The sequence below is a fragment of the Mycobacterium sp. genome (assembly GCF_036490025.1).
Lineage (GTDB): Bacteria > Actinomycetota > Actinomycetes > Mycobacteriales > Mycobacteriaceae > Mycobacterium.
This window is the reverse complement of sequence record NZ_DASXEP010000023.1, coordinates 1-46,054: the sequence shown is the minus strand read 5'-3', so window position 1 is coordinate 46,054 and position 46,054 is coordinate 1. Positions and strand designations below refer to the sequence as shown.

Below are 46,054 nucleotides of genomic sequence, written 5' to 3'. Positions count from 1 at the left end.
TGGGACAGGCTGCGCACCGCCATCACGGCGGCCCCGGCGAGCGCTGCCCACGCCGGTGCCACCCCGGCCGCTTCGGCGATCACGAAACCGATCAGCGTCAGCGCGACGATCACCAACGCGAACACCGGCGTCGGGGGCACTGGCTCATCCTGCTGAGGATCGGGCTGCACACTGAGGTCGGCGCGGAAGAACACCCGGAAGACGACGTAGACGGTGCCCACTGCGGCCAGCCACGGCAGCGTCATCACCACGGTGAAGTTGATGAACGATAGGTTGGTTGCGTGAAAGGCAAGCAGGTTGGTCAAATTCGACACCGGAAGCAACAGCGATGCGGCATTGGCCAAGTGCGCCGTGGCGTAGGCGTGCGGACGAATGGGCGCCCGCAGTCGCCGGACCGTGGTCAACACCACTGGAGTGAGCAGTACCACCGTGGCGTCCAGGCTCAGCGCCGCGGTGATGGCTGCGGCGATCACGAACACCTGCCGCAGCAGGCGCACTGAGCCGACGCGGCCGCGCGCCATTGCCGCACCGGCGGCCTCGAAGAGGCCTTCGTCGTCACACATCTTGGCCAACACCAACACTGCGCCGAGGAACGCGACCACGCGGAGCAGCCGGGCTGCTTCGGTGGCCGCGTCGTGCATCGAGATCGCGCCTACGGCTATCAGCAGCACCACGGCCGGCACCGCGGCGAACGCTTCCGGCCAACCCCGCGGGCGGGCGACCGCGAACGCGAGAACTACTGCCAGCGATAGGAGAGCCAGAAGGAGCGTCAAACTCAGGCCCACGGGTCTTCGCGTCGGAACACCGTCGGCAGCTCCAGCGCAACCGCGTCCTGCTCGGCCAGTCCGCTCAGCACGCGCAGCGATACGTCCAAGTCGTCGGCCACATAGGGCAAGGCCCGCAACGGCTTTGACAACGGACGGAAGAAATCGTCCCAGTGCACCAGGACCACCCGCCGCGCACCGACGGTCCGCACCGTCTCCGTCCAGTAGTCGACGAGATACGACTCCGGCTGCACACCGAGCTGACCCACACCGAGGTAGACGACATCAGCGCGCTGACCGTTCAGCGAACCTTTCACAAATCCGGCACTGCCCTGGATCAACAGCTGCCGGCGCGACGGCCGGTGATGTACCAACGCCGACCAGGCCTCTCCGCATCGGTAGGCCGCGACTTTCACCGGTGGTACCACCGGCTGATCGATGGTGCCGGGAAACCGGTCGGGTGGGCTATGACGCGACTTGATCAACGTTACGTCGAAGGCGCCCAGCTGAATTGGCGTAGCCGAGTCGGCGACTATCAAGCGGTCCTCGGCAAGACCGTAGCCGCGGCCGATATTGGCCGCGGATTCGCCGCCGACCAATTGGGCGCCGGTGCGGTCTGCGACGAGCGCGGAATCCAAGGCGTGGTCGAAATGCGTGTGCACCGGGACGACGGCCGACAGCCGGGTGACACCGACACGTGCCAGACACCCGTCGACCCGGGCGGGCGACGGCGAAATCTTGCCCACCCCCACGCGGGCCAGGCTCGGCCGGGAGAAGAACCCATCGGTCATCAACGCCGAGGAACCGTCGTCGATCAGCAGTGTCGAGACTCCCAACCATGTCACCGACAGCGGCGCATCGGATTCGGCGACCGGCACACTGAATCGGTGCGAGTGCCGCGCGAGGTCCGGACGCCCGGGTCGCAGCCGCATCAGCAAAACGCCTTCAGGTCAATGCCGTCGGCCTTCAGCCGGTCACGGACAGCCGATGCGATCTGCACCGCGCCGGGTGAATCACCGTGCACACAAACCGATTCGGCGCTTAACGCGACCGTTGATCCGTCGATCGCGGTCACGGTTCCTGCAGTCACCATGGCCAGCACCCGGTCGGCGATGGCGGCCGGATCGTTCAGCACCGCGCCGGGCTCCCGCCGCGACACGAGCCGGCCGTCTGGCCGGTAGGCGCGATCGGCGAACGCCTCAGGCACCGTGCGCAGCCCACGATGCCGGGCCTCATCGAAGAACGCCGAGCCGGCCAGGCCAAGCACCGGAAGGCCGGCATCGACCATTCGTACCGCCTCCGCGACCGCTGCCGCTTGTTCATCGTTGGTCACGATCGTGTTGTACAGCGCGCCATGGGGTTTGACGTACGACACCACTGATCCGGCGGCCTGGGCCAGTCCATGCAATGCGCCGATCTGATACACCACGTCGGCAAGCAGATCGTCGGCGGCGACGTCGATGAAGCGGCGGCCGAAACCAGCCAGGTCGCGATAGCTCACTTGGGCGCCGACGCGGACACCGCGCTCGGCGGCCAGCCGGCACACCGACAGCAGTCCGGCCGGATCGCCGGCATGGAAACCGCACGCCACGTTGGCGCTGGTGACGATGCCGAGCATGGCGTCATCGTCGCCGAGCCGCCAAACACCGAAGCCCTCACCCAGGTCGGCGTTGAGGTCGATACAGGCCACGGTCGTTAGCTTAAGCTGCGCATCCGCGCGTAGCTTCGGCCATGTGACGATTGACGGCAAGGTAGTGGCGATCACGGGCGCCAGCAGCGGGATTGGTGAAGCGACTGCGGCGCTGCTCGCCGAACGCGGAGCCAAGCTGGTGCTGGGTGCGCGCAACACCGAAAAACTCAATGCGGTGGCCGCCCGGCTGTCGGCGACCGGCGCCAGTGTCGTCGCCAAGCCGACGGACGTTAGCCGTCGAACCGGCCTGGCGGAGTTGGTCTCGACGGCGACTGAGGCCTATGGCCGGCTGGATGTTCTGGTCAGCAACGCCGGCATCATGCCCGTCTCGCAGTTCGACGAGCAGCACGTCGACGACTGGGAGGCGATGGTCGACGTCAACCTCAAAGGCGTCCTCTTCGGTATCGCCGCGGCGCTTCCGGTATTCCGTCGGCAGGGATTCGGGCATTTCGTCAATACCGCCTCCACCGCGGCATTCCGGGTCACACCGGGCCAGTCGGTCTATGCGGGCACCAAGATGGCGGTCCGCGCGATCTCTGAGGGGCTCCGTCAGGAAGCGGGCGAGTATGTGCGGGTGACCATCATCTCGCCCGGTATGACATCGACGAACTTCGCCGACTCGATCACCGATCAGGCTACCCGCGCCGCATTGGAGCACCGCCGTGACGAGATCGCGATGCCGCCGGAGGCGGTGGCCCGCGCGATTGCCTTCGCCATCGATCAGCCGCCTGACATCGATGTCGGCGAGATCGTCGTGCGGCCTACTGCCCAGGCGTAGTGCGTCGAAAAACCCCGCGACCAGACACTCACCCGCGCGATGCCCAGTAACCTCACCAAACATGAGCCCCATGCCGCGTCGCCGGGCTGAGTCGGATGGCCCGACTCCTCAGCAGGCCGCTGCCGGCCCGCATCGTCGCCGGGCTGGGTCGGATGGCCCGACTCCTCAGCAGGCCGCTGCCGGCCCGCATCGTCGCCGAGCGACCCTGGCATCGCTGGCCGCTGAGCTCAAGGTATCCCGCACCACGATCTCGAACGCGTACAACCGCCCCGATCAGCTCTCGGACGCGCTGCGTGAACGCGTGCTCGCCACGGCCAAACGGCTGGGCTATGCCGGACCCGATCCGGTAGCGCGGTCGCTGCGCACCCGTCGGGCAGGTGCGGTGGGTCTGATGATCACCGAACCGCTCACCTATTCGTTCAGCGACCCCGCAGCGCTAGATTTCGTTGCGGGACTTGCGGAATCGTGTGAAGAACGTGGTCAGGGGCTGTTGCTGGTGGCGGTTGGTCCGAACCGCGATGTCGCCGACGGGACGGCGTCGGTGCTCGCCGCGGGCGTGGATGGCTTCGTGGTGTACTCAGCAGCCGACGACGATCCCTATCTGCAGGTCCTGTTGCAACGGCGGCTGCCGGTGGTGGTGGTGGACCAACCCAAGGACGTGCCCGGCGCATCGCAGGTGGGCATCGACGACCGCGCGGCCATGCGCATGATGGCCGATCGCGTGCTGGGGTTGGGCCACCGCGAGATCGGACTGCTGACGATGCGGCTGCTGCGGGACCGTCACCAAGGTCTGGCCGACGCCAAACGCCTGCACGCGTCGACGTTTCACGTGCAAAGCGAACGCATCCGCGGTGTCCGCGAGGCGATGGCCGCCGCTGGACTCAACCCTGATTCGCTCACTGTCGTCGAAAGCCACGAGCACACCGCGGCATCCGGTGGCGTCGCGGCGCAAGTCGCGTTGCGGGCCAATCCCCGGATCACCGCGCTGATGTGCACCGCCGACGTGCTGGCCTTGTCGGCGATGAATCACCTTCGCGCACAAGGCAAGCACGCGCCCGGCCAGATGACCGTCACCGGCTTCGACGGCGTACCCGAGGCGATCAGCCGCGGACTGACCACGGTCGCGCAGCCGAGTCTGCAGAAGGGTCGTCGAGCGGGCGAGCTCCTGCACCGAGGCGACATCAGCCCGACGATCGAGGTGCTCGACACCGAGCTGATCCGCGGGCGTACCGCCGGGCCGCCGGCCTGAGGGGCCGGCTCGACCCCGAAATCACACCGTGGCGGTGTCCCCGTTGCCGATCAGCAGCCGCACCGCCAGATCCAGCCGCTTGCTGACGTCGGTGGCCGAAGCCCGCCGGGTCAGCCAGGCCAGCAGATTCGACGTCCATACGTTGGAAATCACCCGGGCGATGTGGTACTGCTCCTCGGTCGGCTCGCCGTCGGCCATCGCGCGGGCGAACATGGAATCGATGATCTTCTCGGCGTGATCGACCTCACCGGCCGCCGACGCGTCGGCGAAGACATAAGCACGGGTCATGGCCTCGGTCAGCAGCGGATTGCGCTGCATCGCACGGTTGAGTTTGCTGACCATGAAGTTCAACCGCTGGTACGGGGTCCCGCCGCTCAGGATGGGGCCGTCAGTCTTGGCGTCGATGCGCTCGAATTCCCGGCCCAGCGCCGAAACCAGCAGATGCACCTTGGACGGGAAATACCGGTACAGCGTGCCCACGGCGACATCTGCGCGGTCGGCGACGGCCCGCATCTGAACAGCCTCGTATCCGCCCTTGGAGGCGATGGCCATGGTTGCGTCCAGGATGCGCTTGCGACGTTCCCGCTGTGCCTCGGAGCCGAGTTCCGACTCGGCCAGTACTGCCACGTTCATCACCTCACGAGGTTGGGCAGTGGACGAACTCGAGGGTTGCCCCGAGTTGGTGTGTGCTGGCCCCGAACCAGAAGGGGTCATCTGACCGACAGCTCCTTTTCTCGCGTCCTCGCTCGAAACGATACGCATGCCGAGCGCGAATCTCCCACCTCCGTGCCGCTGAGGACACCGGGATGTCCTGCTGCGATGGCATTCGACTTGACGATCGAACACTGGCACTATTAGAACACGTTCTAGTGCTGTGCGTTGCGTCTCGGACAGCGCCATTCCCGTCGACCGAGGAGTTCAGGTGGCCACGACCATCACCGACGAACAGTTTGCGGCGAGGGAGTTGGTGCGCGACTGGGCTGCCGGATCCGGCGCGACCGTAGCGGTCCGGGATATCGAGCAGGGTGAGCCGAATGCCTGGCAGCCGGTCTACCACGGACTGGCCGAGCTGGGCTTGTTCGGCGTCGCGGTCGCCGAGGGGTGTGGCGGCGCCGGCGGCAGCATCGTGGACCTGTCCGCGATGGTCGAAGAGGCGGCGAAGGCCCTGGTGCCCGGACCGGTGGCGACCACCGCGCTGGCCACGCTGCTGGTGTCCGATCCACAGCTGGCCGAGGCTCTCGCGTCGGGCGCACGCACCGCCGGGATTGCGCTGCAGGGTGACGTCGAATTCGATGCGACGGCTTCGCGGGCCTCGGGCACCGTGCCGTGGGTGCTAGGCGGCGTCGCCGAGGGCGTGCTGTTGGTCCCGGTCGGTGACAAGTGGCTGCTTGTCGACTCCGCCGCCGCCGATGCGGCCGGCACTGTGGCCGTCGAACCGCTGCGGGCCACCGACTTCTCCCGCCCGCTGGCGCGGGCAGTGCTCACCTCGGCGCCGGCCACCGTGCTGGACGCTCCCGCGGACTGGGTCGGCGACCTGACCGCGATGCTGCTGTCGGCCGAGGCCGCGGGGATCACCCGGTGGACGCTGGATACCGCCGTCGCCTACGCCAAGGTGCGCGAGCAGTTCGGCAAACCGATTGGCAGCTTCCAGGCGATCAAGCACCTGTGCGCCGAGATGCTTTGCCGCACCGAGCAGGTGGCGGTGGCCGCCGCCGATGCTGCCCGCGCGGCGAGCGACGGCGATCATCGCCAGCTGTCCATTGCCGCGGCCATCGCCGCGGGTATCGGCATCGACGCCGCCAAGGCCAACGCCAAGGACTGCATCCAGGTGCTCGGCGGCATCGGGATCACCTGGGAGCACGACGCGCATCTGTATCTGCGCCGGGCCTACGGGATCGCACAGTTCCTCGGCGGGCCGGCGCGCTGGTTGCGCCGCACCACCGAGTTGACCGGAGCCGGCGTTCGTCGCGATCTCAGCATCGACCTCGGTGAGGTCGCCGAGCTACGGCCCGAGATCGCCGACGCGGTCGCCCGCGTCGCCGCATTGCCCGAGGACAACCGCCAGGCCGGGTTGGCTGACGCCGGGCTGTTGGCGCCACACTGGCCCGCACCGTACGGACGCGGCGCCGGACCGGCCGAGCAACTGCTGATCGACCAGGAAATGTCGTCGGCGGAGGTGGTCCGTCCCGACCTGGTGATCGGCTGGTGGGCGGCGCCGACCATCCTCGAGCACGGAACACCTGAGCAAGTCGAACGTTTCGTGCCCGGGACTCTGCGCGGCGAAATCTTCTGGTGTCAACTGTTTTCCGAGCCCGGCGCCGGGTCGGATCTCGCGTCGCTGCGCACCAAAGCGGTCCGGGTCGACGGCGGGTGGGAGCTGACCGGACAGAAGGTGTGGACGTCCTCGGCGCATAAAGCACAGTGGGGTGTCTGCCTGGCCAGAACGGACCAAAACGCCCCAAAGCATAAGGGGATCACCTACTTCCTGCTCGATATGGATTCGCCCGGCATCCTGATCCGGCCGCTGCGCGAGATCACCGGCGACGCATTGTTCAACGAGGTCTTCCTCGACGGTGTGTTCGTCCCCGACGAGATGGTCGTCGGCACCGTCAATGACGGCTGGCGGCTGGCCCGCACCACGCTGGCCAACGAGCGGATCGCGATGGCGGCGGGCACCGCGTTGGGCAACCCGATGGAAGAGCTGCTCGCAGAGGCGTCCAAGGCGAATCTCGATGTCGCACAACAGGATCGGCTGGGGCGGTTGATCATCACCGCGCAAGTCGGCTCGCTGCTCGACCAGCGCATCGCTCAGTTGGCGGTGGGTGGCCAGGATCCCGGCGCACAATCCAGCGTGCGCAAACTGATCGGGGTGCGGTACCGGCAGGCACTGGCCGAATTCCGAATGGATCTGGCGGACGGCTTGGGCATTGTCTTGGACAAGAGAGTCAAAGATTTCCTCAACACCCGCTGCCTGACGATCGCCGGCGGCACCGAGCAGATCCTGCTGACGCTGGCTGCCGAACGGCTTCTCGGCCTGCCGCGCTGACGAACTTCGTACGGCCGTGAAGCTGCAGGGAAACGCGACGCCGATGAGGGCTCTGGCAATCGTGGCCTGCGTCGTCAGCGCCATCGCCGCGGTGTGGTTCGGCGTCCAAGCGGCCTGGGACCTATACCTGACCGGCTTTCCCGACGGGCATCTCACCGACTACGACACAGCAGTCGACGCGCCCAAACAGATCCTCATGTGGGTGGAGTTTGGTTTCGTTCCACTCTTTGTGGCCCTTGCCTTTTCGCCGATCGGCACCCGGGCGCGGGGCGCCGGATTGCTCGCCGCCCTGACCGCGCTCGTCCTCATCGTTGTCATCCAGCTAGTCGGCGTCCCTTGGTATTTCGGAATCCACCTCGGTCTCGATAACGGAATCGGCGGCTAGTTGAGCTGCCGCCGATTGAGCTCGACAGCGTTACCGCGCGACTCACAGGGCCAGACTCAATCCGCCAACCAGGACCATCGCGGCTCCCGCGAACCTTCCACCCAGGTCACCGAATGGGACCGTCTTCTCCAGCAGAACGAAGACGGCGATCGTCGCGATCCACAGCAGGTTCATCACGCCGCCGACGAACAACAGTCCCATCAGGATCCAGCAGCAGCCCACGCAGTAGGCGCCGAGCCTCAGCCCTATGCGGAAGGCGCCGAGGTTGCCCGCGCGCCAGTAGCGGGACAGAAAGTGCGCCGGGGTCCGGCAGTTCCTCAGACAGGCATTCTTAACCGGGGTCAACTGGTAGATGCCTGCCGAGATCAGCAGCGCCGCTCCGAACGACGCACTTCTGGACACCATCGTCGGGGAGAGCAGTGCGGCCTGATCGAGGGCATGCTGAGCGATGGTGGCCGCGAGACCAAAGACCGTCCACATCGCGATATAGCCAGTGACGAATACGAACGTTGGGGCCAGTGGGTTGTACTGAGCCGCGGCCTTCCGTGCGACTGCGGCGTACATCAAGGTCATTGGCGCCGCGGTGGGAACCATCATGGCGACCATCATCACGGCCCACATCGTCAGTCTCAGACCGAATTCGGTTGCCGTCCAAGGCTGTAGCCCGGTCATTGCGTCCAGCATCGGTTCCGTCGATTGACCTGTCATGTCGGCCGAACCGGTCGACGTTCGGTGTGCTGTCACCACGACGTAAACCCAGGCTGCGATGGTGATGCCGGTTAGCCCGGTCAATACTGCCATCCGGTCTCGGTGTCGCCAGGCCCAAGACGTGGTCAGCGGATGAGTCCGTCCTGGTTCATGTGCAGAACGTTGAATTGGCCGTAGCTGTCGGTTAATTCAAGCTCGATTCCCGCCCGCGCCCTGGTGTTGCCGTTGCCCATTTCGGCATAGAGATAGCGCGGTCCATCCGGCGTACTCAGGCGTATCCGGCTTGACTCTCCTCGGCTCAGGGTCCGGGGGAGCGGCGTCCCGCGTGACTCGACCAGACCTTCGATCGTGACGCCGGCCATCCGCTGGTCGACATCGATCGACAGTTCGATGGGTGCGTACACCGTGTCCAGCACGGTCGACATCATGCTGTTGTACACGAAGAAATGCGTCGCGCCGGGAGTGGTCGACTCGCCATGGAGGATCTTCCGAAGTGCTTCTCGCTGAATCGGATCCGCACGTTCGTCGATGATGACCTGCTGCGTGCCGTTGCCCTCGGCGACCTCACCCGGCCAGGACATCACCATCGCCCAGTCCAGACCGTCGAGATTCGTATCGTTGAAGTTTCCCTCGTCGATGTGGCCGCACATGAACGCCTCGCAGTGCCCCTGCGTTGACTTCGCACCGAACTGGCAGGGGCAGCCCCAGGCGCAGTTGCAATTCTCGAACTCCGTACCGTGAATCGTCCATCGATCAGTCACCGGACTCTCCCGTTTCTCGCAACCTCGCCGGAGGGTGCTCCATCAGCCGCGCAGCGGCTTCAACGCCCCTGCCCAACTTTCAACCTGCTCGAACAGGATGGCAGCGGCGTGGTTATGCAGCGCTGCCGGGGTGAACGCGGCGAAGTTCTCGAAGTCGGTGAACAACGAAAACGACAGCTGCTGGCGGACTGTGGCGATCTGCAGTTCGCCACACACCCCGCGCAGATGCTCGATCGCGCGCGCGCCGCCCAGGGAGCCGTAGGCGACGAAGCCGGCCGCCTTGTTGTTCCATTCGGCGTAGAGGTAGTCGATGGCGTTCTTGAGTACCCCGGACGTCGAGTGGTTGTACTCGGGGGTGACAAAGATGAAGCCGTCGTACGCACCGACGATGGCCGCCCACGCCTTGGTGTGGGCGTTCTGGTACTGACCGAATGACGGCGGCATCGGCTCATCGAGGAGGGGAAGCGGGTGGTCGGCGAGATCGATAATTTCATAACATGCGCCCGGCCGCCCCGAAGTCTGCCCGAGCACCCAATCGGCGACCGCCCTGGCGTGACGACCCGGCCGCGTGCTGCCGACGATAATCCCAATTCTCACATCAGTCATGACTGTCTCGTACTCCTATCTGATTGCTGCACAGTTGAATTCCGGTGCCTGCACTGAGGACGGCGCGTCTGAGGCCTCCTTCGCTCATGGTCGCAGCACCAACTTGCCGCGGGTGTGCCGTAGTTCTACTTCCTGGAACGCGTCCCGCACATCATCGAGGGCGAAAACTCCGGCGATCGGCACTTCCAGCTCACCCCGCGCGACGAGGTCGGCCAGCTCGGCGGCCACCGCCGCGGTTGCGGCATCCGCGCCGCCTGCCGACAAGACCCCGAACCGCTCGACGGCAGCAAAATCGGCGATGGTGTCGACCCTGTCGCGCGGCACGTTGAGTTCCTCGACCGCCATGGCAACATATCCGCCACCGAAGAAATCCAGCAGCGCGTCGACGTGTCCGGACGGCGCCGCGGCACGCAACCGGGCCGGCAGGTCGTCACCGTAGTTGACCGGGACCGCGCCGTGCTCGGCGAGCCAGGTATCGTTGGACGGCCCGGCGATGCCCAGGACCGTGGCCCCGGCATGTCGGGCCAGTTGAACCGCGGTCGAACCGACACCGCCGGCCGCACCCGCGATCGCTACGGTCTCCCCCGGCACGAGGCCCACCGACCGCACCGCGGCATAGGCAGTGGCGCCCGCGACAAACAGCGAGCCGGCCACCTCCCAGGAAACCTTCGTCGGCTTGGCGGTCAACTGGTTTCCCGGCACTGTCACGTATTGGGCATGGCTGGACCGGCGCATTGAGAACCCGATCACCTCGTCGCCCACGGCGAAATCGCTGACGCCGGAGCCGACTTCGGCCACCACTCCCGCCAGGTCGCTGCCTTGACCGGAGGGAAAAGTGGCCGGGAACTGGTCAGCCAGGGCGCCACTCCGGATGACCGCCTCACTTGGATTGATTCCGGCTGCCCTGACCTCGACCAGAACCTCACCGGACTCCGGAACGGGGCGGGGCACCTCGCGCACCTCGAGGACGTCGACGCCGCCGTACGAATCGAACTGCACTGCTTTGGGCATGAGCGCCATAGTAGCTGATTTACATGATATGTCAATCAGTTGAGGAGGCAAGTACCGATAGATGGTGCGTGCGCCATATCGCGTTAACCAGCGATAACCTCTAAGAGGTTCCCATTTCCGCGCGTCGTACCTCGCCCAGCTCCCGAGCGATAATTGATTGACAGATCACGTAAAGCCACTACTGTGACGTTTATGACCAAGACACCGGCATCATGACAGAGGTCAATGAGTTCAATCGCCGCAACATCGAAGAGTTTCGCGCCAATCACGGCCGCCTCGGTGGGCCGTTTGAGGGCGCACCGGTTTTGTTGCTACACACGACCGGAGCACGTAGTGGCCAACAACGGGTGCACCCACTGATGTATCTGGCCGACGACGATCGCTACCTGCTGTTCGCCTCGGCGGCCGGTGTTGACAGCAGCCCCGCGTGGTATCGGAACCTCATCGCCAACCCCGACGCCATTATCGAAGTCGGAGACGAGCGCCGCCATGTACATGCCGTTGAACTGAGCGGCGCAGAACGCGATGCGAAGTACGCCGATCAGGCCCAACGGTATCCGCAGTACGCCGAATACCAGCGCATGACGACCCGCTCTATCCCCGTCGTGGCGCTCATCCCCAAGCCAGCCACGCCGCGAAGACCTGGCCTGAACGCACCGGAGATGTCTAGAACCCAAGCCCGCCCGCCGCGGCAATCGAAAAGCTAACGGGTGCAGGGGATTTCATGCAATGTCTGGCTGCGGTTTTGGTCCTGGTGCCGGAGGCGAATTTTTGTGAGTGAGATCGTCCCGTTCAACCCAATGCACGTGATCCTTGAGGTGTTCGGCCGCCAGGTACCGTGGCGAGCATCAACCACCACCGACGATAAGCGGTCAGAGTCCGCAGAAAGAGCGTGAAATGTCGCGCACCCCTCGGTCGGCCCCGCCGGATAGCTCCTGGCTGTCACCGGCGCAGCGCCGCGCGTGGGTGGCCTATATGCGTGTGCAGTTACAGATGAACTACGAGATCAATCGACAACTACAGCGTGATAGTTGCCTGTCCTTGGCCGACTATCACGTGATGAATGCGCTGAGCAACGCGCCTGACCACAAGATGCAGGTCACCGAACTCGCGGCGTTGATTGGATGGGAACGCAGCCGGCTCTCGCACCACCTGCGTCGGTTGAGCGAGCGCGGCTTGACCAAACGCATTCAATCCGCCGACGACGGCAGAGCCACCGACGCGGTGTTGACCCAGACGGGCATGAATGCCATGGAGGAGGCCGCGCCCGGCCACGCGATGCTTGTGAAGAAGCTGTTCTTTGGGCCATTGCCGCACGAGCTTGTTGCTCCCTTCACCGCTGCGTTGGAACACATCCAGGCCAGCCTCAATCTCAACTCGTCGTTGCCGCCCGTACCTCTGTAGGAGTTCTTCTAGCGGGATGTTCTGACAGCCCTGGTGATCCTGTAGGCCGTAAGCTCACTCATAGCCAATGGGTACTGTGCTGATCCCGATTCCGGACCGCGACTTCGACCCGACCGAGGTCGCGGTCAGTTGGCAGGTGCTGCGCGCCAACGGTCACCAAGTCGTCTTCAGCACCGAAAGCGGCACGCCCGGAATCGCCGACGACATCATGCTCAGCGGTCGCGGCCTCGACTTCTGGTCTGCACTACCAGTATTGGGTGCCATCACGGTGGTGGGACGAGCGCTGCGGGCCAACAAGGACGCCCGCCGGGCCTACCGGGAAATGCTGAGCTCGCCCGAATACCGGAATCCGTCCAGCTGGGCGGACAGCACGCTCGACGGCATCGACGGGTTGCTGCTGCCCGGCGGCCATCGCGCCCGCGGAATGCGCTCCTACATCGACAGCGACACCCTGCACCGACTCGTCGTCGACGCGTTTGCCCGCGGCGTGATCGTGGCCGCAATCTGCCACGGCGTGCTGCTGGCCGCGCGCAGTATTGATCCAGCGACTGGTCATTCGGTGCTCTACGGGCGTCGCACCACGGCGCTGACCTGGGCGCTGGAGCGCAGCGCCTGGCGGCTGACCCGGGTCACCCGGTTTTGGGACCGCAACTACTACCGCACCTACAGCGAGCAAACGGGCCAGCCGCCGGGATACATGTCCGTGCAATCCGAAGTCACCCGCGCCCTGAAAAACCCGGCGGACTTCTGCGACGTCAAGCGCGGGACGCCGTATTGGCGGATGAAGACCTCCGGAATGGCGCGCGACACCGCAACCGAGTCGCGGCCGGCGCTCGTCGTCGACGACGGCTCCTACGTGTCGGCGCGCTGGCCGGGTGACACCCACACGTTCGCAAACGTGTTGTCGCAGAAGCTTTGACAGCTCAGGAGAAGTTGGCCTGTGCGCAGGTGCTCGGTGAGGTGATGTTCACCCCGCTGTAGACCACCTGGATGTGCGTGCAGGAGATGACGTTGATGTTCAATCGAGGCTGGCCGGTGTGCCAATCGGTCGCGTCGATCCGGCCGACGGTCTGGTATTTCTCCGGCGGACCCTCGCCCATGTAGATGGTTGTGACTTCATCGGCGCCGCCGTCCTTCATCACCCGGTCGTACTGGGCGGTGGCGTGCACGTCCAGATACGCCGTGCGGCTGTTGGGGCGGATCGTGGTGCTCTGCCGCGACCACAGGTCGTTCGGGAATCCGATCACCCCGTCGCCGGACTTCCGGTCGGCGCCGACGGTGAAGTCGCAGCTGCCGTTCGCGGGATGACAGTCGAGCCGGGAGAAGGTCTCCAGCTGGGTGCCGTCGGGCAGGGGCGTGAGCGTGGTGGCGTTGTTGCCGGCCGCCGGGGCAACCGCGGGAGGTGTCAACGCCAGCATCAGACCGACGCCTGCCAGTGCCGTGACCAGCCGTTTCATCCCGCGTCCTCTCGCTAAGCCTGAGCAGAACCTACGCTGCGGTTACTCGTCGTAGGTGACTTCAACCGAATCGGTATCCGGGTGCGACTGGCAGGCCAGGATCAACCCCTCGTCGAGGTCCTGCTGTTCCAACACGTCGTTGACCTCCATGCTGACCTTGCCGTTGCGCAGGGTGGTCGCGCAGGCGCCGCAGTGACCCTCGCGACAGGAGAACGGCGCATCCAGGCCGGCATCCAGCAGGACGTCGAGCAGCTTGGCCTTGCGCGGCCACGAGACGTTGTGGGTCTGCCCGTCGAGTTCGACGACCGCGGTGGCCGGTGGCTCCCCATCATCACTGTGCTCGATCGTCACGGCAGCGAACGGATCGGTTTCCAGCGACCGGAACACCTCGAGATGTATTTGCGGCGCAGGCACTTTCAACGCCTCGAGCGCTTCGCGCGCAGCCTCCATGAATGGCCCCGGCCCGCAGATGAACGCCTGCCGATCGGTGAACGGGGCCGCCAACTGTGCCAAAGCATTGGCCGACGGCAGGCCCTGCAGCGACTCCAGCCAATGCACCACGCTCAGCCGGTCCGGGTGCTTCGCGGCGAGCTCGCGCAGCGCGTCGCCGAAGATCACCGACCGTTCGTCGCGGTTGGCGTAGAGCAACACCACCTGCCCGCTGCCTTCGGACAACGCGGACTTGCAGATCGACATGATCGGCGTGATTCCACTGCCGGCGGCCAGCAGCACGAAGTCGTCGTCGAGGGTCTTGGGCACGAACGTGCCCGACGGCGCCAGCACGTGAACCCGCATGCCGGTGTGCGCGTTGTCGCACAGCCAGTTCGACGCGTAGCCGTCCTTATCCCGTTTGACGGTGACGGTCATCGCCTCGTCGGTGAACGGTGAGCTGCACAGCGAGTAGCAGCGGGCCACCGAGCCGGTGCGATCGCTGGGAACGCGCAGCGTGAGAAACTGACCGGGGGCATAGCGCAGCCGCTCCGCCGGTATCTCGGGATCTTGGGGTCCATCCGGGACCCGGAACACCAGCGAACGGGCGTCCTCGGTCTCGGTGACGACGCCGGCGATCTCCAGCTCCAGGACGTGGCTGCCGAGTGGTTCGTCGGGAATCGTGTCCGTCACCACCCCGTCCCTTCCTTCAGTCATAACTAGAACAGGTTACAGAAACCTGGATGAGTATCGCTACCAGCCGCAGGAATACCCTGCTCGACACAAATCGGAACGTGTTCTAGTCTCTGTCTAAGATAAGCCACCTATGGAGGAACCCGTGACGTCCATTGAACAACGTGACGCCCAGTCGGTCCTAGACGGCATCGACGAGCTACTGCCCAAACTGCGGCAGCGGGCCCAGGAAACCGAGGACTTGCGCCGACTGCCCGACGCGACGGTGAGCGAGCTTCAGGAGATCGGCTTCTTCAAGTTGCTGCAGCCCCAGCAGTGGGGCGGGCTGGAGTGCGACCCGGCGGTGTTCTACGAGGCGGTCCGCCGGCTGGCCAGTGCGTGCGGTTCCACCGGCTGGGTGAGCTCGATCATCGGCGTGCACAACTGGCATCTGGCGCTGTTCGACCAGCAGGCCCAGGACGAGGTCTGGGGTCAGGACGCGGGAGTCCGTATCTCGTCGTCCTACGCCCCGATGGGCGCCGGCACGGTCGTCGACGGCGGCTACCTGGTCAGCGGGTCGTGGAACTGGTCGTCGGGCTGTGATCACGCCACGTGGGCCTTCCTGGGCGGTCCGGTGATCAAGGACGGCCGGCCGGTCGACTTCGGCAGCTTCCTGATCCCGCGCACCGAGTACCGCATCGACGACGTCTGGCATGTGGTCGGCTTGCGTGGCACCGGCAGCAACACCGTGGTCGTCAAGGACGTATTCGTCCCCCGGCACCGGTTCCTGTCCTACAAGCAGATGAACGACGGCACCGCAGGCGGCTATCAGAACAACACCGCCCCGGTCTACAAGATGCCTTGGGGCACAATGCATCCCACGACCATCTCGGCGCCGATTGTTGGTATGGCCTACGGCGCGTACGAGGCGCACGTGGAGCATCAGGGCAAGCGGGTGCGTGCGGCATTCGCCGGCGAGAAGGCCAAGGACGACCCGTTCGCCAAGGTCCGCATCGCCGAGGCGGCCAGCGACATCGACGCGGCGTGGCGACAGCTGATCGGCAATGTCAGCGACGAGTACGCGCTGTTGTCTGCGGGCAAGGAGATCCCGTTCGAGCTGCGCGCCCGCGCCCGGCGCGACCAGGTGCGCGCCACCGGGCGGTCGATCGCCTCGGTGGACCGGCTGTTCGAGGCCTCCGGTGCCACGGCGCTGGCCAATGATGCACCGGTGCAACGCTTCTGGCGTGACGCGCACGCCGGCCGGGTGCACGCGGCCAATGACCCCGAGCGGGCGTATGTGATCTTCGGTAACAACGAGTTCGGGCTGCCGCCCGGCGACACCATGGTCTAGCGGAATGACGGCGACTGAAGAGCTCACCTTCGAATCCACCTCGCGATTCGTCGAGGTTGACGTCGACGGACCGCTCAAGCTGCACTACCACGAGGCGGGTGTCGGCAACGATCAGACGGTGGTGCTGCTGCACGGCGGTGGCCCCGGTGCGGCGAGTTGGACGAACTTCTCCCGCAACATCCCGGTGCTGGCACAGCGCTTTCACGTGCTGGCCGTCGACCAACCCGGTTACGGTCACTCCGACAAACGTGCCGAGCACGGGCAGTTCAACCACTACGCCGCCAGAGCGCTGAAGGGTCTGTTCGACCAGTTGGGCCTGGGACGTGTTCCGCTGGTGGGCAATTCGCTGGGTGGGGGTACAGCGGTCCGGTTCGCGCTGGACTATCCCGACAACGCCGGGCGGCTGGTGCTGATGGGCCCCGGTGGCCTCAGCGTCAACCTGTTCGCACCTGACCCCACCGAGGGCGTCAAGCGGCTGGGCAAGTTTTCCGTCGAGCCGACCCGGGAGAACCTCGAGGCGTTCTTGCGGGTGATGGTCTACAACCAGAAGCTGATCACCCCGGAGCTGATCGACGACCGCTTCGCGCTGGCGTCCACGCCTGAATCGCTGACCGCGACTCGTGCGATGGGAATGTCGTTCTCCGGAGCCGACTTCGAGCTCGGCATGATGTGGCGCGAGGTGTACAAACTACGTCAGCCGGTGCTGCTGATCTGGGGGCGCGAGGACCGGGTCAACCCCATCGACGGCGCGCTGGTCGCGCTCAAGACGATTCCCCGCGCGCAGCTGCACGTTTTCGGCCAGTGTGGACACTGGGCGCAGGTGGAGAAGTTCGACGAGTTCAACAAGCTGACCACCGACTTCCTGGGAGGTGCGTGATGAGCATCCGTTCACTGGGCTACCTGCGCATCGAAGCCACCGATATGCAGGCCTGGCGCGACTACGGCCTGAAGGTCCTCGGCATGGTCGAGGGCAAGGGCAGCACCGAGGGCGCGCTCTATTTGCGGATGGACGACTTCCCGGCGCGCCTGGTGATCGTGCCGGGCGAGCACGACCGGCTTTCGGAAGCCGGCTGGGAATGCGCGAATGCCGAAGGGCTGCAAGAGATCCGGAACAGGCTCGACGTCGAGGGCACGCCGTACAAAGAGGCCACCGCCACCGAGCTGGCCGATCGGCGAGTCGACGAGATGATCCGGTTCTCCGATCCCTCGGGCAACTGCTTGGAGGTATTCCACGGCGCCGCGCTCGAGCACCGCCGGGTGGTAAGCCCATACGGGCACACGTTCGTCACCGGTGAGCAGGGCCTGGGCCACGTGGTGCTGACCACCCGCGACGACGTCGAGACATTGCACTTCTACCGCGATGTACTGGACTTCAAGCTTCGTGACTCGATGCGGCTGCCGCCACAGGTGGTGGGACGGCCCGCCGATGGGCCGCCGGCCTGGCTGCGGTTCCTGGGCTGCAATCCCCGTCATCACAGCCTGGCCTTCATGCCCGGGCAGACCCCCAGCGGCATCGTGCACCTGATGGTGGAGGTCGGTGAGGCCGACGACGTCGGGCTGTGCCTGGACCGGGCGCTTCGGCGCAAGGTGCCGATGTCGGCCACGCTGGGCCGCCACGTCAACGACCTGATGCTGTCGTTCTACATGAAGACGCCCGGCGGATTCGATATCGAGTTCGGTTGCGAGGGAAGGAAGGTCGACGATATCGACTGGATAGCCCGGGAGAGCACCGCGATCAGCCTCTGGGGTCACGACTTCAGCGTCGGTTTCCGCGGGTAGCAAATGACCGAGCAGATCGACGCCCGCACGTTCCGCAGTGTGCTCGGTCAGTTCTGCACCGGGATCACGATCATCACCACCGTGCACGACCACGTCCCAGTCGGATTCGCGTGTCAGTCCTTCGCGGCGCTGTCGTTGGAGCCGCCGCTGGTGCTGTTCTGTCCGACCAAAGTCTCGCGGTCCTGGAAGGCCATCGAGGCCACCGGTAAATTCTGCGTCAATCTGTTGACCGAGAGCCAACAGCACGTTTCGGCGCGCTTCGGCTCCAAGGAGCCGGACAAGTTCGCCGGCATCGATTGGACCGCATCACCTTTGGGCTCGCCGATCATCGACGGATCGCTGGCCTACATCGACTGCACGGTGGCCTCCGTGCATGACGGTGGCGACCACTTCGTGGTGTTCGGCTCGGTGACGTCGCTATCCGAGGTTCCGAAGATCAAGCCGCGGCCGCTGCTGTTCTATCGCGGCGATTACACCGGCATCGAGCCGGACAAGACCACGCCGGCGCAATGGCGTGACGACTTGGAAGCATTCCTCACCACGACCACCCAGGACACCTGGCTCTGACCGGTTCGGCTCCTCCGCGATGAGTTCTGTCCTCTCGGCAGGTCTGACCTTGTGAGACCTGCCGAAGGGGGATAGATGTCAATCGCGCATCTGTTGGCGGTTGTTCCGGTCACCGACCTGGAGCGGAGTCGGCGCTGGTACGAGACATTGTTCGGACGAGAACCGGACAACAACCCAATGCCCAACCTCGTGGAGTGGCAGGCGGTTCCGGGTGGGTGGGTCCAGGTATTCATCGACGATCAACATGCAGGCTCAACAGTCGTCAACTTCGCCGTCCAGGATCTCGACGCGCATATCGACGAGCTGAAACAGCGTGGTCTCGCGCCCGGCGAGATCGTCGACGCCAACAAGGGCGTGCGCCTGTCGGCGCTTAGCGACCCTGACGGCAACAAGATCTGGTTCATCGGCGGCTTCCGCGTCCACTACTGATGGGGTCCGACTACCGGATTGACATTTCGCGTTGACGGCTACGCTCGCAGTGAACATTCTGGCGCAGGAGGCGGGCTGGGTTGATCCGATTTGGTTTGGTCGCATTGCTGACGGCTATGGCGGGGGCATTGCTGACCGCGGCTTTTGTGGGGCCATGGGGCTGGTGGATTCCTGCTGTCATGATCGCGGTCATCGCGGCCGTGGGCATCTACGACCTCGTCCAGCGTAAGCACTCGGTGTTGCGCAACTACCCGGTATTGGGGCATATGCGGTTTCTGCTGGAGGCGCTGCGCCCGGAGATACAGCAGTACTTCATCGAGCCCAACTTCGACGGACGCCCCTTCGACCGTGACGTCCGCTCGCTGGTCTACGAGCGGGCCAAGGGCACCGCCGCCGAACAGGCGTACGGGACCGAACGCGACATCGACGAGCCCGGCTACGAGTACCTGGTGCATTCGACGGCCCCGGTCGAACCACCCACCGATCCGTACCGGGTGAGGATTGGCGGGCCTGATTGCACGCGACCGTATGACATGGCCCTGATGAACGTCTCGGGGATGAGCTTCGGCGCATTGTCGGGCAACGCGCTGCGCGCACTGAACAACGGCGCCCGCAAGGGCGGGTTTGCCCACGACACCGGCGAAGGCGGCCTGACCCCCTATCACCTTGGCGGCGCCGACGTGGTCTGGGAGCTCGGCTCCGGCTATTTCGGTACCCGTACCGAAGACGGTGCTTTCGATCCGGGTCAGTTCGCGGACAAGGCGGCTCACGATCTGGTCAAATGCATATCGCTCAAGTTGAGCCAGGGCGCCAAGCCCGGCATTGGTGGTGTGCTTCCCGCCGCCAAAGTCAGCGCAGAGATCGCGAATTATCGAGGCGTTCCGAAAGGCGAGAAATGCGTCAGCCCGGCGGCGCATTCGACGTTTCACACGCCGCGTCAACTGATCACGTTCGTGGCGCGGCTGCGAGAATTGGCCGGCGGAAAACCGGTGGGCTTCAAGCTGTGTGTCGGTTCCCGGGTCGACGTGCTGGCAATGTGCAAGGCGATGCTGGCGGAAGGCGTGACGCCTGACTTCATCATCGTCGACGGCGCCGAAGGCGGAACCGCCGCGGCGCCACTGGAATACGAAGACCACATTGGCCTTCCGCTCACCGACGGATTGATGATCGTCCACAACGCCTTGGTCGGCGCGGGGCTGCGGGACAAGATACGAATCGGGGCCAGCGGCAAAGTCGCCACCGGAAATGACATCGTCAAACGCATTATCCAAGGCGCGGACTACACCAACTCGGCGCGATCGATGATGATGGCGACGGGCTGCATCCAATCTCAGCGGTGCCACACCAACCACTGCCCGGTCGGCGTCGCGACTCAGGATCCGCGTCGGGCGCGAGCTCTCGACGTCGCCGACAAGAGCGAACGCGTGTACCGCTACCAGCAGGCAACCATCGCCCAGGCGATGCGCATCATGGCATCGATGGGGGTCTCCGACCCATCGATGCTCAACCCGCACATGCTGCGCAAGCGGCTATCGTCCACCGAGCAGCGTTCGTACGCGGAGCTTTTCGAATGGCTGGCGCCGGCCGAGCTGCTCAATCATGCGCCGGGCACCTGGCGCTCGGATTGGGAAAGCGCGGACCCGGACTCCTTTGCCCCGGTCGGCTGTCAGCCCCGTGCCGGCCAGTCTGTCTAGCGTCGGTGCCAGCGGTCTTGGTGTTCGGCGTGCGTGCCCAAATAGGCACCAGTCCCGAATAATTCGTCGTAGAAGTCCGTGTCGAGGTGTTGGGCCTGTAGGTACATCAGGACGTGCACAGTCGGCACCGTGGCGGGCAGTTTCCCGAAGCTGTCATAGATGTAGGACGCTTCGGCCGTCACCACCTCCTGAGTGGCCTCCGGTGGCAGCGCGGAGCCGCGAACCTTGGGGGTATCCGACCACGGGCCAGGTGTATCCGGGTGAAATGGGCCGCCGGGACCATACTTTCGTGCGACCAGCTTCTCTACCCCCGCGGCTACCGACGGCACATGCGGTGGGCTGAGCGTCTCGAAGTATCCAGGCAGCCCGGTGACGTTGGGGAAGGGCCAGCGCTCGTCGTCGTCGGCGACGAAACCCAACCCTGGCGCCCGCGGATCACCGGAGCCACCCAGCACGGACAATCTGTTGAGCCCGTCGTAGGTCCAGCCGCCCAGACCCATCGCTTGCAATGCCAGCACCCCGTTGTTGGCGGCGATCGCCAGTTCCGCACTGGCCTCGGTGATCGTGTATTGTTCGACGAACGACAACGGAAGCGGATCGTCCGAGTGGAGCAACGAAAACCGTTCAAGGCCAGGGATATTGCGGCCAGTGATGTCGTCGACGATCGGGTAGCCGTTGGCCGCGAAGAACCACAGGTTCTCCATCAGGTGCTCGGCGAGATCGGCAACCGGGAACGCCAGCAGGCTGCCCGGATGGTTGGCGATCCAGATGTTGTGTCCTTCCATGTGCGGCTCTTCGCGCGGCAATTCGAGACGAGCTGCCGAGATACGCCGGTAGGACGCCGCCGTGTGGCTGATCCACGCCTCGATGGTGTCGAATTCGCGGGGATGCTCGTCGCGGCTAGGTAAGAGGTAGGTGCCGGTGTCGTCGGTGAAGAACAGCTGGCTGGTATGGAAGCCTGCGGCCGACGGAAAGGTCCGGCCGGTCGCGCTTCCCGAGTAGTTGGGAAACGACGGCGCATAGCCAGGGTGGTGGCTGATCCCGAAATTCCATCCCGTCACCCCCGCGGCGACCGAAATAAGCAGCGCCCGCTCGACTTCCGACAGCGGTTGGACAGGTCGACGACTGGTGTAGGCCAGCGCGCCGGTAGGTATCCGCCCGCCGACCGGAAAGCGACGCGAACGTCGTCCGGTCAGCGCGGCGAACAGTGGGAATTGTGCAAGCTCGGCCAGCGCAGCCCGCTCATGGTCGGAGATAACCAGGCTCACCGGCTCATTTTGTCATTGCGGGTATGTCGTTTCGGAAGCTGGACTCCGGTCGGCAGGTCCGCGAAGTCGATCATTTCGGGGATGCTGGGCGCCGCGGTGAACTTTTCGTCGAAGTATCGCGTGGTAGCAGTAGGTTTGAGAGAGGTTTGTGAGATGAGTTCGCTGCTGATGGTCTACTTCTGGGTCGCCACGCCCTTCGTGGGGTTCGGCCTGGTGAAGCTGCAGGCTCGGCTGGAGCGGTGGGACTACGAACGGCACGCCGAGGACTAGGGCGGGACATCGATTGAAACTTCGGATCCTGGTTGTAGGAGCGGGCGTGAGCGGCATCGCCGCCGCCCGCGGACTGCTGCGCGACGGACACGACGTCACCGTCTTCGACCAGCGACCGAACGTGACGGCAGGCGGCGGAGCCGTGACCATCTGGTCCAACGGCGCAACAGTCCTCGACCAGCTCGGGGTCGACATGACCGGAGCCGGCCAGCTGCTGTCTGCCGTGCGAGTCATGACATCCACCGGTCGCCCGGTTGCCACCATGGACCTCGACGCGATGGTGAACCGGCTGGGCGCGCCGGTTCGGATGGTGCCACGTCGAATTCTGCTGGAACGACTGCTGGAAGGCTTTCCGCTCGATCGCATCCGGTGCGGCTCGCGTGCTGTCCGGGTGGTCAGCAGACAAGACGGAGTCCGGGTCGACTTCGACGATGGCTGCTGGGACCACGCAGATCTGCTGATCGGCGCGGACGGGTTGCACTCGGTGGTTCGCACCGTCGTCGGTGGGCTGCCGGCGAAGCCGACCGGGTGGTGCAGTTGGCAAGGCCTTGTCACCCTGCCCGACATTGCCGACCCCCGCGTCGCAACGATGATGATCGGCGAGCACGGCAACCTCGGCCTCTGGCCGGCCGGAGGTACCGATCTGCAATGGTGGTTCGACTTACCCTGGTCGCCAAGCTTTCTCAGGCCCCACAAACCGATCGAGATGATCCGGTCGCATTTTGCCGGTTGGTCCGATGTGGTCGATGAGGTGCTCTCGACTTTGACCGACGACGATCTGATGCCGTCGCCGTTCCCGCATTTTCGGCACCCGATTCCCCACCCCGGCAAAGGTGCTGTGACGTTGCTCGGCGACGCCGCGCACACCATGCCGCCCACGCTTGCGCAGGGGACCAATCAGGCGCTGCTGGACGCGATGGTGTTGCGTAAGGCGCTGTCGGATATGCGAGGAGGGTACGGCGATATCGCCGCCGCGCTGCGCTGGTATGAGACCACCCGGCGGCGCAAGGTCCAGGCCGTGTCCTGGGTGACCACGCAGCAGGTGTCTCGCAGCGAGTCCGTGCTGCGACCCGCGGCGCTGATCCCGGACCGCCTCACGACGTGGGCCCTGACCAGGTTTCTCGGCTGGGTCAGCCACCGCGATATCTCCGCTGAGGTCAGCCGCGCGTCCCTCGCCGAGGTGCGGTGATGTCGACGACCGCCAGGGTGCCGCCCGCCTCAGCAGCCCGCGCCGTGGAGTGGGTCCGCCATCATTTGTATCGATTCAACCAGGCGTTGACGCCCGCGCCCGCGGCGATGATGGAGATGATCATTGCGAGCTGGTTGTCGCAGGCAATCACGGCCGCCGCCGAATTGGGCGTCGCCGACGCGCTCGCCGATGGGCCGTTGACGATCGAGGAGTTGGCGGCGAAGGTGGATGCCGACCCGGACGCACTGCGCCGACTGCTACGCGCATTGATAGGGCGGGGTGTCTTTCGTCATCGACGCGACGCCCGCTACGAGCTGAATTCTCTTGCCCGGACCCTGTGTTCGCATGCGGAGGTGTCGATGACGTGGGCGGCCCAGTTCTACGGATCCCGTGAGCAACGCGAACGGTGGACTCTGTTGGCGGACTCGATCAGAAGCGGAACATCTGTCGTGCCGGTATTGCACGGCAAGGAGAGCTTCGACTACTTCGCCGAGGATCCCGGGCACGCCGAACTCTTCAACCGCACCATGGCCAGCATTTCCGAGCTGACAGATGCTTCCGTGGTGGCCGGCTACGACTTCAGCGGATATCCCACCATCGTCGACGTCGGCGGCGGGCACGGCTCACTACTGGCCGCCGTCCTGGCGGTGACGCCGGGCTCACGGGGCGTGCTGTACGACTTGCCCACGGTCGTCTCGTCAGCGCAAAAGATCTTGTGCCAGAACGATGTAGCTAATCGAGTACGTATCGAGGCGGGGTCGTTCTTCGACAGCATTCCCGACGGCGGCGACGCCTACCTACTGAAGAACATCGTGCACGATTGGCCCGACGAGAAGGCGGTGCAGATCCTGCGCAATGTTCGCGCCGCAGCCGGCCCCCGCGCCGCCGTCCTGCTGGTCGAATTGGTGATCCCCGACCACGACCGGGACTTCCCGGGAAAATGGGCCGATTTGGAGATGCTGCTGAATTTGGCGGCCCGCGAGCGCACTGCTCTTGAGTATCGAAACCTGCTCAGCCAAGCCGGATTCCGGCTGACGCGGGTAGTGCAGACTGCTTCGCCGCTCAGCGTGGTGGAGGCTCGTGCGGCGTAACTTGCCGCCGATGCGGACGTATGCGATCTTGACCAGTGCGCCACGATGGGATGCTCGCGCTGGAAGAGGCGGTGCAGGTGGGCGTTTCGTGGGAGAAACCGCCGCACGACTGAGTGGCCTCCAGGCAAAAGTCGTATTCCCGGGGTAGTTTCGCAAGTGAGCCCGGCCGACCGAAATCCGACGCCTTCGACCGTCAAGGAGGAGAAATGGCTCAGCACGTGGTCATGACCGTCAGCGGAACCGCCACCAATATGTGGGACCAGACCCCGCCACAACCAGCCGCTGTCGCAAACGCTTTGCCTGGTGTCGCCAGCGGAAACAGTGGCCCATTCTTTTGGCAGCCCGTAGGAAATTATCCCGCCGCCAGTTTTCCGATGGGCCCGTCGGTCGAAGACGGTGTACGGGAGCTAATCCGACTCGTCAATGACGTTTATCCGCCGGGAAATCCTGTAGGGCACGGCATAATTCTTTTGGGGTATAGCCAAGGTGCCATTGTCGTATCGCACTTCATGAGAGATCACGTGGTCAACCCGAGCGGGGAATGCCACGCCCGCTGGCCAGACATCGTAGCGGTGGCAACATGGGGAAACCCCTGCAGAACGCCCGGGTTTGCTTCCGGAAATGATTTCGCCGGCTGGCCAGATCCAGCGAAAGTAGACGGCGTGGTAACCGGCGGTATCGCTGGCCCCGACGACCTCCGGCCTGCGGTCTATGTACCTGTAAGCAAAACGGCCAAGCACTATTGGGGAGAATTTGTCAACACAATTGGCAACGGAAATGACATCTACACCGACTGCCCGGTAGGAAGCAATCCGTGGACAGCTGAAGCCCCCACCGGGGTGGTCGAGACAAACATCTACAATATCGTGCAGAACGTCACCCCGGCCGATATTTTCCAGATCATTCTGGAGGTCGTTGGCGTAGTCGCCACGGCCGGGCTTGAACTCATCCCAATCATCGAAGCCATTATCAATGGCGGCCTGTTTGCGCAGGCCGGGCCCGGTGCCCCGCATTACACTTACGACATTGTCCCAATTACCAATTTCGTTGCGTTGGCCGGATCTGAGACCCAACCGTACGTGAACAGCGCAAACCGGACTTAGTTCGGATGGAGCCACGCCCCCATCCGGCGCAGCGCTTCGTCGATATCGCCCGCAGGTCCGGCAAAGGAGAGCCGAACGTACGAACCGCCGCGCTGCGGGTCGAAGTCGATACCGGGTGCTATCGCTACACCGGTGTCGGCCAACAGCTTTGAACAGAACGCCATCGAATCGTCGGTGAAGTCGGAGACGTCGGCGTAGACGTAGAACGCGCCATCGGTGGGCGCTAGCCGGTCGATGCCGACCTCGCGCAAGCCGCTCAGCAGCGTCGCGCGGTTGACGGAGTACTGGTGCAGATGCCCATCGGCTTCTTCGACCGCATCCGGGGTGAACGCGGCAACCGCGGCGTGCTGCGACAACACGGGTGGGCAGATCGTGAAATTTCCGGTCAGGCGGTCCACCGCCCTGCGCAGCGCCGACGGCACCAGCAACCAACCCAGGCGCCATCCCGTCATCGCAAAGTACTTGGAAAAGCTGTTCACCACGACCGCATTTCGCGAGGTGCTCCACGCGCAGCTCGTCTGTGGCGCGCCGTCGTACACCAGACCGTGATAGACCTCGTCACTGATCAGCCGGACATCTGACTCGTCACACCAGGAGCCGATCGCCGCGAGTTCCGCCGGCTGGATGATGGTACCGGTCGGGTTGGCCGGGCTGGCCACCACAACGCCCCGCACCGGCGGGTCGAGCTCGGCCAGCACCTGCGCGGTGGGCTGAAATCGGGTCTCCGGTCCGCATTCGATCACGACGACCTCACACCCGAGCGCCGTGAGGATGTTGCGATAGCAGGGGTAGCCGGGGCTGCTGACCGCGACCCGGTCACCGACGTCGAAGCAGGACAGGAACGCCAGCAGGAAGCCGCCGGACGATCCCGTCGTCACCACCACGTCATCCATCTCTACCGCGATGCCGTACCGGTCGAGATACGACGCGGCGATCCCGGCGCGCAGCTCCGGAATACCGAGCGCGACGGTGTAGCCGAGCTGATTGAGGTGCAGCGCGGACGCGGCGGCGGCGCGCACCGGCTCGGGAGCCCCGGCGCTCGGCTGGCCAGCGGACAGGTTGACCAGATCGCCGTGGCTGCGCTGGCGTTCGGCGGCGGCCAGCCAGACGTCCATGACGTAAAACGGCGGGACCCCGGCGCGCAGTGCGACGTGATCGCTCATAACGCCAAGGCTAGAGGAGGTTGCCCGCCTCCTCCTCATCGCGCTGCGCGTCCCCCTCGCCGCTGCGCGGCTGGGGGTGCCCCCACGGCATCGTCACCGGGCGAACACCTCGGATTCAAGCCGGCGCAGGTGATCGCTCGGCGGGCCCAGCAGTTGCGAACTACCATGCGCGCGTTTGAAATACAGCTGCATGTCGTGTTCCCAGGTGATCGCGATACCGCCGTGCAGTTGAATGCCCTCGGCGGCCACCGTGCTGAACGCCTCACTGGCGGCGACGCGGGCCAGCGCCGCCGATGTCGCCGACGGTGCATCGGCGGCCTCGTTCACCACGGCGCGCGCCGCCTGCACCGCCACATAGAGATCGGCCATCCGGTGCTTGAGGGCTTGAAAACTGCCGATCGGCCGACCGAACTGCTGACGTTCCTTGGTGTAGTCGACGGTCAGTTCCAGGCAGCGTGCCGCCGCGCCGATCTGCTCGGCGGCCAGCAGTATCGCCGCGGCATCGTCCACACCGGGATCCGTGCCGAGCGGTGCAGTGCTCTCCGGTGTGATACGGGCCAGCCGACGGGTCGGATCCATGGTGATGACGGGCTCAGCACTGAAAGCCGCCCACCGGTCGAGCTTGCCGTCGTTGGCCGCGATGACGATGTCGGCCACGTCGCCGTTGACCACATAGTCACGGTCGAATACCACCGCGCCGATCGCAGCGCCCTCGGCCAGCGCGCCCAGCACCTCGGCATCGGGCCGGTCTGCGGCCAGCAGCGCCAGTTCGGCCAGCGTGGTACCGAGCAGCGGGCTGGGTACCAGGCCCTTGCCCAGTTCTTCGAGGACCACAGCCGCATCACCGAGAGTGCCGCCGGCACCGCCGAATTCCTCGGGTACCACCAGAGCGGCAGCACCCACCTGCTCGCAGAGCAGCCGCCACAACGATTCGTCGTAGCCGCGTTCGGATTCCATCGCATCGCGCACCGCGGCGGGGGAGGCATGCTTGGTTACCAGCGCTGCGACGGTCTCGCGCAGCAGCTCTCGCTCGTCAGTCATCGGCGCCGCTCCTCCTCATTGCTGCGTCCCCCTCGCCGCTGTGCGGCTGGGGGTGCCCCCACTGCATCGTCGCCGGCGCAACTCACGTCAGTGCCTCCAGCACTCGTCGCCGGTGTGCGGCCGGGTCGCCCCAGGCCGGTCGCAGCGCCTGTACCCGCAACAGCCACAGCGACAAGTCGTGCTCGGCGGTGAAGCCGATCGCGCCGTGGGTCTGCAACGCCGACCGCGCGGCCAGTAGTGCGGCGTCGGATGCGGAAGCCTTGGCAGCGCTCACATCGCGGGCGGTGTCGGGCGACCGGTCAGCCAGCGACAAGGCGGCGCCGTACACCAGCGGCCGGGCCAGCTCGAGCGCGATATGCACGTCTGCCAGCTTGTGCTTGATCGCCTGGTACGAACCGATGACGCGGCCGAACTGGGCGCGCTGCTTGGCGTAGTCGACCGCCGCGTGCAGCAGCGACTGGCCCGCCCCAACCAGCTGCGCCGCGGTGGCCAGTGCGCCGAACTCGTACGCGCGTGCCACATCGGCCTGCCACGTTGAATCGCCGGAGACGACGTCGAACAACCGGCGGCTAAGGTCGACCGATTCATGCTGCTCGCCGGCGCGCGCTTCGCTGACCTGTCCGTCCAGATCGGCCAGCAATGTCAGCCCGGCGGTGTCGGCATCGACTGCGCGTGGCACATGCGGCCGCAGCGCGACGGTGGCGATCAGCTCACCGGTGGCCAGCCCTGCGCAGCGCTCGTCTTCGGCCAGCAGAAGTGGCGCCACCGCAATGGATTCGGTGACGGGCCCGGGTACTCCCCAGCGGCCCAGTCGTTCCAGCGCGACGACCAGGTCGACCGGATGCGCGTCGATGCCGTCGAAGCGCTCCGGTACCGCCAGCGCGGTGACGCCCAGGTCGGCCAGTCGAGCCCAGACCTTGCGCCCGGGCCCGGTGTCGCCGTCGGCCCAGGCGCGTACCGCGCCCGGCACGTCTGCCGCTGCCAGCGCCGCGTCGATACTGGCGGCGAAATCGCGTTGTTGCGCGTCAACGTCAAAAAACACAGCATCTCACCTTTTGTCCCGGGGCAGCCCCAACAGCCGCTCGGCGATGATGTTGCGCTGAATCTCGTTGGTGCCGGCGTAGATCGGTCCGCCCAGCGCGAACAGCAGTCCGTCTGTCCATGCGTCGGCGAGTTCACCGTCGGCACCGCGGATGTCCAGTGCGGTCTGGTGCACCGCGACGTCAAAGTCTGACCAGAACACTTTGGTCACCGACGATTCCGCACCCAGTTCACCACCGCCCGCCAGCCGGGTCACCGTGCCGAAAGTATGCAGCCGGTAGGCCTGCGCTTTGATCCACGCGTCCGCAACTTGATCGCCGAAGAGACCGTCGCCCTGAGCTTTCCACAGTTCAGCGAGACGTTCCGCAGAAGCCACGAACCTTGCCGGGCTGCGCAGCGACATGCCGCGCTCGTTGCTCGACGTGCTCATCGCCGCCCGCCAGCCGTCGTGCACCTCGCCGATCACGTCCGTGTCGGGCACGAACACGTCGTCGAGGAAGATCTCGCCGAATCCGGTATCGCCGCCTAGTTGGGCGATCGGCCGCACGGTGATCCCGCCGGCCTTCAGGTCGAACATGAAATACGTCAGCCCGCGGTGCCGCTGCGCTTCGGGGTCAGAGCGGAACAATCCAAACGCCCTGTCGCCGAAGGGTGCTCGCGAGCTCCAGATCTTTTGGCCGTTGAGCAGCCAGCCGCCGTCGGTGCGAGTCGCCGTTGAGCGCAGCGAGGCGAGATCACTGCCGGACTCGGGCTCCGACCAGGCCTGCGCCCAAATCTCCTCGCCGCTGGCCATCTTCGGCAATATCCGGCACAGCTGCTCGTCGGTGCCGTGTGCGAACAACGTCGGCGCCAGCATCGAGGTACCGTTGGCGCTGGCCCGGCCCGGCGCGCCGGCACGGAAGTACTCTTCCTCGTAGACCACCCACTGCAGAAGGGTCGCGTCGCGGCCGCCGTACTTCTCCGGCCAGGTGATGACCGACAGGCCTGCATCGAAAAGCACCTTGTCCCAACGACGGTGCTGCTCGAAACCCTCTGCCGTGTCATAGGAATGCGTCGGAAACGCGTCTCGGTGCGACGACAGGAATTCGCGCACCTCCTGCTGGAATGTCAGCGTCTCGTCGTCGAATTGCAGATCCATCAGTGCGCCATCTCTCGCAGTAGCGGTTTGACCACCTTGCCGCCCGCGTTGCGCGGCAGCGCGTCGATGAACCTCACCGAACGCGGTGCTTTGAAATTCGCCAGATATTCACGGGTGTAGGCGATCACCGCCTGCTCGTCGAGCCCGGACTCCGGCCGCGTCACCAAAAATGCCCGGCCCACTTCGCCGAGTCGCTCGTCGGGAACACCGATCACCGCGCAGTCCAACACGCCGTCCAGGCGTGCCAGCACCTGCTCGATCTCGGCGGGGTACACGTTGAAACCGCCGCAAATGTACATGTCCTTGAGTCGGTCGGTGACCTGGAGATTGCCTGCGGCATCAAGCTTTCCGATGTCGCCGGTGTGTAGCCAGCCGTCGGCGTCCACGGTCGCCGCGGTCGCTTCCGGGTCGTCGAGGTAGCCGAGCATCACGTTGGGTCCGCGCAGCAGTACCTCTCCTGTCTCGGCGATACGCAGCTCGAAGTCGGCGATCGGCCGCCCGCAGGTGGTGGCCACCGTGACCGCGTCGTCGTCGGCGCGGCACATGGTGCCCATCCCGTTGGCCTCGGTCAGGCCGTAGGCGGTCAGCACGATGTCGATGTCGAGTTCGTTCTGCATCCGCTCGATCAGCACCACCGGCACCGTCGCCGCGCCGGTCACGGCGAACCGCAGCGAGCTCAGGTCGTAGCGGCTGCGGGCGGGATGATCGAGCAGCGTTTGGTAGATCGTCGGCGGTCCGGGCAGCACGGTGATCCGGTGTTCGGCGACCGCACGCAACGCCTGATCAGCGTCGAAGGTCAGCTGCGGAATCAGCGTGGCGCCGGTTTGCAGGCAGGCCAGGATTCCGGCTTTGTAGCCGAAGTTGTGGAAGAACGGGTTGATGCACAGGTAGCGGTCGTCGCTGGTGATCTTGCCGCAGGTCGCCCATGCCGCCGAGCCCGCCAGCGATTGCCTGTGCGCACAGAGCACACCTTTGCTGCGGCCGGTGGTGCCGGAGGTGAACAAAACGTCGGAGACGTCGTCGGGGCGGACCGCCGCGGCCCGGGCGTCAGCCGCGTCGAGGGCCTCGCCATCAGCTCCGTGCTTCACAAACTGGTCCCATGTCCCGTCGTCGACATCGATCGGCACCCGCACGATGTGACGCAGATCCGGCAGCGCGGAGCGGTCGAGGTCGGCGATTCGGTCAGCTCCGAGGAACTCGCCCATTGCCACCAGCAAGGGGGCGCCGGTGCGGGCCAGGATGTCGGAAGCTTCGGCCGCGGTGTAGCGGGTGTTCAGCGGGACCACGGTGGCGCCGGCGTAGTGCGTGGCCAGGCAGGCGACCACCCAGTGCCAGGTGTTCGGTGACCAGATCGCCACCCGATCGCCGGTCTGGACGCCGAGGCTGATCATCGCCGCCGCCGCGCGGCGCACGTCGTCACGCAGTTCGGCGAAGGTGATGGTCCGGTCGGGCGTGATCAGCGCGTCGTGGTCGGGGAGTTGACCCGCGATGTGGTCCAGCGCCGCAGGAATGGTCTGCGGATGGATCGACATCGAACTCCTCATACCCAATGGTCTGTCTCCCTGCACACGGCGCAGATCACCGCCGGGGGCTAACAAGCAAGTGCTTGGTAGGTTAGCCTACAGGGGTGCAAGGCGTCGAGGAGTTCAGGGCCGAGGTCCGTGATTGGCTCGCCGAGAACCTGGTGGGCCGATTCGCGGCGCTCAAGGGCCTTGGTGGGCCCGGTCGCGAACACGAGGCGTTCGAAGAGCGGCGCGCATGGAACCAGCACCTGGCGCACGCGGGCCTGACCTGCCTGGGTTGGCCGGTCGAGCACGGCGGTCGCGGTCTGTCCGTCGCGCACCGGGTGGCGTTCTACGAGGAATACGCGATCGCCAACGCACCCGCCAAGGTCAACCATTTCGGCGAAGAACTGCTGGGGCCGACGTTGATCGCCTTCGGCACGCCGGAGCAGCAGCAGCGGTTCCTTCCCCGGATTCTCGATGTCACCGAGCTGTGGTCGCAGGGCTACTCCGAGCCGGGCGCCGGCAGCGACCTGGCCAACGTGTCCACGACCGCGGTCTTGGATGGCGACGAGTGGGTGATCAACGGCCAGAAGGTGTGGACATCGCTGGCGCACTGGGCGCAGTGGTGCTTTGTGGTGGCCCGCACCGAGAAGGGCTCCAAGCGCCACGCCGGGTTGTCGTACCTGCTGGTGCCGCTGGACCAGCCGGGAGTGGACGTTCGCCCGATCGTCCAGCTGACCGGGGACTCCGAATTCAACGAGGTGTTCTTCGACGACGCGCGCACCGGGGCCGACCTGGTGGTGGGCCAGCCCGGGGACGGTTGGCGGGTCGCGATGGGAACGCTGACCTTCGAACGCGGTGTGTCGACACTCGGCCAACAGATCGTCTACGCCCGCGAGCTCAGTGCCATCGTGGAGCTCGCTAAAAGCACTGGCGCGGCTGACGATCCGCTGATTCGCGAACGGCTGACCCGCTCCTGGGCCGGCCTGCGGGCGATGCGCTCCTATGCCCTGGCCACCATGGATGTCGAAGGAAGCGGCCGGGCCGCCGGGAAAGATAATGTCTCGAAGTTGTTGTGGGCCAACTGGCATCGCGATCTCGGTGAGATCGCGATGGACGTGCAAGGTAAAGCCGGCTTGGCGTTGGCGAACGGCGACTTCGACGAGTGGCAGCGGCTCTACCTGTTCACCCGCGCCGACACCATTTACGGCGGCTCCAACGAAATACAGCGCAACATCATCGCCGAGCGGGTGCTCGGCCTACCGAGGGAGGCTCGATGACGCTCGCCGTTGCGCCGGAAGAAGTTGCCGGACACGGCCTTCTGCAGGGCAAGGTCGTGATCGTCACGGCCGCGGCCGGCACTGGTATCGGCTCGGCCACGGCCCGGCGTGCGCTGGCCGAAGGCGCCGACGTCGTCGTCTCCGATCATCACGAAGCGCGGCTGGGCCAAACCCGCGACGAACTGTCCGCTTTGGCACTGGGCCGGGTGGAAAGCGTGGTGTGTGACGTCACGTCCACCGCGCAAGTCGACGCGCTGGTCGCATCCACCACCGCGCGGATGGGCCGGGTCGACGTGCTGGTGAACAACGCCGGTCTGGGCGGTCAGACTCCGGTGGTCGATATCACCGACGAGGAGTGGGACCGGGTCCTCAACGTCACGCTGACCTCGGTGCTGCGCACCACCCGGGCGGTGCTGCGGTACTTCCGGGATGCCGATCACGGCGGCGTCATCGTCAACAACGCCAGCGTTCTCGGCTGGCGTGCCCAACACTCGCAGTCCCATTACGCCGCGGCCAAAGCCGGGGTGATGGCACTGACCCGTTGCAGCGCAATCGAAGCCGTCGAATACGGGGTGCGGATCAATGCGGTGTCACCCAGTATTGCCCGGCACAAGTTCCTGGACAAGACCAGCTCGCCAGAACTGCTCGACAAGTTGTCGGCCGGCGAAGCTTTCGGACGGGCAGCCGAGCCGTGGGAGGTCGCGGCAACCATCGCATTCCTGGCCAGCGACTACTCCAGTTATCTGACTGGAGAAGTGATTTCGGTGTCGAGTCAGCACCCATGACCGAACTGAGCCCGCCGAACAGCCGCCGCGACGAGTTACTCGAGCTCGCCGCGATGATGTTCGCCGAGCGCGGGCTGCGGGCAACCACCGTGCGCGACATCGCCGACAGCGCGGGCATTCTCTCCGGCAGCCTCTACCATCACTTCGCCTCGAAAGAGGAGATGGTCGACGAGGTGCTGCGGAACTTCATGGAGTGGCTCTTCGCCCGCTATCGCGAAATCATTGAGGCTCAGTCGAATCCGCTGGAGCGGCTCAGGGGCCTGTTCATGGCGTCGTTCGACGCTATCGAGCATCGGCACGCGCAGGTCGTCATCTACCAGGATGAGGCCAAGCGGCTGTTGCGGCAGCCGCGGTTCTCCTACCTCGAGGACCTGAACAAAGAGCAGCGCAAGATGTGGGTCGACGTGCTGCACCAGGGCATCGAGGAGGGGTACTTCCGTCCCGATCTCGATGTCGACCTGGTCTACCGGTTCATCCGCGACACCACCTGGGTGTCGGTGCGCTGGTATCAGCCCGGTGGACCACTCACCGCGCAGCAGGTGGGGCAGCAGTACCTCGCTATCGTCCTAGGTGGAATTACCAAAGAAGGAGCGGCACAATGACTTCAAACAATCAGGCGTACGTCATCGAGGCAGTACGTACAGCGGTTGGTAAGCGCAACGGCGGACTGGCCGAGATACACCCCGTCGACCTCGGTGCGCTGGGGTGGCGTGGTCTGCTTGATCGGGTCGACGTTGATCCCGCGGCAGTTGAGGATGTGATCGCCGGCTGCGTCGACGCCATCGGAGGGCAGGCCGGTAACATCGCCAGGCTCTCCTGGCTGGCCGCCGGCTACCCGGAAGAGGTTCCCGGTGTCACCGTCGACCGGCAGTGTGGATCCAGTCAGCAGGCGATTTCCTTTGGTGCGCAGGCGATCATGGCGGGCACCGCGGACCTTATCGTGGCGGGCGGCGTGCAGAACATGAGCCAAATCCCGATCTCGTCGGCGATGACAGTCGGCGAGCAGTTCGGGTTCACCTCGCCGACCAACGAGTCCAAGCAGTGGCTGCACCGATACGGCGATCAGGAGATCTCGCAGTTCCGTGGTTCGGAGCTGATCGCCGAGAAGTGGAATCTGTCCCGCGAAGAGATGGAGCAGTACGCGCTGACCAGTCACGAGCGAGCCTTTGGGGCTATCCGCGGCGGCCACTTCGACAACGAGATCATCGCCGTGGAAACCGAATCCGGTCCGTTCCGGGTCGACGAGGGTCCGCGCGAGTCGTCGCCGGAGAAGTTGGCCGGCCTGAAGCCGTTGGTCGAGGGCGGCCGCTTGACTGCCGCGATGGCCAGTCAGATTTCGGACGGCGCCAGCGCAGTGCTGTTGGCCTCCGAGCAAGCGGTCAAGGACCACAACCTCACGCCGCGGGCGCGTATCCACCACATGAGCGCTCGCGCCGCCGACCCGGTATTCATGCTTACCGGGCCCATTCCGGCTACCCGCTACGCGTTGGAGAAGACCGGCCTGTCGATCGATGACATCGACACCGTCGAGATCAACGAGGCATTCGCTCCGGTCGTATTGGCCTGGCTCAAGGAGATCAAGGCCGACCCGGAAAAGGTCAACCCCAACGGCGGTGCGATCGCCCTGGGCCACCCGTTGGGTGCAACCGGCGCAAAGCTGTTCACCAGCATGCTCAATGAGCTGGAGCGCATCGGCGGTCGCTACGGCCTGCAGACGATGTGTGAAGGCGGCGGCACCGCCAACGTCACGATCATCGAACGGCTGTAATCCTCACACGCGTCTCACTAGACTCTCCAGTCCCTGGCTGAAGGGATGGTCCTTCTGCCGTTTTCGACCCATATGTGATACCAGTCCGAGTGATATCGCATATGGGTTCGTTTCCAAGACGAGTGCATGACCAGCTGATGGTACGCAAGAGGCTGGTGTGACGTCAGACGGGATTCACGCTCGGCGAAACACGCCGGCGATTATGTCGTCGACCGTCCGCCCCGCCAGTGACTCCACCTCTCGACGGCTTGCGCCCCGCAGTGGCCCCCGCAGGGCCAGTTCGGCGAACCCGTGCACCGCAGACCAGCACGGCCATTCGGCGCCATCGCGTCGTTTGGGGGCGAGGACCCCTGCGGCCACCATCGCATCGAGCGCATCGACCAACGCCAGATACGGTGGAGCGCTGGCAGTTTCATCGGGGTTGACCGCTCCGAAAAACGCCACCGCGAACCATCCGGGCTCGTCGAGGGCGAATTTGATGTAGCCCATACCGACCGCGCGCAGTTGATCCTCCCCGCCACGCCGGCGCGACGAGCCCTGCATCTGCGCCACCATCCGATGTTGGATTGCGGTGGCAACCGCGCCGAGTAGAGCTTCACGATCGGCGAAGTGACGATACGCGGCGTTGGGTGAAACCCCGACTCGCCGAGTCGCTTCCCGAATCGTCAACGCTTCCGGCCCGCCGGCCCGGGTGAGGTGCAGGCCGGCGTCGATCAACGCGGTGCGCAGATCTCCGTGGTGATAGCCGGTCTTCAAGGTGGCCAACGCTTGACCCTTCTCGGGCTCGAAGTGTACGGTGTGAACATTATCATGTTGACGGCGTGAACATCTGATCGAAGGGGTGTGTTGTGAGGACCGCAGGATTGCCGCCCGTCGTGGACGAGCAGGTGTGGCAGCGCGAGTTGGATGCCCTGCGCGTCCGGGAGAAGGCGGCCACTCGTGAGCTCGACGCAATCGCCGCGCAGCGACGACGGCTGCCCATGGTCGCGATGCCGGACTACATTCTGGAGGGCGAGAACGGACCGGTGCGGTTGGCCGATGTGTTCGACGGAAAGCCGCAGCTGATCGTCTACAACCACATGTGGTTTCCGGGTGAGGAGTGGCAGTGCCCGGGTTGCACCGGGTTCACGTCGCAGTACACCCGGCTGGAGTTCCTGGACAACTGGGACGCCCGGTTCGTCATCGTCACCCAGGGTCCGATCGACGAAGCGCTCGAATACAAGCGGCGGGTGGGCAACCAGATGACCTGGTACTCCACCGCCAACTGCTCGTTCGGCGCGGATGTCGGCGCCCCACCCGGCGGCGGCTTTGCGGTGAATGTCTTCCTCCGCGACGGGGATCAGGTCTACCGGACCTGGCACACCAATGGGCGTGGGACCGAGCAGCTGAGTCACTCGTTCGCGTTGATCGACCTACTGCCATACGGTCGCCAGGAGGAATGGCAAGACTCCCCGGATGGCTGGCCGCAATCACCGACCTACAGCCGGTGGGCAGGCTCTCAGGAGATCGCCCGGGCATACGGCGTTGATGTAACAACCAACCAACCAGAAGGGGCACGATGACCACCACGACGACCGGCCTGACGACGATGAGCCTGGTGTGCGTTCCGACGTTGGAGCAGGACAAAGCAATCGCGTTCTATGAGTCGCTCGGGTTCGAGAAGCGAACCGACGAGCCGTTCGGTGGCGGATATCGGTGGATCGAGGTTTACCCACCAGAGGGCACGACGGGCATCGCGCTTGCTCCACCCCCGCCGGACAGCGGACCGGTGCAGCCGACCATCACCGGTATCACGTTGACCACCAACGACATCGATGCCACCCACGCCGAGATGAAGAAACTCGGCGTCGACGTCGACGCGCAGGTATCGCGAATGGGCGAGCCGGTTCCGCCGATGTTCTGGTTCCGCGACCCGACCGGGCACACGCTGATGGTTGTGCAGTCCTGATTACCGGAGACCTGTTAATCCTGCACTAACGCCGACGCGGCCTGCAGGTGCTTGACGGCGTCGGAGACGATCGAGTCGATCAACTCCGCGCATGACGGCAAGTCTTCGACGATGCCGGCGACCTGGCCGGAGGCCAGCACGCCGGCGTCGGTGTTGCCCTCGACCAAGCCGGCCTTGAGCAACATCGGGGTGTTGGCCGCCATCACCACCTGTGACCAGGTCAGCTCCTTGCCGTGCCGCATCGCCAGGCCGTCGCGAATCATCGAGGCCCAGCTCATCTGCGACATCTTCTTGAACTTGGCCGCGTTGCGCACCGCTGCGGTGAAACCCCGTGCCCGCGAGCCGCTTTCCAGCTTCTCGACCAGCCCGGTGCGCAGCACGCGGTGCGGCATCCCGTCGACGCGGGTGGTGACGACGGTGCCGTCCAGGGCGGCCTCCAGGTAACGCTGCTTGACCGACTCGGGCACGGTGGAATCCGAGGTGAGCAGGAACCGGGTACCCATGGCCACCCCGGCGGCGCCGTACGACAACGCCGCCGCGAGACCACGGCCATCGAAGAAGCCGCCGGCCGCGATCACCGGAATGCCGACCGCATCAAGGACCGACGGCAGCAGCAGGGTCGTGGCGATCGGCCCGGTGTGCCCGCCGCCTTCGCCGCCTTGGACGATCACCGCATCGGCACCCCAGGAGGCCACTTTGCGGGCGTGCTTGGCCAGGCCGACCGACGGAATCACCACCGAACCCGCGTCTTTGAGCTTGCTGATCAGTTCCTGCTTGGGCGCCAACGCGAACGAAGCGACCTTGACGCCTTCGCGGATCATCAGGTCCACCCGGTCGCCGGCGTCGGCGGCGTCGGCGCGGATGTTGACCCCGAACGGTTTCTCGGTGGCCGCCTTGACCTTTCCGATCGCGACGGCCAATTCATCGAGCGTCATGGTCGCGGAGGCGAGGATGCCCAGTCCGCCCGCGTTGGAGGTCGCCGCCACGAGACGGGCCCCGGCCACCCATCCCATTCCGGTTTGCACCACCGGGTGCTCGATGCCGAGCAGCTCGGTCAGTGGCGTGCGAAGCTTCGTCAACGTATCTCCCGGTCCCGCAAGGCCTTGGGGTCGATGACCTCGTGGATGAGCCGCAATTCTTCGTCGGTCGGCAGTCGGGACTCATCGGCGTCGTCGAGGCCGTGCACATCGAACGAGGTGTTGTCACGGACCTCGTCAGCCGTGACGCCGGGGTGCAGCGACAGCGCTCGCATCGTGCGGTCCGGCCCGCCGAAGTCGAACACGCCGAGATTCGACACCACCCGGTAGGTGTTGGCGAACCGGAACGCCGGGTTGTCGGTGTCCACCTTGTCCCAGCCGATACCGCAGACCACATCGACGGTCTCGCAGAACACCCGCGTGGAATGGTTGCCCACCCAGTAGCTGGTGGCGTGGTTGATGGCGTTGCCAGGCGCGCCGCGGACACCGAACATCTGCCGCTTGGGCTGCTGCAGCGGCCCGAAGGCCGAGATGTTCTGATTACCATGGCGGTCAACCTGATTGGCTCCCATCACCACGTGCCGTCGTCCCCAGGCCAGCGTCTCGAACACCCGGCCGAAGGGCATCCAACCTTCGACCGGCCCGGTCTTGCCCAGTGCCGGGGTGTCGGCCAGTAGCTGGGCTTCGCCGTCGGTCAGCAGGATGTCGGGGGAGAACGTCAGCCGGGCCAGCCGCGCGCCGACCGACGCCATGTTCGTCATCGGGCTGACCATGATCTCGCCAGCGTCTCGGAACAAGTCGGCGCAGGCGACTGCGCACACTTCGGCACGGGTGCTCGCGCTGTCGGTCACGACGACGCCTCCTCTGCGAACTTACGCACGGCCGCCTGGTATTCGGCTTCACCGCCGGACAGATAGGTCTGCACGAACGTCTGCCAGGCCTCCTCGGTTGCCGCGGCCTCGGCGTAGTGCTGTTGGAATTTCTCATCGCGGTCGTAATCCGGTGCCGCGGTGGTGAAGTGGGCGCCACCCGGCGCTTCAACCACGCCGTCGACCATCATCCGGTTCACCAGCAACGCTTGCGGCGGAACGGCTTTGATCAGTTCGTCGGTCGAGACGACGCGGTCCACTGAAAGGTAGCGTCGCTCGGCGGCCATCAAGAAGAGGTCGTCGAAGTAGGGGTCGATGCCGGTGTAGGCGGCGTTGCCCCGTTCGTCGCCGAGGTTGAGATGGACGAACGCGGCGTCCAGGTTCAGCGCAGGCATCGCGAGCAGCGTCTCGTGTCTTCCATTCGGCGCCGGGTAGGGGCTGGTCACTGTTTGCAGTTCGCCGTCCCAGAAGTCCAGGACCGAACTGCCCAAACCGGCGCGAATCGGCAGGAACGGCAGCCGCTGCGCCGCCGCGTGCAAACCGCATCGCAGCATGCCCTCGTCCATTTCGCGTGCCTCAAGCGTTCCGCCGCTACGGGCCTTGGCAAACCACGGGTCGTAGAACGGCGGCGAGTCCAGCGAGACGAACCCGTAGTAAACCCGTTTGACCTTGCCCGCCGAGCAAAGCAGCCCCAAATCCGGCCCGCCGTAGGTCACTACGGTCAGATCCGTGATGTCGGTGCGAAGCATGGCCCGGACGAACGCCATGGGCTTGCGCCGCGATCCCCAGCCGCCGATACCGATCGTCATGCCGCTGCGCAGTTGCGCGACGGCGTCGTCGAGCGTGGTTCGTTTGTCGCTCACTCTTTTTTGCCCTTCGCGGTACCGGCGAACGCGTCGCGGTGCTCGTCGGCCACCCCGGCCAGGTTGAGCTCGAAGGTAAAGCCTTGCTCCATGCGGTAACTGGAGTTGACCCGCTGCACGTCGATCAGGTTCAGTGCCTCCTTTGCCGCGCGGATGACGCGAGTGTCCTTGGCGGCGATGTCGCGCGCCACCCGCAGGGCGGCTTCGTCGAGTTCCTCGCGCGGCACCACCTCGTGCACCGAACCGAAGTGGTGCAGTGTGGCGGCGTCGACAGTGGCCGCGGTGAAGAACAGCCGCCGCATCATGTGCTGCGGCACCAATCGGGACAGGTGGGTCGCTGCCCCCAGCGCGCCGCGTTCGACCTCCGGCAGCCCGAACGTCGCATCCTCGGAGGCCACGATGACGTCGGCGTTGCCCACCAGGCCGATGCCGCCTCCGACGCAGAATCCGTTGACCGCGGCGATCACCGGGACCGCGCACTCGTAGACCGCGCGGAAGGCGGCGAAGCAGCCGCGGTTGGCGTCGATGAGCGCGCTGAAGCCCTCGGTTCGCTGCATCTCCTTGATGTCGACGCCGGCGTTGAACCCACGGCCCTCGGCGCGCAGGATCACCGCGTGGGTGGTCTGGTCGTTGCCGGCCGCGGTCAGCACCTCGCCGAGTTCGAACCAGCCGCGTGATGGGATGGCGTTGACAGGGGGAAAGTCAACGGTGACCGCGACTATCGACGGTTCGACGGTGCGCGACGTAATAGTCATCGAGATCCTCGACCACTTCCTTGGGAGACGATTACCTAAGCAAGCACTTGCTTGGTACGCTAGCACAGTGACCCACGCCGATGGAGGCCCCCCGTTCAGCTTCGGGCTCAGCGGCCGGGTCGTGTTGGTGACCGGCGGCGTTCGAGGGGTAGGTGCCGGGATCAGCAGCGTTTTCGCCCAGCAGGGTGCCACAGTCGTCACCTGTGCTCGGCGAGAGGTTGAAGGCCTGCCCTACGAATTCCACCCCTGCGACATCCGCGACGACGACGCGGTCAAGGCGATGGTCGACACGATCGTCGACCGGCACGGCCGCCTCGACGTGGTCGTCAACAACGCTGGAGGTTCGCCGTTCGTCTTGACGGCCGAGTCCAGCGCGAAGTTCAACCGCAAAATCATTGAGCTCAATCTGATTGGTGCACTGTCGGTTTCCCAGCACGCCAACGAGACGATGCAAAACCAGACAGATGGCGGGTCGATCGTCAACATCTGCAGCCTCAGCGGCCGACGACCGTCACCGGGCACCGGCGCCTACGGGGCGGCCAAGGCGGGTCTGGAAAGCCTCACCCAGACGCTAGCGGTGGAGTGGGGCCCGAAGGTGCGGGTGAACGCCTGCGTGGTCGGCATGGTCGAGACCGAACAATCGGAGCTGTTTTACGGCGACGCCGAATCGATCGCAGCGATTTCGAAGAACGTGCCGCTTGGGCGGCTCGCCACACCTGCCGACGTCGGTTGGGCCGCAGCGTTTCTGGCCTCGGACGCCGCGGCCTACATCAGCGGCGCCTCGCTAGAGGTGCACGGTGGCGGCGAACCGCCGCACTACCTGGCCACCACGAACGCAAGCGCGATCACGTAGAGGATGATGAGGATGGGTAGCTAATGGGAATAGTCGACGGCCGCGTCGTCATCGTCACCGGAGCGGGCGGTGGTATCGGGCGCGCGCACGCCTTGGCCTTCGCCGCCGAAGGCGCACGCGTGGTGGTCAACGACATCGGTGTGGGCCTGGACGGATCGCCAGCCGGCGGTGGCAGTGCGGCTCAAGGTGTCGTCGACGAGATCACCGCTGCCGGAGGCGAAGCCGTCGCCAACGGCGCCAACATCGCGGACTGGGATCAGGCCGCCGCTCTGGTCCAGACCGCTGTCGACAGTTTCGGTGGCCTGGACGTGCTGGTGAACAATGCCGGCATCGTGCGCGACCGGATGATGGCCAACACCAGCGAAGAGGAGTTCGACGCCGTCATCGCTGTCCACCTCAAGGGTCACTTCGCGGCCATGCGGCACGCGGCGTCGTACTGGCGCGGGTTGAGCAAAGAGGGCAAAACCGTTGACGCGCGGATCATTAACACCAGCTCCGGCGCGGGCCTGCAGGGCAGTGTCGGCCAGGGTAACTACAGCGCCGCCAAGGCGGGTATCGCGGCGATGACGCTGGTCGCCGCCGCCGAGATGGGCCGCTACGGCGCCACGGTCAATGCGATCGCGCCGTCGGCCCGGACCCGGATGACAGAGACAGTCTTCGCGGACATGATGGCCACCCAAGACGACGACTTCGACGCGATGGCACCGGAGAATATCTCACCGCTGGTGGTGTGGTTGGGCAGCAACGAATCTCGTGACATCACCGGCAAGGTGTTCGAGGTCGAGGGCGGCAAGATTCGCGTCGCCGAGGGGTGGGCGCACGGACCGCAGATCGACAAGGGCGCGCGCTGGGATCCCGCCGAGTTGGGACCCGTCGTCGCCGACCTGTTGGCCAAGTCGCGGCCACCGGTCCCGGTGTACGGGGCCTGATCCCTGGCCTGCGCTGACTGCTTGTGCACTTCGACTGGGAGTCCTTGACCGACAGCGTGCATCGTTGTCGGCTGCCCTTTCTCGACGTCACTGTCGGTCTGGTGCAGGGCACTGCCGGAGCGTTGCTGGTCGACACCGGTACCACGCTGACCGAAGCGCACGCTATCGACGACGACGTGCGCCTGATTGCCGGGTGCGCAGTGACGCATGTGGTGTTGACCCACAAGCACTTCGATCACGTGTTGGGCTCCGGGGGATTCGCAGATGCTCAAATATTCTGTGCACCGGAAGTTTTGGACTACCTCACAACCCACATTTCTCAGCTTCGCGACGACGCGCTGAGTCACGGAGCCGACGCCACTGAGATCGACCACGCGATCGCCGCACTGCGGGCGCCCCAGCACGCCATCCGCCACGCGGTCGTCGACCTAGGGAACCGCGAGGTGACCATCGCACAGCCGGGGGCCGGCCATACCGATGCGGATCTCGTCATCTCAGTGCCGGGTGCTACCGGCGAGCGAACCGTGATCTTCGCCGGTGATCTCATCGAGGAATCCGGCGATCCGGCAATCGATTCGGATTCCGATGTGGCGGCGTGGCCGGATACACTCGACCGTCTTCTTGCGATTGGCGGACCCGATGCCATCTACGTACCGGGGCATGGCAGCGTCGTGGGCCCGGAATTCATTCGTCATCAACAAGATTGGCTCAGACAGTACCGCCCAAGGCCGTGACGATATCGTCGAACACCGCGACGGGGAACTGAGCCAGCGCCGTGTCGACTTGGCTGAGGCCGGTCTGAAGCGCGGCATCGATCGTCGCTGAGTTACCGCCGAGGAGTGCCTCGTAGATGTCGTAGCCGGCGAATTGCGGCGCCTCGATCAGGCTGCGGTAGTCGACGAACAGGTCGGTCGCCAGGCCCGGATCCTGCGGTACCGGTGTCCCGTCCCAACTGACCAGCGTCCAATCGCCCGGTGAGCCGTCGACCACGACTTGGCCTGTGTAGGGCAACAATTCGCCAGTGCTGAACAGCTCATTGACTACGAGCGGGAAATCCGGGTTGTGCACATTCATCAGCGTCCAGATCGCGATAGTGCCCTCGTGTGAGAACACCGCATCGGTGTCGCCCGCGCTGCTGCCGGCGTAGATCGTCTGGACGGCCTCGTCGACGCGCTGGTCGAACACGATGCCGTTGGCGTCGGTGGAGCCCAACTCCGGCACGAAGTCCAACCCGAGCGTCCATAACGCGGGCGCGAGGAGATAGAGGGCGCCGCCCAATGGGACGTCGCCGACATCCACCGGCATGCCCTCGAAAATCCCGGCATTGATTTCGTTGAGCCCGGCCAAGAATTCAACAGGGACACCGCTGCCGTTGTTCAGTGAACTCAGCGCCTCAATCAACGGCGCTGCGGTTTCCTGTGACCTGACCATCGTCGATGCATAGATCTCATCGATGCCGTTGTGCTCCAACACATCCGCGACATCTTGGGATTGCAGTTCACCGGTATCAGTGAGGTCGGGGCCTGGCACCAGCGTGTTGATCGCGGTCATGTCGCCGGACTCGCCGTGCCGTACGAAGTCCAGCACGATCGACCCATCGTCGCCCCAGGCTGTCGCCGATCCCATCGACAGCAGGGCCGCCGACAGCAGCCCAACAGCAACCCAGCGTGGCTTATACATCTCGGTGTCGCGGCTCAGATACCGCCGCCGAAGGCGGCGACGATCTGATCGAACACCTCGACCGGGAATTGGCTCAGCGCCGCGTCGACTTGGCTGAGGCCGGTCTGAAGCGCGCTATCGATCGTCGCCGAATTACCGGTCAGCAGAGCCTCGTAGATGTCGTAGCCGGCGAATTGCGGCGCCTCGATCAGATTGCGGAAGTCGACGAAAAGCTCGGTGCCCAAGCTGGGATCGGCCGAGACCGGCGTCCCGTCATAGCTGACCAACGTCCAGTCTCCGGGCTGGCCGTCGATGACGACCTGGCCCGTGTTGGGTAGGAAACCGCCGGTCTTCTCTACTTCCTGCAGGAGGACGGAGAAGTCGGGGTTGTTGACGTTCATCAGCGTCCAGACGGCGATCGCGCCTTCGCTGGAGAACGCGACGTCGTTCGCGGTGCCGCTAGCGCTCGCGGTGCCGTTGTAGATGTCTTGCACGGCGGCGCCGAAGTCTTGGTCGAACGTCACCCCGTTCACGCTGGGATCGCCGATGTCCGGGACCAATACATCGCCCATCGCCCAGGAGAGTGGGCCAAGTAAGTACAGGATGCCCTCGAGGCTGGTCGTCGGGTCGCCCTCGAAGGAGCCGGCAGGAATCTCGTTGAGCCCGCTCAACGTCGTGGCGTCCACTGTATGGCCGGCCGCAGTACTCAGCGCATCCAGCAACGGCTGTGCCGTCAGCTGGGTCCTGGCCTCCTCCGAGTCGAAGACCCCGGCGATGCTGGTCCCGAAGTCGTGCTGGATTGCGGTCGCGACATCGGTCGCCTGACCTTCGCCGGTCGCGTCGAGTGCCGTTCCGGGCGGGGTCGTGTCGATGATGCCCGCGCTGTTGTCGATCGACTCCCCGTGCCGGACGAAGTCCAGCACGATCGACTGGTCGTCGGCCCAGGCCAGCGCCGGCCCGATGGCCATCAGAGCAGTCGAGAGGAAGCCAGCCGCAACGAAGCGGAACCGGTTTCGATTGCTCATCACTTCTCCCTCTGGCGCGGGCGTGGCAGCGAGCAATTTACCGCAGCCAACCGCATGGTTTAAGCCAAACCACAGGTTGGTTTAAGTCGGTTCACATACCACCAGCGGGATGGTCCGGTCGGTGGCTTCGCGGTACTTCCGGTAGGACGGACCTAAATGCGGCCAACCTCCTGCAGCCCGTCGATCGTGTCGGCGAGCGTCTGCGCCGCGTCCCGTTGCGTGATGCCGAGGTCGCGTTCGGCAGGGGTGTCATCTGCGGGCGGCATCTGGGTGTAGTACTGCATCGCCGCGGAGTTGATCGGAGTCTCAAACGGCAGGTGATCGCCGATGACGTCGAACAAGCGCCCCAGGGCGCGCAATCCGACATCGGGGACCGGATAAACCACCAGGTTGCGATCAGCGGCGGCACCGAGCAGGAATGCGAGGCGATCCACCGCAATGCGTCGGCCACCGGCCATATATCGGCGCGGTCCTTGGCCGGGCTGCAATAGTGCGACGTGCAAGGCGGCGAGGTCGCGGACGTCCACCACGATCCAGCCGGCGCTGCGCCCGGGCACACCGCGCATCTTGATCGCTGCCTCCACGCCCTCGGCCGCCTCACCGAACTGGTCACCCGCAGGTGGTCCCAGCACCATGCCGGGATAACTGATGTTCACTGGCGCGCCGGCGTCCTGAAGACCTCGCGCATACGCTTCGACGATGGCCTTGGACTTGCCGTACCCGTCGGACCCGCCGACCACGGGCAGGTCCGCAT

General features: G+C 65.3%; 48 protein-coding genes and 1 pseudogene. 25 read left to right on the top strand and 24 right to left on the bottom strand.

The window, feature by feature from the left end; translation table 11 throughout:
* From VGG53_RS02645 to VGG53_RS02635, 3 genes are all read right to left on the bottom strand, one after another.
* Nucleotides 1–773: SLC13 family permease (locus tag VGG53_RS02645; RefSeq protein WP_331516441.1), on the bottom strand; the 773-nt coding region annotated here is incomplete at its 3' end.
* Between the two features lie 2 nt (nt 774–775).
* Nucleotides 776–1,696 carry an MBL fold metallo-hydrolase gene (locus tag VGG53_RS02640; RefSeq protein WP_331516440.1) on the bottom strand — a complete coding sequence of 307 codons (921 nt, stop codon included), beginning with the start codon at nt 1,694–1,696 and terminating at the stop codon, nt 776–778.
* Complete coding sequence (locus VGG53_RS02635; RefSeq protein ID WP_331516439.1) at nt 1,696–2,454, bottom strand: 5-oxoprolinase subunit PxpA; 759 nt, start codon at nt 2,452–2,454, stop codon at nt 1,696–1,698. Before VGG53_RS02635 ends, VGG53_RS02640 begins: the two co-directional genes overlap by 1 nt.
* Before the next feature lie 43 nt (nt 2,455–2,497).
* Between VGG53_RS02635 and VGG53_RS02630 the strand changes: the two genes are divergently transcribed.
* Nucleotides 2,498–3,232, top strand: a complete 735-nt coding sequence (locus VGG53_RS02630) for an SDR family oxidoreductase (protein WP_331516438.1) — start codon at nt 2,498–2,500, stop codon at nt 3,230–3,232.
* 61 nt (nt 3,233–3,293) lie between these two features.
* Nucleotides 3,294–4,481, top strand: coding sequence for a LacI family DNA-binding transcriptional regulator (locus tag VGG53_RS02625; RefSeq protein WP_331516437.1), 1,188 nt, complete (start codon nt 3,294–3,296; stop codon nt 4,479–4,481).
* A gap of 21 nt (nt 4,482–4,502) precedes the next feature.
* On the opposite strand, the gene kstR is transcribed toward VGG53_RS02625, so the two are convergent.
* Nucleotides 4,503–5,108: a cholesterol catabolism transcriptional regulator KstR gene (gene kstR, locus VGG53_RS02620; protein ID WP_331516436.1), complete on the bottom strand. Its 606-nt coding sequence runs from the start codon at nt 5,106–5,108 to the stop codon at nt 4,503–4,505.
* Nucleotides 5,109–5,403: 295 nt separating this feature from the next.
* Here kstR and VGG53_RS02615 point away from each other — a divergent pair, with 295 nt between their 5' ends.
* Together VGG53_RS02615 and VGG53_RS02610 are read left to right on the top strand one after the other, a co-directional pair.
* The gene (locus tag VGG53_RS02615; RefSeq protein ID WP_331516435.1) at nt 5,404–7,527 is read left to right on the top strand and encodes an acyl-CoA dehydrogenase; all 2,124 of its coding nucleotides are present in this window, start codon (nt 5,404–5,406) and stop codon (nt 7,525–7,527) included.
* A gap of 43 nt (nt 7,528–7,570) precedes the next feature.
* Nucleotides 7,571–7,912, top strand: coding sequence for a hypothetical protein (locus VGG53_RS02610; RefSeq protein WP_331516434.1), 342 nt, complete (start codon nt 7,571–7,573; stop codon nt 7,910–7,912).
* 42 nt (nt 7,913–7,954) lie between these two features.
* On the opposite strand, the gene VGG53_RS02605 is transcribed toward VGG53_RS02610, so the two are convergent.
* The 4 genes from VGG53_RS02605 to VGG53_RS02590 all read right to left on the bottom strand — a co-directional run bounded on the left by VGG53_RS02605 (nt 7,955) and on the right by VGG53_RS02590 (nt 10,998).
* Complete coding sequence (locus tag VGG53_RS02605; RefSeq protein WP_331516433.1) at nt 7,955–8,713, bottom strand: DUF2182 domain-containing protein; 759 nt, start codon at nt 8,711–8,713, stop codon at nt 7,955–7,957.
* A 32-nt stretch (nt 8,714–8,745) separates the two neighbouring features.
* Complete coding sequence (locus tag VGG53_RS02600; RefSeq protein ID WP_331516432.1) at nt 8,746–9,381, bottom strand: DUF1326 domain-containing protein; 636 nt, start codon at nt 9,379–9,381, stop codon at nt 8,746–8,748.
* Nucleotides 9,382–9,423: 42 nt separating this feature from the next.
* A complete protein-coding gene (locus tag VGG53_RS02595; RefSeq protein WP_331516431.1) occupies nt 9,424–9,987 on the bottom strand; it encodes an NAD(P)H-dependent oxidoreductase in 564 nt (187 codons plus the stop codon).
* Nucleotides 9,988–10,071: 84 nt separating this feature from the next.
* Nucleotides 10,072–10,998: an NADP-dependent oxidoreductase gene (locus tag VGG53_RS02590; protein ID WP_331516430.1), complete on the bottom strand. Its 927-nt coding sequence runs from the start codon at nt 10,996–10,998 to the stop codon at nt 10,072–10,074.
* A 212-nt stretch (nt 10,999–11,210) separates the two neighbouring features.
* Here VGG53_RS02590 and VGG53_RS02585 point away from each other — a divergent pair, with 212 nt between their 5' ends.
* The 3 genes from VGG53_RS02585 to VGG53_RS02575 all read left to right on the top strand — a co-directional run bounded on the left by VGG53_RS02585 (nt 11,211) and on the right by VGG53_RS02575 (nt 13,321).
* Nucleotides 11,211–11,705, top strand: coding sequence for a nitroreductase family deazaflavin-dependent oxidoreductase (locus VGG53_RS02585; protein WP_331516429.1), 495 nt, complete (start codon nt 11,211–11,213; stop codon nt 11,703–11,705).
* Nucleotides 11,706–11,991: 286 nt separating this feature from the next.
* Nucleotides 11,992–12,402 carry a MarR family winged helix-turn-helix transcriptional regulator gene (locus VGG53_RS02580; RefSeq protein ID WP_331516428.1) on the top strand — a complete coding sequence of 137 codons (411 nt, stop codon included), beginning with the start codon at nt 11,992–11,994 and terminating at the stop codon, nt 12,400–12,402.
* Between the two features lie 67 nt (nt 12,403–12,469).
* Nucleotides 12,470–13,321: a type 1 glutamine amidotransferase domain-containing protein gene (locus tag VGG53_RS02575; RefSeq protein ID WP_331516427.1), complete on the top strand. Its 852-nt coding sequence runs from the start codon at nt 12,470–12,472 to the stop codon at nt 13,319–13,321.
* 4 nt (nt 13,322–13,325) lie between these two features.
* On the opposite strand, the gene VGG53_RS02570 is transcribed toward VGG53_RS02575, so the two are convergent.
* Nucleotides 13,326–13,859, bottom strand: coding sequence for a hypothetical protein (locus VGG53_RS02570; RefSeq protein ID WP_331516426.1), 534 nt, complete (start codon nt 13,857–13,859; stop codon nt 13,326–13,328).
* A gap of 42 nt (nt 13,860–13,901) precedes the next feature.
* Nucleotides 13,902–14,981 (bottom strand): ferredoxin--NADP reductase, encoded by a 1,080-nt coding sequence (locus tag VGG53_RS02565; RefSeq protein WP_331516442.1) that lies wholly within the window; start codon nt 14,979–14,981, stop codon nt 13,902–13,904.
* A 145-nt stretch (nt 14,982–15,126) separates the two neighbouring features.
* Here VGG53_RS02565 and hsaA point away from each other — a divergent pair, with 145 nt between their 5' ends.
* The 6 genes from hsaA to VGG53_RS02535 all read left to right on the top strand — a co-directional run bounded on the left by hsaA (nt 15,127) and on the right by VGG53_RS02535 (nt 20,780).
* Nucleotides 15,127–16,311, top strand: coding sequence for a 3-hydroxy-9,10-secoandrosta-1,3,5(10)-triene-9,17-dione monooxygenase oxygenase subunit (gene hsaA / locus VGG53_RS02560; RefSeq protein ID WP_331516425.1), 1,185 nt, complete (start codon nt 15,127–15,129; stop codon nt 16,309–16,311).
* A gap of 4 nt (nt 16,312–16,315) precedes the next feature.
* Entirely contained in the window at nt 16,316–17,188 is an 873-nt protein-coding gene (gene hsaD, locus VGG53_RS02555; RefSeq protein WP_331516424.1) for a 4,5:9,10-diseco-3-hydroxy-5,9,17-trioxoandrosta-1(10),2-diene-4-oate hydrolase, read from the top strand.
* Nucleotides 17,188–18,090: an iron-dependent extradiol dioxygenase HsaC gene (gene hsaC, locus VGG53_RS02550; RefSeq protein WP_331516423.1), complete on the top strand. Its 903-nt coding sequence runs from the start codon at nt 17,188–17,190 to the stop codon at nt 18,088–18,090. Before hsaD ends, hsaC begins: the two co-directional genes overlap by 1 nt.
* 3 nt (nt 18,091–18,093) lie before the next feature.
* Nucleotides 18,094–18,657, top strand: coding sequence for a 3-hydroxy-9,10-secoandrosta-1,3,5(10)-triene-9,17-dione monooxygenase reductase subunit (gene hsaB, locus VGG53_RS02545; protein ID WP_331516422.1), 564 nt, complete (start codon nt 18,094–18,096; stop codon nt 18,655–18,657).
* Nucleotides 18,658–18,732: 75 nt separating this feature from the next.
* Nucleotides 18,733–19,086, top strand: a complete 354-nt coding sequence (locus VGG53_RS02540) for a VOC family protein (protein WP_331516421.1) — start codon at nt 18,733–18,735, stop codon at nt 19,084–19,086.
* An 80-nt stretch (nt 19,087–19,166) separates the two neighbouring features.
* A complete protein-coding gene (locus VGG53_RS02535; RefSeq protein ID WP_331516420.1) occupies nt 19,167–20,780 on the top strand; it encodes an FMN-binding glutamate synthase family protein in 1,614 nt (537 codons plus the stop codon).
* Here VGG53_RS02535 and VGG53_RS02530 read toward each other — a convergent pair.
* Nucleotides 20,777–22,048, bottom strand: coding sequence for a hypothetical protein (locus VGG53_RS02530; protein WP_331516419.1), 1,272 nt, complete (start codon nt 22,046–22,048; stop codon nt 20,777–20,779). The two genes, VGG53_RS02535 and VGG53_RS02530, sit on opposite strands and share 4 nt — an antisense overlap.
* A gap of 295 nt (nt 22,049–22,343) precedes the next feature.
* On the opposite strand from VGG53_RS02530, the gene VGG53_RS02525 reads away from it, so the two are divergent.
* From VGG53_RS02525 to VGG53_RS02515, 3 genes are all read left to right on the top strand, one after another.
* The gene (locus VGG53_RS02525) at nt 22,344–23,507 is read left to right on the top strand and encodes an FAD-dependent oxidoreductase (protein WP_414688863.1); all 1,164 of its coding nucleotides are present in this window, start codon (nt 22,344–22,346) and stop codon (nt 23,505–23,507) included.
* On the top strand, nt 23,507–24,598 hold the full coding sequence (locus VGG53_RS02520; RefSeq protein ID WP_331516417.1) for a methyltransferase: 1,092 nt from the start codon (nt 23,507–23,509) through the stop codon (nt 24,596–24,598). The genes VGG53_RS02525 and VGG53_RS02520 overlap by 1 nt, the downstream gene beginning before the upstream one ends.
* A gap of 206 nt (nt 24,599–24,804) precedes the next feature.
* Nucleotides 24,805–25,701, top strand: a complete 897-nt coding sequence (locus VGG53_RS02515) for a PE-PPE domain-containing protein (protein ID WP_331516416.1) — start codon at nt 24,805–24,807, stop codon at nt 25,699–25,701.
* On the opposite strand, the gene VGG53_RS02510 is transcribed toward VGG53_RS02515, so the two are convergent.
* From VGG53_RS02510 to fadD3, 5 genes are all read right to left on the bottom strand, one after another.
* Nucleotides 25,698–26,864: a pyridoxal phosphate-dependent aminotransferase gene (locus VGG53_RS02510; protein WP_331516415.1), complete on the bottom strand. Its 1,167-nt coding sequence runs from the start codon at nt 26,862–26,864 to the stop codon at nt 25,698–25,700. The genes VGG53_RS02515 and VGG53_RS02510 overlap by 4 nt on opposite strands.
* 93 nt (nt 26,865–26,957) lie before the next feature.
* Nucleotides 26,958–27,905, bottom strand: coding sequence for an acyl-CoA dehydrogenase family protein (locus VGG53_RS02505; protein WP_331516414.1), 948 nt, complete (start codon nt 27,903–27,905; stop codon nt 26,958–26,960).
* 82 nt (nt 27,906–27,987) lie between these two features.
* Nucleotides 27,988–28,947: an acyl-CoA dehydrogenase gene (locus VGG53_RS02500; RefSeq protein ID WP_331516413.1), complete on the bottom strand. Its 960-nt coding sequence runs from the start codon at nt 28,945–28,947 to the stop codon at nt 27,988–27,990.
* 6 nt (nt 28,948–28,953) lie between these two features.
* Nucleotides 28,954–30,084: an acyl-CoA dehydrogenase family protein gene (locus VGG53_RS02495; RefSeq protein WP_331516412.1), complete on the bottom strand. Its 1,131-nt coding sequence runs from the start codon at nt 30,082–30,084 to the stop codon at nt 28,954–28,956.
* Nucleotides 30,084–31,616 carry a 3-((3aS,4S,7aS)-7a-methyl-1,5-dioxo-octahydro-1H-inden-4-yl)propanoate--CoA ligase FadD3 gene (fadD3, locus tag VGG53_RS02490; protein ID WP_331516411.1) on the bottom strand — a complete coding sequence of 511 codons (1,533 nt, stop codon included), beginning with the start codon at nt 31,614–31,616 and terminating at the stop codon, nt 30,084–30,086. Before fadD3 ends, VGG53_RS02495 begins: the two co-directional genes overlap by 1 nt.
* A 95-nt stretch (nt 31,617–31,711) precedes the next feature.
* Between fadD3 and ipdE1 the strand changes: the two genes are divergently transcribed.
* Genes ipdE1 through fadA6 form a run of 4 tightly spaced genes read left to right on the top strand, consistent with a single transcriptional unit; the run spans nt 31,712 to nt 35,422 of the window.
* Nucleotides 31,712–32,869 carry an acyl-CoA dehydrogenase IpdE1 gene (gene ipdE1, locus VGG53_RS02485; RefSeq protein ID WP_331516410.1) on the top strand — a complete coding sequence of 386 codons (1,158 nt, stop codon included), beginning with the start codon at nt 31,712–31,714 and terminating at the stop codon, nt 32,867–32,869.
* Nucleotides 32,866–33,654 carry a (5R,7aS)-5-hydroxy-7a-methyl-1-oxo-2,3,5,6,7,7a-hexahydro-1H-indene-carboxyl-CoA reductase gene (gene ipdF / locus VGG53_RS02480; RefSeq protein WP_331516409.1) on the top strand — a complete coding sequence of 263 codons (789 nt, stop codon included), beginning with the start codon at nt 32,866–32,868 and terminating at the stop codon, nt 33,652–33,654. The genes ipdE1 and ipdF overlap by 4 nt, the downstream gene beginning before the upstream one ends.
* The gene (gene kstR2, locus VGG53_RS02475; protein WP_331516408.1) at nt 33,651–34,256 is read left to right on the top strand and encodes a TetR family transcriptional regulator KstR2; all 606 of its coding nucleotides are present in this window, start codon (nt 33,651–33,653) and stop codon (nt 34,254–34,256) included. The genes ipdF and kstR2 overlap by 4 nt, the downstream gene beginning before the upstream one ends.
* Entirely contained in the window at nt 34,253–35,422 is a 1,170-nt protein-coding gene (gene fadA6, locus VGG53_RS02470) for a steroid 3-ketoacyl-CoA thiolase FadA6 (protein ID WP_331516407.1), read from the top strand. The genes kstR2 and fadA6 overlap by 4 nt, the downstream gene beginning before the upstream one ends.
* A gap of 174 nt (nt 35,423–35,596) precedes the next feature.
* On the opposite strand, the gene VGG53_RS02465 is transcribed toward fadA6, so the two are convergent.
* Nucleotides 35,597–36,187: a TetR/AcrR family transcriptional regulator gene (locus tag VGG53_RS02465; RefSeq protein ID WP_331516406.1), complete on the bottom strand. Its 591-nt coding sequence runs from the start codon at nt 36,185–36,187 to the stop codon at nt 35,597–35,599.
* Between the two features lie 83 nt (nt 36,188–36,270).
* Here VGG53_RS02465 and VGG53_RS02460 point away from each other — a divergent pair, with 83 nt between their 5' ends.
* Both VGG53_RS02460 and VGG53_RS02455 read left to right on the top strand, forming a co-directional pair.
* Nucleotides 36,271–36,984, top strand: a complete 714-nt coding sequence (locus VGG53_RS02460) for a DUF899 domain-containing protein (RefSeq protein WP_331516405.1) — start codon at nt 36,271–36,273, stop codon at nt 36,982–36,984.
* Nucleotides 36,981–37,370: a VOC family protein gene (locus VGG53_RS02455; protein ID WP_331516404.1), complete on the top strand. Its 390-nt coding sequence runs from the start codon at nt 36,981–36,983 to the stop codon at nt 37,368–37,370. The genes VGG53_RS02460 and VGG53_RS02455 overlap by 4 nt, the downstream gene beginning before the upstream one ends.
* Before the next feature lie 14 nt (nt 37,371–37,384).
* Here VGG53_RS02455 and ipdC read toward each other — a convergent pair whose 3' ends face one another.
* From ipdC to echA20, 4 genes are read right to left on the bottom strand one after another with little or no spacing between them, the layout of a single operon-like run.
* Complete coding sequence (ipdC, locus tag VGG53_RS02450) at nt 37,385–38,449, bottom strand: (3aS,4S,5R,7aS)-5-hydroxy-7a-methyl-1-oxo-octahydro-1H-indene-4-carboxyl-CoA dehydrogenase (RefSeq protein ID WP_331516403.1); 1,065 nt, start codon at nt 38,447–38,449, stop codon at nt 37,385–37,387.
* Nucleotides 38,446–39,198 carry a cholesterol ring-cleaving hydrolase subunit IpdB gene (ipdB, locus tag VGG53_RS02445; protein ID WP_331516402.1) on the bottom strand — a complete coding sequence of 251 codons (753 nt, stop codon included), beginning with the start codon at nt 39,196–39,198 and terminating at the stop codon, nt 38,446–38,448. Before ipdB ends, ipdC begins: the two co-directional genes overlap by 4 nt.
* The gene (ipdA, locus tag VGG53_RS02440; RefSeq protein WP_331516401.1) at nt 39,195–40,079 is read right to left on the bottom strand and encodes a cholesterol ring-cleaving hydrolase subunit IpdA; all 885 of its coding nucleotides are present in this window, start codon (nt 40,077–40,079) and stop codon (nt 39,195–39,197) included. Before ipdA ends, ipdB begins: the two co-directional genes overlap by 4 nt.
* The gene (gene echA20, locus VGG53_RS02435; protein WP_331516400.1) at nt 40,076–40,834 is read right to left on the bottom strand and encodes a (7aS)-7a-methyl-1,5-dioxo-2,3,5,6,7,7a-hexahydro-1H-indene-carboxyl-CoA hydrolase; all 759 of its coding nucleotides are present in this window, start codon (nt 40,832–40,834) and stop codon (nt 40,076–40,078) included. The genes ipdA and echA20 overlap by 4 nt, the downstream gene beginning before the upstream one ends.
* A 67-nt stretch (nt 40,835–40,901) precedes the next feature.
* Between echA20 and VGG53_RS02430 the strand changes: the two genes are divergently transcribed.
* The 3 genes from VGG53_RS02430 to VGG53_RS02420 are packed head-to-tail and all read left to right on the top strand — an operon-like array spanning nt 40,902 to nt 43,350.
* Nucleotides 40,902–41,687 (top strand): SDR family oxidoreductase, encoded by a 786-nt coding sequence (locus VGG53_RS02430; protein WP_331516399.1) that lies wholly within the window; start codon nt 40,902–40,904, stop codon nt 41,685–41,687.
* Between the two features lie 23 nt (nt 41,688–41,710).
* Complete coding sequence (locus VGG53_RS02425; RefSeq protein WP_331516398.1) at nt 41,711–42,616, top strand: SDR family oxidoreductase; 906 nt, start codon at nt 41,711–41,713, stop codon at nt 42,614–42,616.
* 23 nt (nt 42,617–42,639) lie between these two features.
* Entirely contained in the window at nt 42,640–43,350 is a 711-nt protein-coding gene (locus VGG53_RS02420; protein WP_331516397.1) for an MBL fold metallo-hydrolase, read from the top strand.
* Here VGG53_RS02420 and VGG53_RS02415 read toward each other — a convergent pair.
* From VGG53_RS02415 to VGG53_RS02405, 3 genes and pseudogenes are all read right to left on the bottom strand, one after another.
* Entirely contained in the window at nt 43,325–44,296 is a 972-nt protein-coding gene (locus VGG53_RS02415; RefSeq protein WP_331516396.1) for a histidine phosphatase family protein, read from the bottom strand. The genes VGG53_RS02420 and VGG53_RS02415 overlap by 26 nt on opposite strands.
* Before the next feature lie 14 nt (nt 44,297–44,310).
* A complete protein-coding gene (locus VGG53_RS02410) occupies nt 44,311–45,300 on the bottom strand; it encodes a histidine phosphatase family protein (protein WP_331516395.1) in 990 nt (329 codons plus the stop codon).
* A gap of 152 nt (nt 45,301–45,452) precedes the next feature.
* Nucleotides 45,453–46,054 (bottom strand): annotated as a pseudogene (locus VGG53_RS02405) (oxidoreductase); the annotation flags it as partial.

Bases quoted from the DNA above. Each gene is read 5' to 3' on its own strand.
- echA20 (WP_331516400.1), bottom strand. From the start codon at position 40,834: ATGACTATTACGTCGCGCACCGTCGAACCGTCGATAGTCGCGGTCACC.
- ipdF (WP_331516409.1), top strand. From the start codon at position 32,866: ATGACGCTCGCCGTTGCGCCGGAAGAAGTTGCCGGACACGGCCTTCTG.
- VGG53_RS02510 (WP_331516415.1), bottom strand. From the start codon at position 26,864: ATGAGCGATCACGTCGCACTGCGCGCCGGGGTCCCGCCGTTTTACGTC.
- VGG53_RS02595 (WP_331516431.1), bottom strand. From the start codon at position 9,987: ATGACTGATGTGAGAATTGGGATTATCGTCGGCAGCACGCGGCCGGGT.
- kstR2 (WP_331516408.1), top strand. From the start codon at position 33,651: ATGACCGAACTGAGCCCGCCGAACAGCCGCCGCGACGAGTTACTCGAG.
- VGG53_RS02625 (WP_331516437.1), top strand. From the start codon at position 3,294: ATGAGCCCCATGCCGCGTCGCCGGGCTGAGTCGGATGGCCCGACTCCT.
- VGG53_RS02495 (WP_331516412.1), bottom strand. From the start codon at position 30,084: ATGGATCTGCAATTCGACGACGAGACGCTGACATTCCAGCAGGAGGTG.
- VGG53_RS02455 (WP_331516404.1), top strand. From the start codon at position 36,981: ATGACCACCACGACGACCGGCCTGACGACGATGAGCCTGGTGTGCGTT.
- VGG53_RS02540 (WP_331516421.1), top strand. From the start codon at position 18,733: ATGTCAATCGCGCATCTGTTGGCGGTTGTTCCGGTCACCGACCTGGAG.
- VGG53_RS02575 (WP_331516427.1), top strand. From the start codon at position 12,470: ATGGGTACTGTGCTGATCCCGATTCCGGACCGCGACTTCGACCCGACC.
- VGG53_RS02415 (WP_331516396.1), bottom strand. From the start codon at position 44,296: ATGTATAAGCCACGCTGGGTTGCTGTTGGGCTGCTGTCGGCGGCCCTG.
- VGG53_RS02580 (WP_331516428.1), top strand. From the start codon at position 11,992: ATGAACTACGAGATCAATCGACAACTACAGCGTGATAGTTGCCTGTCC.
- VGG53_RS02605 (WP_331516433.1), bottom strand. From the start codon at position 8,713: ATGGCAGTATTGACCGGGCTAACCGGCATCACCATCGCAGCCTGGGTT.
- VGG53_RS02520 (WP_331516417.1), top strand. From the start codon at position 23,507: ATGTCGACGACCGCCAGGGTGCCGCCCGCCTCAGCAGCCCGCGCCGTG.
- VGG53_RS02515 (WP_331516416.1), top strand. From the start codon at position 24,805: ATGGCTCAGCACGTGGTCATGACCGTCAGCGGAACCGCCACCAATATG.
- fadA6 (WP_331516407.1), top strand. From the start codon at position 34,253: ATGACTTCAAACAATCAGGCGTACGTCATCGAGGCAGTACGTACAGCG.
- fadD3 (WP_331516411.1), bottom strand. From the start codon at position 31,616: ATGTCGATCCATCCGCAGACCATTCCTGCGGCGCTGGACCACATCGCG.
- VGG53_RS02610 (WP_331516434.1), top strand. From the start codon at position 7,571: ATGAGGGCTCTGGCAATCGTGGCCTGCGTCGTCAGCGCCATCGCCGCG.
- VGG53_RS02410 (WP_331516395.1), bottom strand. From the start codon at position 45,300: ATGAGCAATCGAAACCGGTTCCGCTTCGTTGCGGCTGGCTTCCTCTCG.
- VGG53_RS02425 (WP_331516398.1), top strand. From the start codon at position 41,711: ATGGGAATAGTCGACGGCCGCGTCGTCATCGTCACCGGAGCGGGCGGT.
- hsaD (WP_331516424.1), top strand. From the start codon at position 16,316: ATGACGGCGACTGAAGAGCTCACCTTCGAATCCACCTCGCGATTCGTC.
- VGG53_RS02505 (WP_331516414.1), bottom strand. From the start codon at position 27,905: ATGACTGACGAGCGAGAGCTGCTGCGCGAGACCGTCGCAGCGCTGGTA.
- VGG53_RS02585 (WP_331516429.1), top strand. From the start codon at position 11,211: ATGACAGAGGTCAATGAGTTCAATCGCCGCAACATCGAAGAGTTTCGC.
- hsaC (WP_331516423.1), top strand. From the start codon at position 17,188: ATGAGCATCCGTTCACTGGGCTACCTGCGCATCGAAGCCACCGATATG.
- VGG53_RS02590 (WP_331516430.1), bottom strand. From the start codon at position 10,998: ATGCCCAAAGCAGTGCAGTTCGATTCGTACGGCGGCGTCGACGTCCTC.
- VGG53_RS02570 (WP_331516426.1), bottom strand. From the start codon at position 13,859: ATGAAACGGCTGGTCACGGCACTGGCAGGCGTCGGTCTGATGCTGGCG.
- VGG53_RS02640 (WP_331516440.1), bottom strand. From the start codon at position 1,696: ATGCGGCTGCGACCCGGGCGTCCGGACCTCGCGCGGCACTCGCACCGA.
- hsaB (WP_331516422.1), top strand. From the start codon at position 18,094: ATGACCGAGCAGATCGACGCCCGCACGTTCCGCAGTGTGCTCGGTCAG.